We start from the raw sequence: 57,671 nt of genomic DNA, 5'->3' as shown, positions 1-57,671 counted from the left end.
GCCTTCGGATCGGGCGAGAACAGGCCGCGCAGACCATAGCTCTGGTTTACCAGGTCAAGGTGGTTCCAGGCGTAGTTGTCTTTGAGCACAGTGCCCCAGTGGTTGGAGCAACGGCCCACCACGCCATCGTTGGCGCCGCCATTGAAGAAAGCTGAGGTCAACGCCAGCGCGTAATCCACATAGTCCAGCGCGTTGGTGAAAGATGAAGTGCCGCCCATCGAGTAGTAGTAAATGCCATTGACCTTGGCACTGCCGCTGCCGCAGCTGGTGGTGGGGGCTCCTTCCGGGTAGCTTGCGTTGAAGGTGGCGGCACCGCTGCTGGTCAGCGAACCCAGCATGGCCATTGCATTTTGCGGCAGGTTACTGTCGCCGTTGATCCAGGCCACAAACTTGGCCAGCGCAGTGACCACCGCGGCAATGGCGGTCTTGGTGACGCTATTGGTCGAGTTCACTGCGGTAGCTACATCCGATCCCTGGTGTGGCGTGCCAGCGGTGGTGACCGATGCCACCAGCTCTGGCGCGACCGAAGCCACATAGCGGGCCACCAGCCCGCCCTGGCTGTGGCCGACCAGATTGAACTTGGTATAGCCGTAGGTAGCTTGCAGGGCTTTGAGTTGCGATATCAACTGTTCGCCCCGCGTGACCGCAGAATTCACCGCCGATTGCTGGGTAACGTATACCGTGGCGCCGCTGCTGCGCAGCGATGCGGGTATGCCGTACCAAAAGGTGTTGCTGTCGCTGGCATTGAAATTCAATATGCCGTGCACCAGCACCACCGGGTAGGTGGTCTGCGTATAGGTGTCAGCCGCGCATAGAGAGGGACTGAGGAGGAGGGCGCAGAGCGCTAGCGCTATCGGAGTCTTGGTTGAAAAATGCATGGATAGTCTCTTTCTAGTTGGTGTGAGCACTGCAATAGACGCCTGGAAATTGTTTGCAGTCCATACAATTTAGAACGAACGTTCGTTGCTTTTTCAGCGGGTTATCCCGCTCTACATGTCACCTATGTGCCAATGCTGAGGCCATGTCCGGTGCGGTGGCGTAGAGCCCTTGGCGCTGCGTGGGTCAGGGCCCGCGTGAATAATGGCGCATTGTTTAGGAGCTCTCCGTTGAAATCCCCCTTTATCGCTTTAGGCTGGCGCACGCTGTGGCGTGATCTGCGCTCGGGTGAGCTGCGTTTGCTGATCGTTGCGGTGACGCTGGCCGTGGCCGCACTCAGCGCCGTGGGCTTTTTTGCCGACCGCTTGCAGGGCGGCTTGCAGCGCGATGCGCGCCAGCTGCTGGGCGGCGACGCGGTGGTGGTCAGTGACAACACCATGCCGGCTAGCTTTCTGGCCCAGGCGCAGGCCCAGGGCCTGCAGTCCGTAGGCACCCTGACCCTGGCCACGATGGCCCGGGCCGAGGACGCTCAGGGCGGCGCCAGCAAGCTGGTGGCGCTCAAATCCGTGGCCGCCGGCTACCCGCTGCGCGGCAGCCTGACGGTGGCGGACAGCGCCGATGGCCCCCTGCACACCACGCGCGACATCCCGGCGCCGGGCACGGCCTGGGTGGATGCATCCCTGCTGGAGGCGCTGGAGCTCAAGCTGGGCGACAGCCTGCTGCTGGGTGACGCCCGCCTGCGGGTGACTAAGACCATCGCCATCGAGCCCGACCGGGGCAGCGGCTTCATGTCGTTTTCACCGCGCGTGATGCTGAACGAGGCCGATCTGGCCGCTACCGGCCTGGTCCAGCCTGCCAGCCGCATCACCTACCGTTTTGCCGTGGCCGGGCCGGACCCGGCCGTGCAGCGCTATGTGGACTGGGCCACGGCCGAGGTCAAGAAGCCGGACATCCACGGCGTGCGTATCGAGTCGCTGGAAACCGGCCGCCCCGAGATGCGCCAGACGCTGGACCGCGCGAATAAATTCCTCAACCTGGTGGCCCTGCTTTCGGCCCTGCTCAGCGCGGTGGCCGTGGCCCTGGCTGCGCGCGGCTTTGCCGCCAACCATCTGGACGACTGCGCCATGTTGCGCGTGCTGGGCCAGAGCCAGCGCACCATTGCGCTGAGCTATGCCTTCGAGTTCGCGCTGGTCGGCCTTTTTGCCAGCCTGCTGGGCGTGGCCATTGGCTTTGGTGTGCACTACCTGTTCGTGTTGCTGCTGACCGGCCTGGTGGATGCCAGCCTGCCCGCTGCTACCTGGTGGCCCGCGGCCTTGGGGCTGGGCATGGGCATGACCCTGCTGTTCGCCTTTGGCCTGCCACCTGTGCTGCAGCTGGCCTCGGTGCCGCCGCTGCGGGTGATACGTCGCGATGTGGGCGGGCTCAAGCCGGCTTCCGTGGGCGTGCTGGGCCTGGGCGTGCTGGGCTTTGCCGCGCTGCTGCTGGCGGCCAGCAGCGACATCACCCTGGGTCTGATCGCCTTGGGTGGTTTTGCGGGCGCGGTGCTGGTGTTTGCCGGCCTGGGTTGGGTGGCGGTGAAGCTGCTGCGCCGCAGTGTGAACGAGGCCACCGCGCCGCGCTGGCTGGTACTGGCCACGCGGCAGGTGTCGGCCCGCCCGGCCTACGCCGTGGTGCAGGTCAGCGCGCTGGCGGTGGGCCTGCTGGCCCTGGTGCTGCTGGTGCTGCTGCGCACCGACCTGATCCAGAGCTGGCGCAAGGCCACGCCGCCAGATGCGCCGAATCGCTTCGTCATCAACATCATGCCTGACCAGGCTGCCGATTTCCGCAAGAACCTGAATGATGCCGGGGTGAAGGATTACGACTGGTTCCCCATGTTCCGTGGCCGCCTGGTGGCCATTAACGGCAAGCCCGTCAGCCCGGACGACTACGTGGAAGACCGCGCCAAGCGCCTGGTGGACCGTGAATTCAACCTGTCTAACACGGCTGAACGGCCAGCCCATAACCCCCTGGCTGCCGGCAACTGGGCAGACCAGGAAGCCGGCGCCATCAGCGTGGAGGAGGGCATTGCCAAGACCCTGGGCCTGCACCTGGGCGACACCCTGCGCTTCGACATTGGCGGCCAGCCCAGCGAGGCCAAGATCACCTCGCTGCGCAAGGTGGACTGGGGCTCCATGCGCGCTAACTTCTTCGTGATCTACCCGCTGGCGCAGATGCCGCCAGACATCCCCGTCACCTACCTCGCGGCCTTCAAGGCGCCCACCGCCAAGGGTTTTGACAACCAGCTGGTGCGCCAGTTTCCCAATATCACGGCGGTGGACCTGAGTATCACGCTGGGCCAGCTGCAGCGCGTGCTGGACCAGGTGGTGCGTGCGGTGGAGTTCCTGTTCGGCTTCACCCTGGCCGCCGGCCTGGTGGTGCTGTTTGCCGCCATCACCGCCACCCGCGAGGAGCGCGCCCGCGAGTTCGCCATCATGCGCGCGCTGGGTGCGCCTAGCAGCCTGCTGCGCCAGGTGCAGCGGGCCGAGCTGGCCGGCGTGGGCCTGCTGGCCGGCTTCCTGGCCAGCCTGGTCGCCGTGGCCGTGGGCTGGGCCCTGAGCCGCTACGTGTTCGACTTCGCCTGGAGCGGCTCGCTGTGGGTGCCCTTGTTCGGCGCGCTGGCCGGCGCTGTGCTGGCCCTGGCGGCGGGCTGGTGGGGCCTGCGAGACGTGTTGCGCCGGCCGGTGGTGGAGACGCTGCGCCGGGCGGCGGCATAGTTGCTATATATTTAGTAGCTGCTAGCGCAGGTTCTACCTGCGCTAGCGCCTGATTTCTTATAAATCTACAGCGGCGCGGCAAACTGCCAGGCTTTGGCCAGGCAGGTGTCCACCACGTCCAGTGCATGGCGGCAGCGTTCGGCGCTGGAGCCGGTGAGCTCTACCCAGGGCACGCTTTGCTCGGCCAGCATGCTGCGGAAGCGGCCGGTCATCCACTGGCGCAGGTGGGCGCCGTCGCGCAGGCCGTCGTCTTCAAAGGCCACGCCAGCGTCGCTGGTCAGCAGGTAGACGGTGCGCGGTGGCATGGCCTGGGCGATGGCGGCCACGCTGGCGCTGGGCCGGCCTATGTAGCGTTCATGCCAGAGGCGGGTGGTGAAGGCGTCGGTGTCGCAGACCAGCACCGGGCTGCCATGGCGGGCGGCCTGTTCTTCCTGGCGGCATTGCTCGGCTGCGACGTGGCTGAAGTCGCTGGACTGCCAGGCGATGTCGGCCACACCGGCCGATGGATTGCGTGCCCGTGCCAGGGCCAACAGGTTCACGCTGTATTCGCGGCCGTACTCGGCCACCCAGGCCGTGCGCGCCCACACGCCACCGCGCTGGCGCAGGCTGGCGGCCAGGTCTTGTGACAAGGTGGTGGTGCCGGTGGATTCGGCCCCCAAGACCACCACGCGCAGGGCCAGCCCGGCCTACACGGCGGGCGGCAACATGTCCCACTGTGCGGCCGGGTCGGCGCGTGCGGCGGTGCCCGAGACGGGGTAGAGCGCGCGGGCCTGGTCCAGGCAAATATGGGTGCAGGCTTGGGCACCGCTGAACTGCCGTGCCAGCTCGTCGCCATAACGCTCGGAGGTGAATACTGCGTCCACCGGCACGGCAGGTGTTGCTCCGCTGCCGAATGTGCGGTCCGCCTCCTGCACGGCCCGGCGCATGATGGCCACGTGGGCCGCCCAGATGGCCGGGCTGGTGTAGTCCACCGGTACATCGTCCAGCGCGCCGACGATGCGCACATGGGGTGCGTTTGCAAAGGTTTCGCGCAGCCAGCTTACGCGCTGGGCGATGCTGATCGACTCCACGCTGGAGCCCAGAACGCCCACGGTGACATGTTGGCAGTGCGCCGCTGCCGTGCGTATGAGGTACACGTGGCCCAGGTGCGGCGGGTAGAACTTGCCTATCACCAGGCCGTGTTGGTAGTCCATGCGGCTCATGCGTAGGCCTTGGTGGTCGCCGGGCGAGGGGTCTGGCCGCGCCAGTTCCACCAGCCGCGCAGGCAGATCAGCAAGAACACCACGGACAGGCCCGAGATCAGTGGCAGCTCGCGGCTCCAGTACAGTGGGATGGAGATCAGGTCCACCGCAATCCACCAGGCCCAGCTGGAGGTGTGGCGCCGATTCAACTGCCACTGCGCACACAGGCTGAGCGCGGTGATCAATGCGTCAATGGGCGGTGCCGCGCCCTTGAGCCACAACAGCACCTGCCACAAAAGCAACGTCGTGGCGGCTGCTACCGCCAGCAGCAGCAACTGCTCGCGCAGGCTGGTGCCGACAAACGGGGAGCCGTGCGGCGTGTGCTGGGGGCGCAACCATTGCCAACAACCTTGTGCCGACAGCACGATAAACACGATTTGTAGCGAGGCGTCGGCAAACAGGCGTTGCTGCAAGAACACCAGGCCGAGGATTGCGCTGCTGAGAATGCCCACCGGGAAGTTCCAGATATGCGCCCGCGCCGTCAGCCATACGCACAGCACGCCCGTAATGAACCCCAAGATGTCGCCAAAGGACATGGGCATGCCGGCGAGGGAGAAAAGAGGCTGGGTCAGTGGCGCAAGAAAGTCCATGGGTGGCGTGAAAGTAGGGCGGCCCTGGATGATAGCCGTGCCTTTTCAGTCACCTGATTGCTATGCTGTTGATAGCGCCTTGCGCAGGTATTTATTGCGCTAGTGCCCTATTTCATACATGCAGAAAATGGCAGCCGAGATATCTCAGATGCGTCGGGCTTCAGCCCGCGTGCCACAGTGCGAGGTTGGACAACAGAATCACCAGGCCCGAGGTGTTGATCAAAATTCCAGCGGTGGTTTTCAACTCTTTCATGGTGCTTTCTCCTGTGGGGTGGTGAGGGGATGTCTAGGTTGAAATGGTAGGGAGAGCCTGGTTATCTGTAAAGTCAATCAAATGTATATCATCGATAGTTTTTTGAAATATGGATGCAATAGCCCGGGTGGTCGAAAATACCCGCCATGGCTTGGCCCCGCACCGCGGCGCTACGCTGCATTTTTAATAGCTGCCAGCGCATGATTTATCTGCGCCGTGGCCCTTTTTTGTTCTGAGTCCATGCAAATCCAAGAAAAGCCACCCGCCGCCACCCCGTTTGAATGGATTGGCGGCGAAGAGCGGGTCAAAGCGCTGACCGAGCGCTTCTATGACCTGATGGACCTGGAGCCCGGCTATGCCGCGTTGCGTGCCTCGCACGGCTCCACCTTGGACAACGCGCGGCAGCGGCTGTTTATGTTCTTGTGTGGCTGGCTGGGCGGGCCGCAGTACTACACCGAGCAGTTTGGCCACCCGCGGCTGCGCGCGCGGCACATGCCGTTCAAGATCGGCATCCTGGAGCGCGACCAGTGGCTGGCCTGCATGGACCAGGCCATGGGCGAGACGGGGGTGGACGAGGCCTCGCGCGCCCGCCTGCGCGACAGCTTTTTCCAGACCGCCGATTGGATGCGCAACCAGGGCGTGTGAAGCCGGTAGGTTGCAGATACGCAGCTGTTTTATTTCTTTCCGCCACCGTTGCCTCCATTGCCTCCATTGCCGCTACCGCCGGCATTGCCATGTCCACCCGCGTTACCGCTCTTGCCTGAGCCAGACCCTTGGCCTGCGCCATTGTCCAGCCCGATGTCCTCGGTCTTGGCCTTGGCATGGAGGCTGGCGTGTTGGCCACTCTTGTTGGCATGCGAGTTGCCCATTACCGAGCCCAGCGTCGTCCCCATGCTGTGGGCGATATTGCCCCAGCCCATGCCGTCGGCTCTTTGCGTCAGCACGCCGTTCAGCGCGGTGGACAGCTGCAGGGGCGTGGGGTTGCTAATGCCGTCCTTGGCCAGCTGTGCCTTGGCGAGCGACAGGGCGATACGGACATTGCCGTAGCCCAGCTTGCCGGTCGCCGGGGTCAGACTGGCTGACGGAGCCATGGCGTTGGGGCCGCTCGGGCTGGGCTCCAGGGTGATGAGGTTACCGGTGCGCAAGCCAGACACCAGCGACTGGGCGTTTTCCGGCGAGCCGGCGAAGATGCTGAAGCTGGCCACCAACTGGGTGTCTGCCGTACTGGCATGGGTGGTGACGGTCGTACCCGTGGCTGCAGATGCCAGCAGCAAGCTGCCGCCAAGGAGTGTGGCGCTGGCGATGGCTAGGCGGGCGATGTTTTGGGGGATCGACATGGTGAGACCTCACTTCGTGGGATGGATACAGCTGTGCTTTGCCCCAGGGGCGCAAGCTTCATATTAAGAGTTTTGGCAAGGTGGTGCAGTAGCTCGCGGCTTTGTCTTACATGCCCGCCGACGTAGTGCTGCCGGTCGGCAGCGGATGCTGGCCCGCTCTATGATGGCGCCCACCATGCCTATTGCGTCCCTTCGTCCATCCCTCGTGTCTGCCGTGCTGCTCGCCTCCCTGCTGGCTGGATGTGCCACCTCACCTGTTGCGCCCTTTGCCCCTGCGGCACCGGCGCTGGCCACTGAGGTGACCCTGCCTCTTGTAAGTGCCTGGTACGAGGGCGGCCTGGTGCAGTACATCAGCACCGATGTGTCGGATGCCGCCATGGCCCGGGCCAAGGATATGAATTTCGTGCCCGGGTTGGCCCTGGCCTTGAAGCCCGGCCAGCCCTCGCTGGTGGAGCGCATCTACGTGTTCCCCGACGGTAGCCAGCGCAATGTGCTGCCGTCCATGCCCGATCCGGTGGGCTATGCCAGTACCGATAAGTCGTACTCGCCGCTCTGGCATTTGCACGCCGTAGCTTGGCAGGCCGGGCGCACGCACCGCGAGCTGCGCTCGGAAGAGCAGATATTGGATGCGGTGGAGCGTGGCGATGTCACGCTCACCCCTTTGCGGATTGTGGCCAACTGCCCGGTGGTCTACTCGGCCAAAGGTGGTTTGTTGCCCGGGACCCGGCTGGGTTATCGCCCGCCCAGCCCTTGAACTACTTATAGAAACGGAGACCTATGACCCAAGCACTTTTAACCCCCTTGTCCGGCCCCATCCGTGCGGCCGTTATTGGCTATGGCCTGGCCGGCAAGGTTTTCCATGCACCGCTGATTGCCGGCGTGCCGGGGCTGGAGCTGGCCTGCATCTGTTCCAGCCGGCCCGAGCAGGTGCTGGCCGACTGGCCGGGCGTCAAGGTGGTGCCCACGCCCGAGGCGGCGTTTGCCGACCCGGACATCGACCTGGTGGTCATCGCCACCAGTAACACCAGCCACCACCCGCTGGCGCGCGCTGCGTTGCTGGCGGGCAAGCATGTGGTGGTGGACAAGCCCTGCACCGTGACCCTGGCGGAAACCGAGGACCTGCTGGCCGTGGCGGCGCAGCAGCAGCGCGTGCTGACGGTCTACCAGAACCGGCGTTTTGACGGCGACTTCCTGCTGCTGCAGCAGGTGTTGGCCGGCGGCCAGCTGGGGCGGATCACGCATTTCGAATCGCACTTTGACCGCTTCCGCCATGTAGTGCCCGGCAAATGGCGCGAGCAGAACATTCCCGGCTCCGACCTCTGGCTGGACCTGGGCGCCCACCTAGTGGACCAGGCGCTGCAGTTGTTTGGCGTGCCCGACGATATCTCGCTGGATGTGGCGCGCCAGCGCGAGCACACCGAGACGAACGACTACTTCCATGCCCAGTTACGCTACGAGTCTGTGCACCCGGGCCTGCGCGTGGTGCTGCACGCCAGTTCCTGCGTCACCACGCCCGGGCCGCGTTTTGCCGTGCATGGCACCGGCGGCTCGTTTACCAAGTTCGGCCTGGACCCGCAGGAAGATGCGCTGAAGGCCGGTGGTCGCCCCCAGCTGGAGCTGCTGGGTGACTGGGGCTTTGACCGCCTTCCCGGCCAACTGACGCGCCATCTGGACGGCGAAGAGGTGGGCGAGACCACACCCGACGTGGCAGGCAACTACCTGCTGTACTACGCTGGTTTGCGCGACTATCTGAGCGGCGCCACCGGCAGTGCGCCTGTGACGCCTCGCCAGGTGTTCCAGGTCATGGCCATGCTGGGCAAGGGCGAGCAGAGTGCGGCCAGCGGCAGCTTTGTGGCGACAGCGGATTTGCGTTAAGTCTCGATACTGGTGATGCCAATCACGATGCTGGCGAAGAAGCCGGCATGGGCATCGCCGCTCATGCTCAGGGTTTCGCAGGCTGGTGCCAGGAGGTGGATCTGCGTGGCCTCACCGGCCGCCGGAGGAAAGTGCAGCTGGGTGCTGGCCGAAGTCAGGGTGCGCGACGAAGGCACGGTATTGGGCAGCAGCACCTGCATGTGCAATTGCTGTTGCGTCGGGTTGCTGCCCGGGTACAAGGTCTTGAATGTGACCTTGCCGGCCGCCGTAGTGCACTGCACGCCCTGCAGCGCGCTGGTGGCTTCGGCCGCGTCGTCACTGCTGCCGTGGCGCAAATACACCTCCGCGCCGCTGATGGCCGTGCCGTGGTTGTCCAGGTCGATCAGCTGCATTGCCAGCGTGACGGGAATGCCCTTGCGGCCCTCTGTGATGTCCCAGCGCTGCAGTGCCCGGTCGTCCAGAATGTTCAACAGGGAGGACGGGCCGGCGGATTCTGTGGCCGTTAATACCACCATAGGCGGTGTGGGCGCTGCATTGGTCGCCGCCGTGTACATGCTGGCCTGGACGGGCTCCGGGGTGGTGAAGAGCATGTTGGTATGGGTGGTTTTGTTAAATGGGAATATATCCCATTTTTAAAGAAAATCAAAATATCCAGTGATTGCAAGCAATTGCCATGCAAGTAGCACCTCACTGAAAAACATCCGACAAACCATGGACTTTTGGGCATCGACATAAAATGCCCAGCCACCGCATATCCTTCCATCGCTTGTAGCTACAAAATGCGTAGCGGCATGGCGAGTCGCCATCCCCTTACCATGAAACGCCCGCGCTTTCTCCCCGATAACTTCACCTTGTGCCTGCTGGCGACCGTGACACTGGCCAGCCTCTGGCCGGCCCAAGGCGCGGTGGCCCAGGGATTCGAGATGTTGACGACTGCGGCCATTGCGCTGCTGTTCTCTCTGCACGGTGCCAAGCTGTCGCGCGCCGCCGTCGTTGCCGGGCTGAGCCATTGGCGCCTGCATTTACTGGTGCTGACCTGCACATTTGCGCTGTTCCCGGTACTGGGCCTGCTGCTCAAGCCGGCCTTCTCCACCATGCTGACGCCGGACCTGGCGGTGGGTATGCTGTTTTTATGCACCTTGCCGGCCACGGTGCAGTCCGCCATTGCCTTTACCGCCATGGCGCGCGGCAATGTGTCGGCGGCCGTCTGCAGCGCCTCGGCGTCCAGCCTAATAGGGGTGTTCATCACGCCGCTGCTGGTCGGCTGGCTGGTGGTGCCGGGCGGGGTGTCGGGTTCGGGTGAGCTGGAGGCCGTGGGCCGCATTATGTTGCAGCTGATGCTGCCTTTTGTGGCCGGGCAACTGCTGCAGCCCTGGGTAGGCGGTTTTGTGAAAAAGCACGCTGCCGGGCTGAAGTTTGTCGACCAAGGCTCCATCCTGCTGGTGGTCTATACCGCCTTCAGCGCGGCCGTGATCGAGGGCCTGTGGAAGCAGGTGCCTTTGCCCATTCTGCTGGGCCTGGTGGCCGCCTGTTGCCTGCTGCTGTCGCTGTCACTGTCACTGTCCACGTGGTCCAGCCGCATGCTGGGCTTCAGCACCGAAGACGAGGTGACGATCGTGTTCTGCGGCTCCAAGAAAAGCCTGGCCAGCGGTGTGCCCATGGCCAAGGTGCTGTTTGCCGCACACACCGTGGGCGTGATGCTGCTGCCTTTGATGTTGTTCCACCAGATCCAGTTGATGGTTTGCGCAGTATTGGCGCAGCGTTACGCCAAGAGAGCCGCATGAGAAACCCTTTGAATACCATTCGCCCCGACATCCGGGCCATGCATTCCTACCTGGTGCAAGACGCCTCCGGCATGGTCAAGCTCGACGCCATGGAGAACCCGCACCGCCTGTCGCCCGCCCTGCAGGCCGAACTCGGCGAGCGCCTGGGCGCTGTCCCGCTGAACCGCTACCCCGATGGTCGGGTGGACTATCTGCGCCAGGTGCTGGCTGCCCACACCGGCCTGCCCGAGGGCTACGGCCTGTTGCTGGGTAACGGCTCGGATGAGCTGATTTCCCTGCTGTCTATCGCCTGCGACCAGCCGGGCGCCAAGGTGCTGGCTCCGTTACCTGGCTTTGTGATGTACGCCATGAGCGCCCAGTTGCAAGGCCTGGAATTCGTCGGCGTGCCGCTGACAGCCGACTTCGAGCTGGATATGCCTGCCATGCTGGCCGCCATCGACACGCACCAGCCGGCCATCATTTATCTGGCCTATCCGAACAACCCTAGCGCCAATCTTTGGGACGAGGCCGCCATGGCGCAGATCATCGAGGCCGCGCCCGGCCTGGTGGTGATCGATGAGGCCTACCAACCGTTTTCCAGCAAAAGCTATCTGGACGTGATCCGCCGCAACCCGGCGCGCCACAGCCACGTGCTGCTGATGCGTACGCTAAGCAAGTTCGGCCTGGCCGGTGTGCGCCTGGGGTACCTGGTGGGCCCACAGGCGCTGGTGACCGAAATCGACAAGGTGCGGCCGCCCTACAACGTCAGCCTGCTGAATTGCGAGTGTGCCTTGTTCGCCTTCGAGCACACCGAGGTGTTTGCGGCGCAGGCGCAGGATATTCGTACGCAGCGTGCTATTCTTTTCGCAGCGTTGGGCGTTTTGCCCGGCGTCAAGGTCTGGCCCAGCGAGGCGAATATGCTGCTGCTGCGCGTCCCCGATGCCGCTAAAACCTTTGACGCCATGAAGGCCCAGGGCGTGCTGGTCAAGAACGTTTCTAAAATGCACCCATTGCTGGCCAATTGTTTGCGCTTCACGGTGGGTACCGCCGAAGAGAACGAACGCTTGTTGGCAGCCTTTCAAAAATCCCTATGACTACCCCCACCGCACCTGTTTTGCAACGCACCGCCGAAGTCACCCGCAACACGGCCGAAACCAAAATCACCGTCAAGCTGAACCTCGACGGCACCGGCAAGGCATCGCTCAGCACCGGCATCGGCTTCTTCGACCACATGCTGGATCAGATCGCCCGCCACGGCCTGATCGACCTGGACATCGCCTGCGTGGGCGACCTGCACATCGACGGCCACCACACGGTGGAAGACGTGGGCATCACCCTGGGTCAGGCCGTGCACAAGGCGGTCGGCGACAAAAAGGGCATCCGCCGTTACGGCCACGCATACGTGCCGCTGGACGAGGCACTGAGCCGTGTGGTCATCGACTTCTCGGGTCGGCCTGGCCTGGAAATGCATGTGCCGTTCACCAGCGGCATGATCGGCACGTTCGACAGCCAGCTCACCTACGAGTTTTTCCAGGGCTTTGCGAACCACGCATTTGTGACCCTGCACATCGACAATCTGAAGGGCGTGAACGCCCACCACCAAGCGGAAACTGTGTTCAAGGCCTTTGCCCGCGCGCTGCGCTCGGCACTGGAGCTAGACCCGCGTTCCGTGGGCATGATCCCGTCCACCAAGGGCTCTTTGTAAATTTAAAAGTAGAATCGGCTTCTACCGCACATTCCTTCTGCGCAAGCAGCTATGACATTGATAGCAAATAAAACGGTTGCCGTGGTTGACTACGGCATGGGCAACCTGTTCTCCGTCTCCCAGGCCGTGATGCACGTGGCGGCCGCCAGTGGCTACCAGGTGGTGGTTACCTCCAAACCGGAAGAGGTTTTCGCCGCTGAGCGTGTGGTCCTGCCCGGCCAGGGCGCGATGCGCGACTGCATGCGCGAGCTGCATGATTCAGGCCTGAAGGAAGCCGTGTTGGACGCCGCTCGCAACAAGCCGCTGATGGGCGTGTGCGTGGGCATGCAAATGCTGCTGGACCATAGCGAAGAACAAGACACTCCCGGCCTGGGTTTGATACCCGGGCGCGTGTTGCGCTTTGACTTGGCCGGCCGCCTGCAGGCCGATGGCAGCCGCTTCAAGGTGCCGCAAATGGGCTGGAACCAGGTACAGCAGCAAAGCCCTGGTAGCAAGCGCCACCCAGTTTGGGGCGAAGTACCGGACAATAGCTACTTCTACTTTGTCCACAGTTTTTATGTTAAACCGTCGGATGCGCACCACAGCGCAGGCCTGGCGGAGTATGGCGAGCCGTTCACTGCGGCCGTCGCACGTGATAATATTTTCGCAACCCAATTCCACCCAGAGAAAAGTGCTGAGCACGGCTTAGCGCTGTACCGCAACTTCCTGCACTGGGTCCCTTAATCTCTCTTTCTCCACTTGCTGTTCACGGCACCATGCTTCTCATTCCTGCGATAGATCTGAAAGACGGCCATTGCGTGCGCCTCAAACAAGGCGACATGGACCAAACCACCACATTCGGCGAAGACCCCGCCGCAATGGCCCGTAGCTGGGTGGACAAGGGCGCCCGGCGCCTGCACCTGGTGGATCTGAATGGCGCGTTCGCGGGCAAGCCCAAGAACGAAATGGCCATACGCAAGATTCTGAAAGAAGTGGGTGGCGAGATTGACGTGCAGTTGGGTGGCGGTATCCGTGACCTGGACACCATCGAGCGCTACCTGGACGCGGGCCTGCGCTACGTCATCATCGGCACGGCCGCGGTCAAGAACCCCGGTTTCCTGCAGGACGCCTGCACCGCGTTCGGCGGCCACATCATCGTGGGCCTGGACGCAAAGGATGGCAAGGTTGCTACCGACGGCTGGAGCAAGCTCACCGGCCACGAGGTCGTGGACCTGGCCAAGAAGTTCCAGGACTACGGCGTCGAATCCTTCATCTACACCGATATCGGCCGCGACGGCATGCTGACCGGCATCAACATCGATGCCACGGTCAAGTTGGCCCAGGCTTTGAACACGCCCGTGATCGCATCCGGTGGCCTGAGCAACATCGCTGACATCGAACGTCTGTGCGAAGTCGAAGACGAAGGCATTGAAGGCGTGATCTGTGGCCGCGCCATCTACACCGGCGACCTGGATTTCGCATCTGCCCAAGAGCGCGCCGACACCTTCTACGGCGATGTCTGATCTGCAGATCAGCGCCGAGACCTTCCACAACCAGCCCTGCCTACGTCTGCGCCACAGCAGTGGCGACAGCGTGCTGGTCGCCTTGCACGGTGCGCACGTGCTGTCGTGGACCAGTGGTGGCGTAGAGCGCCTGTACCTCAGCCCGCGTTCGGTGTTCGATGGCAAAACCGCCATCCGTGGTGGTGTGCCCGTGTGCTTCCCCCAGTTCAATATGCGCGGCCCGCTGCCCAAGCACGGCTTTGCCCGCAACACATCCTGGACGCCTGTTGCACAGACCGTGGACGCTCTGGAGTTCGAGCTGCACAGCGATGCGGACACGCTGGCCATCTGGCCGCATGCCTTCCGTGCCACGCTGCGCATCGATCTGGCACCGGGCGTGGTGGAGTTCGGCTTTAGCTTGCAGAACCTGGGCAACACGCCGCTGGACTTTGCCCTGGCCCTGCATACCTACCTCAACGTGCAGGACCTGGCAGGTTTGCGTCTGCACGGCCTGGCCGCCCAGCCCTACTGGGACGATGTGGCAAAGACCAATCGGCTGGAGCCAGGGGTGGTCAGTTTCGACGGCGAGGTGGACCGCGTTTACCAAACCCCGGCAGAACCTCTGGTGCTGCTGGACGGCGCGCAGCAGCTGCGCATCGCCCAGAGTGAAAACCTGGGTGACACCGTGGTCTGGAACCCCGGTGCTGCCAAGTGCGCCACTATGGCCGATATGCCCGCCGAGGGTTATCTACACATGGTGTGCGTAGAGGCTGCCGAGGTCAACACGCCGGTGCAGCTGGAGCCTGGTGCCGAGTGGGCCGGCTGGCAACGCCTAAGCCTCGATTAACCTGTTTTTGTTGTTCTGTTGGAGTCGCCATGCTGGCCAAACGCATCATCCCTTGCCTGGACGTGACCGGCGGCCGCGTCGTTAAAGGCGTCAATTTCGTGGAGCTGCGCGATGCCGGGGACCCGGTGGAAATCGCCGCGCGCTACAACGAACAGGGCGCGGATGAATTGACTTTTTTGGATATCACCGCCACCAGCGACGGCCGCGATTTGATACTGCACATCATCGAGGCCGTGGCTTCACAAGTCTTCATCCCCTTGACCGTGGGCGGCGGCGTGCGCACCGTGGAAGATGTGCGCCGGCTGCTGAATTCCGGTGCCGACAAGGTCAGCTTCAACTCTGCTGCCATCAGCAACCCGGATGTGATCGACGCGGCCTCGGCCAAGTACGGCGCCCAGGCCATCGTGGTGGCCATTGACGCCAAGCGCCGCAGCGCCGAGGACGCGGCCATCCGCGGCCCGGGCTGGGACGTGTACAGCCATGGCGGCCGCAAGAACATCGGCCTAGACGCCGTGGCCTGGGCCGCCGAGATGGCGCGCCGCGGCGCTGGCGAAATCCTGCTCACCAGCATGGACCGCGACGGCACCAAGTCCGGTTTCGACCTGGCCTTGACGCGTGCCGTGGCCGACGCAGTCAGCGTGCCGGTGATCGCCTCTGGCGGCGTGGGCAACCTGGACCATCTGGCCGACGGCGTGAGCCTGGGCGGTGCCGATGCCGTGCTGGCCGCCAGCATCTTCCACTACGGCGAATACACCGTAGGCCAGGCCAAGGCGCGCATGGCGGAGCGCGGAATTCCAGTGCGGATTTCTTAAACAAAAGAGCCGCTGGCGCAGGTAATAGCTGCGTTGTAAGCTGCGTTGTAAGCTGCGTTTATGATAGCAATTCCCGTGTGGAAACTGCTCGGATGCGGCTTGGGCTTGAGTGTTCTCGGTCGCTCGCGGATGCCGTGTGCCGGCCAGCTGTATCCCTTCAATTGATGCCTTGCCTGCGCTGACGCCAGGTATTCCAAAAAACCGCTTTTCGTTGAGGCCCGTGGCGTAGGGCGCTCATGCCCGTCAATTGTCCTTGTGCACCAAGATCTGTTTGGGGTGCATGCATGAACTCTCCTTGCTTACATACCTTGGTGATGGTCCATGCATCTTTCTAGGGATGAAAGATTACCAAATAATACAAACACAAACAATAATGATTCGTATTTAAAATACACTACGTGTCCAGGTGATAAACCACTTATTGGACAGACATGGAACAAATACAGCGTCAGGACGCATTGGTACAGGCAGGCGAGCTCGGGGCCGTACTCATTGCAAATCGGAACTTGTTGATCAATGTTGCAAACGCCATCACGGCTTGCCGTTGCCGTGCCGAGGACGTGGTGCACGATGTTTTCATCAAGATAGCGGAGGCGGCGCCCCCCGAATCTTTGCGCCAGCCTTTGGCCTATTTGATCCGCGTGGTGCGCAACCTGGCCATAGACCACTACCGGCGTCGCACATTCGAGTGCTACCACTACATCGACGCGGAGGATGGTTTGGAGGTGCCGTGTCCGGCTGCGGGGCCGGAAGCAATAGCCATGCACCGCGATTTGCTACGGCAGGTTTCCAAGGCCCTGGACCGCTTTCCGCAGCGTACCCGCAAGGCCTTTGAAATGGTGCGTATTGACGAGCATTCGCTCAAAGACGCGGCCGCAGAGTTGGGTGTATCCCAGACCTTGGTGCACTTCATGGTGCGTGAAGTCACCGAGCATTGCCAGGCCTGTGTGCTGGGCATGCCGTCGCCAGACCGTGCCAGCCGGGACGGTGTAAAAAAATCGCGCAGCCGTTCGTCTACCCAACATACCGCGGCCGATGTGGCCGAGCAGGTTTAGAAAGAACGAACATGGGTTTTGACAGCAAAGACACGAATTTCCGCGTGGTGGTCAACCACGAAGAGCAGTATTCCATCTGGCCAGACTACAAGGATTTGCCAGCGGGGTGGCAAGACACCGGCTTTGCCGGCAACAAGCAGGATTGCCTGGCCCGTATCGAGCAGGTGTGGGTGGACATGCGTCCTTTGAGTCTGCGCCAGCATCTGGCAGCCCAAGGCCAGGCCTAAGTGCCCATGCAGTTGCTGTGCTTCCCCTGTGCTGGGGCGGGCGCCAGCATGTACGCGCCCTGGTGCCATAACCCGCCAGCGGGTCTGGACATCCGACCGGTGGAGTTGCCTGGCCGTGGAAGCCGCATGGGCGAGCCTTTTGCGCAGAGTCTGGATGCCTTGGCGGAGCAACTGGCGCTGGAGTTGTGTGGGCAGGTAGCGCCACCCTACGCACTATTCGGTCACAGCATGGGTGGGTTGGTCGCCTATGCGCTGGCCCATGCATTGGTCGGCATGGGAGCCGTTGCTCCGGTCGCTCTGTGTATTTCCGGGACTGCCGCGCCTGGCTGGCGAGACGTGCATCGTTACCGTGCCTTGCGGGAGCCAGCACAGCTGAAAGATGAATTGCGCCACTTGAACGGCATGCCAGAGGAATTGCTGGACAACCAGGAACTCATGGATCTGGTGCTGCCCGTACTGGCGGCGGACTTCCGTTTGTGTGCCGATTGGAAAGATGCTCCTCGCAGGCCGTTGGCCTGCCCAATCCATGTGTTTGGCGGCAAGAGCGATCCCTGTGTGAGCGAGTCTGCGCTGGCCGCCTGGGAGCAACTGACCGTGGGGCACTTCAGCCTGGAGATGTTCGACGGTGACCATTTTTACCTGCGTCGGTATCAACGCGTTTTGCTGCAAAGGCTGCAAACCTGCGTGCTGCACCGTGTAGCGGAGGGGGTGTGATGGAGGTGGTGGAGGTGGTGGAGCGCGGCTATGTTCTGGGGGATGCTCAAACTGCATTCCAGGGGCGGGTGCGTTGCTGGCCGGTATATGTGCGTCTGGGTTGTGAGCCGGATGCGACGGTGCTGCGCATGCTTGCACCCTCCGAGCACCAGGAGTTGCAGCGCCTGCAGCAGCGCAATGACCGCGCGCGCTATGCGTGTGCACGGGCTGCCTTGCGCCAGGTGTTGGCGCAGGAATATGGCTGCGCTCCCATGCAAGAAATTGTGCGAACGCCATTTGGAAAGCCCGTGCTGCAGGGCATCCGAGGGCTGGATTTCAATCTGTCGCATACAGGCGCCTGGGGTCTGATTGCCGTGACCCAGGCCGGGCAGGTTGGGGTAGACGTTGAAGAAAGAGCGCCGATGGCGACAGACGGCCTGGCCGAATACATCTGCACGCCTTTGGAGAGAGTTCGCTTGGCGAGCCTGGAGCCAGCGGCCCAGCATGCGGAACTGCTACGCCTGTGGGTCGGCAAGGAGGCCGCCCTCAAAGCTGTGGGCGTAGGCATTGCGGGTGAGCACATGCCTTTGCTATCCCTGTTGGCGAGCGGGTGCGTGCAGAGCCAGGTCGTGCTGCCTTTTGATGCCAACCGGATCCGGGTGGAAATGCTGCCCTTCTTTGATGGCTACTGCGCTGCCGTGGCCCTGTCTTCCACTTATTTGAAGGATTCATCTGAAGATGCAAGTACCAGTAATTGAAACGTTTGAGCTGCGTATTGAAGCCGGTTTCCCGATGCGTGTCAGTCCCATGCAGCCCGGCCTTACTTTGGCGGACGCACAGCCACAGTTGCAAGATGTGGTGAGCCAGCACCTGCAGCAAGTGGGTGGGGTTTTGTTCAGCGGCTTCGAGGTGGGCGGTCCCGAGGCTTTTCGCGCTTTTGCGGCGTCGTTTGGGCATCCGTTGCTGAACTACGAGTTTGGCTCCACGCCCCGCAGCAAGGTGCATGGCGGCGTGTATACCTCGACGGAGTATCCCGCGCACCAGCATATTCCCCTGCACAACGAGCAGGCCTACACCCGCGAATGGCCCATGAAGATATGGTTCCACTGCGACCTCGCAGCCCAGGAGGGAGGGCAGACTCCGATTGCTGACAGCCGTGCGGTCTACCGCGCCATGGACCCGGACATCCGCCAGCGCTTCGCGGAAAAAGGTTTGATGTACGTGCGCAACTACGGCAACGGTCTGGACTTGCCATGGCAGCGGGTATTCAACACCGATAGCCGGGCAGAGGTGGAGGCCTATTGCGCCAAACAGCACATCGCATTTGAATGGACCGACGACGGTGAGTTGCGCACCCGCCAGCGTTGCCAGGGGGTGGCCCGGCATCCGGTGACAGGGGATGCTGTGTGGTTCAACCAGGCGCATCTATTCCATATCTCCGCATTGGAGCCCGATACGCGTGAGGTGCTGGTGGACAGCGTGGGCGAGGAGAACCTGCCGCGCAACGTGTATTACGGCGATGGCAGTCCGATTCCCGACCAGGACTTGGACCGCGTGCGCGCCGTACTGGAGCAGCACAAGGTGGTCTTTCCATGGCAGCAAGGGGATGTGTTGATGTTGGACAACATGCTGGCAGCCCATGCGCGCGCACCCTTCAAGGGGCCGCGCAAGGTGCTGGTTGCCATGGCCCAAGGGCATGGGCAGTCAGCGTGACGGCGGTGACTTCCTATGAGCCTTAGGACTGGCCCAGCATCCATCGTGCCGGCTTTGTCGGCACACCACATCCACGTAGCCTACCAGGACCAGCCAGTGCTGGCCGGGTTGAGCCTGGATATTGCGCCGGGCAAGATTACTGCGCTATGCGGCCCCAACGGATGTGGCAAAAGTACCTTGCTGCGCAGTCTGGCAGGCCTGCAGGCTCTGCAGCAGGGAGAGGTACGGGTGCAGGGATGGCCGCTGGCCAGCTTCAAACGCCGGGCGCTGGCACAGACGCTGACCATGCTGGCCCAGTTCAACCAGATTCCCGAAGGGCTGACGGTGGCAGAACTGGTCGCCTACGGGCGTTATGCCTTCGGCTCCATGTTTTCAGGCCCCAGCAGCGCGGACCGTGCCAGCGTGGCGGACGCCTTGGCGGCCACGGGCTTGCAGGCATATGCCGACCGTCAGGTGGCGGCCTTGTCTGGTGGCGAGAGGCAGCGCGCCTGGATTGCCATGGCCTTGGCCCAGGAGTGCGGCATTTTGCTGCTGGACGAACCCACGACCTATCTGGACATCCACCACCAGATCGAAGTGCTGCGGGAGCTGCGCCGCCTCAACCGCGAGCGAGGTCTGACGATTGTGTGGGTGCTGCACGAGCTGAACCAGGCTGCCGCCTTTAGCGACCATATCGTGCTGATGCGTGCCGGGCAGATATTGCACCAGGGCACGCCAGACGCCATGATCCGCCCGGCCTGTTTATCAGAAACCTTTGGTTTGCCGATGATGCGGCTGGACCACCCTGAGAGTGGTGAGCCCGTGTGCTTGCCCTCGTACGGCGGGGCCGCTGTGGCGCAGGCGCTTCAGCGTGCTGCATGACCGCGCAAACTCTGTCCTACCCCCGTTTGGGTTTGGGCTGCCCCAGCCTGCTGGGGATGCTGGGCGTGTTGTGTACGCTGCTGCTTTCCGGTTTGCGCTTGGGGCCGGATGTGATGGTCTGGCTGCAGTCCGATACGGCGGCGCCTGCGGGGCAGATTGCGCATTTGCTGCTGTTTGATCTGAGGCTGCCCCGTGTGCTGGCGGCCTTGCTGGCGGGGGCTGCGCTGGCCTTATCCGGGGTGTTGTTCCAGGCGTTGACGCGCAATCCTTTGGCTGCGCCGGATTTATTGGGCGTCACCGGCGGTGCGCAGCTGGGGGTGTTTGCCGCCATCATGCTGCCCGCCCTGGGCGGCGTGGCTTCCGTGCCGCTGCTGTTTGCCAGTGGTTTGCTGGGGGCCACTCTGGCGATGCTGACGGCGGGCGGTTGGCGGGCGTCCCCTCTGCGCCTGGTACTGGCGGGTACGGCCTGTTCCTTGATGTTCGCCGCGGTGTCCACGGTGTTGCTGACCATTTTTGAGGATGACATTGCCAGTGTGGCCCTCTGGAGCAATGGTGTGCTGTACCAGCCTGGTGCCCAGGGTTTGCTGACGGTGCTGTGGTGGTTGTGTGTGCCGCTGGCAGTAGCACCACTGCTGCTGCGTTCGCTGGAAGTGGCCGCATTGGGCGATGACGGTGCCCGCATGGTTGGCGTGCAGCTGCAGCCGCTGCGCTTCATCACCATGGTCGTCGCCACGCTGTTCGCTGCGGGCGCGATCAGTGTGGCCGGTCCCATGGGCTTCATCGGCTTGATCGCACCCAATATGCTGCGGGCCGCGGGCATTCACCGGCTGCAGCGTTTGCTGCCATTGGCTGCGCTGTGGGGTGGTGTGATTTTGTTGGCTGCAGACAGTGCGGTGCTGGCGTTGCACCTGGATGCCACCGTGTCGACCGGAGTGATGGTGGCTGTTGTGGGGACTCCGCTGCTGTTGGTGCTGATCCACCGCAACCGTGTCCTGGCTGGGGCCCAGGTAGAGCGCCCGCGTGCGCTAGGGTTCAAACCGCCTTTTGCGGGCTTTGTGGGGCTGTGCCTTGTCCTGCTACTGGCGATTGCCGGATGTGCTGTGGCCTATGGTGAGACTTGGTTGAGTTCGGCACGCTGGTGGGATGCTTTCTCCGGTCAGGACGCGGTTGCGGCGATGTTGGTGGACTTGCGTCTATTCCGGCTGTTGACGGCGATGATGGCAGGGGCTTTGCTGGCAGCGAGCGGGGCCTTATTGCAAAGCGTGGTGCGCAACCCGCTGGCTGGCCCCGAGGTTCTGGGCGTGACACAGGGGGCGGGTTTGGCGGTGCTGTTGGCACTGGTGGCCACGCCGATGTTGTCGCGCCCGTTGATGCTGGCTGCCGCGCTATCGGGCGGGGGAGTGGTTCTGACCATCACGCTGCTGTTGAATCGCCGCCATCGGCTGGCGGCATTGCCGGTGGCCTTGACCGGCATTGCGCTTGGGGGACTCTGTGTGGCGCTTTCGCAGTGGCTGATGGTGGAAAACAGCGTGGAGCAAGCGCGTCTTCTGGTGTGGCTGGTGGGTGGCACCTATGGGCGCAGCGCTGCCGATGCCGCGGCCCTGCTGCCCTGGCTGGTGCTGGCGATTCCATTGGTGTATTTGCTCGTGCGGCCATTGGATTTGCTCATGCTGGGCGAGCAGAGTGCGGCGGCGCTCGGTGTACCTGTGGCCAGGCTGCGCCTGGTGGCGCTGGTGTTGGCAACCATGCTGGCCAGCGCCGCGGTGGCCAGTGTGGGGCCGGTTGTCTTCGTGGGTCTGGTAACGCCCCATTTTGCGAACTTGTTGGGTTTCCATGCCCATCGCCAGCGTGTGCCGGCGGCCATGCTGTTGGGGGCTATTTTGTTGGGTTTGGCGGATGTTTTAGGTCGAACCTTGCTGGCACCGACCGAGGTACCCGCAGGGGCAATGACGGCTTTGATGGGAGCGCCGTATCTGCTGGGTATGCTGGCTTTCGGTAACCGCTCGCGTAGCCAGGGAGCACGTGCGTGACGTGTCTGGCAACCTTGCTGCCGCCAGCATGTGCATCCGCTGGCCGGGCCGTCCATCTGAGGGACGACCGGGCCGACCCAGGCCCAGGCCTGCGGGTACCCGTTAGCCACTTGGTTGAGCATCTACCTTTGCTGTTGGCGGCGATGCGACAGCACTACGACGGTGACAATGCGCGTGCGCTGCTGTCTCAGTGGAGCAAATACTATTTCAGCCTGGTAGTGCCTGCGGCCGTTGCGGCAGCGTTGGTATTGAAGCGGCCCCTGTACATGCCTTGGGAGGACAGCGTGCTGTTGCTGCGCAATGGCATGCCACAGGCCTTGTACCTGCCGACCGATGCCTTGGGGGGCGTGTCTGATGAACCGGCCGTGCGCTACGCTTCGTTGTTTGTAGAGCACCTTGCGCCATTGGTGGAGGCCTTGGCCGGCGCGGTACGCATGGCTCCGCGGGTACTGTGGAGCAACGTAGGCCATACCTTGGAATACGCTTTATCCACCGCCATGGAAAGTTCACAAGCCCTGCTGGACCAAAGCTTCTTGCTGAATCGCGTGGAGTTTTTCGATACCGGCCTGCCCAATCCTTTGTGGCAGGTGATCCGTTACCTTAAGTCTGATAACCCAGAGTTGCCCGACCCCTTGCGGGTGCGGCGTACGTGCTGCCTGCGCTATTTGCTGCCCGGAGAAAAAATGCTGTGTTCCAGCTGCCCCATGTTGTTGACTCTTCCCGCACCTGCTGTCGCAGAACAGATGCGTTTGCTGCGTACATGATGCGGGCGCTGTTACTGACATTGCTGTGTTGGTGGGCAGGCACTGCGCTGGCTGCGGACGTGGTGGGCATGCGCAGTGCCACGCTGCCACAGCAGCCGCAACGCATCGTGGTGCTGGAGTTCATGTTTGCGGAGTCGCTGGCAGCGCTGGATGTCACACCGGTCGGCATGGTGGACCCCAACCGCTACCGCGAATGGGTGGGCTATGACAAGGCCCGATTTATCCATGTGCCCGATATCGGCACGCGCCAGCAGCCCAGCCTGGAGGCCATTGCGCGCCTCAAGCCAGACCTGATTGTGGGGCTTACCTTTCGGCACGCGGCTTTGTTTGATGCCTTGCAGCGTATCGCACCCACGGTGCTGTTCAATTTCTACGCCAACGATATGCAGGTGAACCAGCTAGACCACGCTTTAAACATATTCGATCGTTTTGCGGAGCTTGTTGGCCGTGTAGAGGAAGGCAAGAAGGTGCGGCAGGCGGTGCAAGCGGCCTTGGCTGGTGACCGTGCGCGCCTGTTGGATGCCGGCTTGGGTGGCCGGCGCGTGGCTGTATTGCAGGAGCTGGGCTTGCAGGACATGTATTGGAGCTACACCGCCAACAGCATGGCGGGTGGTGTGGCCCAGGCCTTGGGCGTCAAGCTGTGGCCGCATTGGCCTACCAAAGAGGGCACGACTTTTGTGTCCTCCGAAGATCTGCTGAAGCAGAGCGATTTGTCCGTGCTCTTGATCAGTGCGACCGGCCCGGAGGTCGGCATCGCGCAAAAGCTGACATCTCCTATTTGGCGCTTTGTACCGGCACGTACCTTGGGGCATATGGCGCTGATGCCGCGCAACATCTGGGGCTTTGCAGGCCCCATGTCGGCGGTGCAGCTGTCCCATCAAATGAGGGATGCGATGTTGCAGGCAGCAAGGGGTGTTTCCATCCCCGTGCAATGATCTGCATCTGCCGGCATGTTCTTGACCGCTCAGGCGGCAACAGGGATTGCTTCCTGGTGTGTGGTGGTTTCCATCACCCTACCGTTTTCCAGTTTGATGCAACGGTCTGCCAGGTGGAAGTAGCGGTCGTCATGGGTAATCGCCAGAACAGCCTTGCCGCGAGCAGCCAGTTCCGGTAACAGCTCCTGGTAGAACACGGCTTTGAACACCGGGTCCTGGTCTGCCGCCCATTCGTCGAACAGATAGAAGGGCCGATCTTCCAGATACGCCACCACCAGAGCCAACCGTTTGCGCTGGCCTTGGGAGAGTTCGCGGGTTGAGAAGGCACCGTTGGTGATGCGCACTTTGTGGTCCAGATGCAGCTTGGTCAGCAGGGCATTGGCACGCGCATCAAGATCGTGTTGACCCGTGCCAATGCCCAACAGCGACTCGAACAAATGAAAGTCTGAGAAGACCGCTGAAAACAGCTGCCGATACTGCGCGCGGTTGACGTCGGTAATTGTTTTCCCATCCAGGCGGATGTCGGCGCTTTCTGGCGCATACAGACCCACCAGGAGTTTGGCCAACGTGGTTTTTCCGCTGCCATTGCCGCCTACCAGAAAGGTCAGTTCTCCAGGCTTGAATTCCAGATCGATGGGGCCGAATTGGAATACGCCGTCTTCTTTCTCACGGTAGTAGCGGTGTGTCAGCCCTTGGATGCTCAGGCTCTGGAAGTGGGAAATGGCAACCGCTGGGGTTTCGTTTTGAGCCTCGGGTAATTCCAGCAGCACGTCTTCAATGCGGTCCAGCGAGACGCGGGCCGCATTCAGCGTGGGCAGGTTGTTCAGCAGGCCGTCCAGCGGGATCAGCATGAACAGGAACACGATCACATAGCCGGCCAGCACTGTGGCGTCTATCGCGGCAAACTGGTTGGGCAGGAAGATCACCACGCCTAAGAACACATAGAACAAGAAAAGGATCCAGCCCACCCCGACTGCGTAGGAGGCAAACGCTTTTGTGCGGTGCTGGCGGACTGCATCGATTTCCGGGTTAAGTGACTCCCGCATGAAGCTGTTGACCCGCTCGTGGTGCAGCTTGAGCTCTTTGGCGCCGGTGAACAAGGCATTGAAGTAACCGAACAATCGGTCCTGGGCCAGGCCGGCGGCTTCCAGTGCCCGGATGGCCCGCACATCACCCATCCGGTAGCCCAGCGAACCTACCACCACTACCGCGCTGGCCAACAGAAATACCGGCCAGGACAACCAGGCCAGATAGGCGAGGCAACCGGCAACGATGGAGCCGTGGATCAACAGATTGGGTAGCGCAAAGAACAACATGGAGACATTGGTGGCGTCTTCAGTCACGATGGACTGTGCACGTGCGGCACCCAGTGTTTCCAGGTCTCTGAATGCGGCATGGGCCACGCGTTGCGAAATATGTTCACGCATCTTGCCCATCGTGGTTTGGCTGAGGCGGGCAAACAGCACGCCGCTGACGATGCGACTCACCAAGGTGAGTACTGCCAATGCGGCGAAACGCCAAGCCAGCGCGGAAAGGCCTTCGGACGGGGCAGTGATGGCCTGGTTGATCAGCGCTACCAGCGAGACGCTGGACAGCCCATTGACGATGCATGCCAGCATGGCCACGACCAAAGGCCAGCGTGAAAGATGGAGTAAGGAGAGCAGCAGTCGGGTCGCCGGCCGGCTCTTCTGGGATGGGGAGTTTTTCATGGAATTCACGAGAGTGGGCATCAGCCTATAGACGATTGAGCGCCGCAAATCATTAGCCCGTGCGGCACTAAAAATGTGCTTGCTTGGTTCGTCTTCACACTGTGCAGCCGTCATTTGGGCTGCGATACATGAGACGACACCATGATTGCGAGCGAGTTTGAGCAGCACCTTTCCTATTGGCGTGCGCATTGGAAGCAGGGGCATCCTGAATTGGTTTTGCCGTACGACAGGCCTCGCCCGACGCTGCCATCGCGCCTGATGCGGCGCCATGTCTTCACGTCAGATGTGCAGGTAGGGCGGGGTGGCGAACTAACCTTGCTGGCGGCTTTTTTGGCGATATTGCACCGCTACAGCGGCCAGGCGGATATTCGTATCGCGGTGCCCGGCGAGAAGGCTTTCTTGCTGTTGCAGGCCTCTCCTGTGGCGCAGCAATCTTTTGCAGATCTTCGGCAAGCGGTAGGCCTTGCCTTGGCGGCAAGTCGCGGCCACCCGATGCACTTGGATGTGCTTTGGCGAGCCATGGAAGGCGATCAGCAGGCCGCTGTGGTGCGCGTAGCCTTCTGTCCGTCTGGATGGCCTTTGTCTGATTTGGAACTGTTTGACTGGGTGCTACAGACCGAGGAATATGCCGACGGCAAGCTAACGTGCACATTGGTCTACGCGTCCGAGCTGTTCGAAGCAGCGACAATAGAGCGCCTGGGCGCACACCTGGGCGCGCTGCTGGCACACGCCAGCCAGGCCCCCCACACCCGGCTGGACCAACTGCGCCTGCTCAGCCCCACTGAGCTGCACCAACAGCAGCACTGGAACGCCGCCGCCCTGCACCCACAGCTGCCTGCCTTCACTCCACTCCCCCAGGCCCTGGGCACCCAGGCCCACACCCTGGGCCCCCGAGTTGCCCTGCGCCAGGGCGACACCGTCGTCAGCTGGCACGACCTGGAAGAACGCTCCAACTGCCTGGCCCACCGCCTCCTCGCCCACGGCGTAGGCGCCGAAGTCCGCGTCGGCCTCAGCATGCAGCGCAGCCCGGACATGGTCATCGCCCTGCTGGCCATCCTCAAAGCCGGCGGCGCCTTCGTCCCCCTGGACCCCGGCTACCCATCGGAGCGCCTGGCCTATATGTGCCAGGACGCCGGCATCCGCCACCTGCTCACCCAGCGCGGCCTGGACACCCCCTGGGTACAGACACAGACCGACAGCCTGGACATCCTCTGCATCGAAGACACCGAAGGGGTATGGCCCGCCACCGCACCCGCCGTGGCCATCCACCCCGCCCAAAGCGCCTACCTCATCTACACCTCCGGCTCCACCGGCCAGCCCAAAGGCGTCTGCGTCGAACACGGCCCCCTGGCCCGGCACTGCCAGGCCATAGGGCAGCGCTACCAGATGGGGCCGCAGGACAAAGTCCTGCACTTCGCCTCTATCAACTTCGACCTGGCCCATGAATACTGGCTCATGCCCCTGCTGTTCGGAGCCGAGCTCCTCATCAGCGACCCCAGCCTGTGGAGCCCGGCCCAGGCCTGCACCCAGATGGCCCGCCACGGCACCACCGTCGCCGCCTTCCCCCCCAGCTACCTGGTCCAGCTGGCTGAAGCCGCCCACAGCTTGCTGCAGCATCCTGCGCCGGATACCCCGGCCCTGGCCCTGCGCGTTCTCGCCTTTGGTGGCGAAGCCCTGTCGCGCGAACACTTCGAACGCGTGCGCCAGGTCTTCGCCCCGGCCACCCTGATCAACGGCTACGGCCCCACCGAAACCGTGATCTCCCCCATGCTGTGGACCACCATCCCGGACAGCGATCCGGCACAGTGGCAGCACAGCCCCTATCTGCCCATAGGCACAGCCGTGGGCAACCGCAGCGCCGGGGTGCTGGACGACAGCCTCAACCCCTTGCCCGTGGGGGTGGCCGGAGAACTCTACCTGGGTGGCCCCGAGCTGGCCCGCGGCTACCACCAGCGCCCTGGCCTGAGCGCCGAACGCTTCATCCCCGACCCCTGGGGCCAGGGCAGCCGCCTGTACCGCACCGGCGACCAGGTCCGCTGGAGAGCCGACGGCGGCATGGACTACCTGGGCCGGCTGGACCACCAAGTCAAGCTGCGCGGCCTGCGCATCGAACTGGGCGAGATCGAAGCCCGGCTGCTGGCTTGTGCGGGCGTACGTGAAGCTGCGGTTGTGGTGCAAGGGGAGGGCGTTCACGCGCAGCTGCTGGGCTATTGGGTGGCCCAGCAGCAAGAGCAGCAGCAAGAACCACTGCAAGAAGAACAGCTGCGCCAGCAACTGGCGCAGCAACTACCCGAATACATGGTGCCGGCGCAGCTGATACGGCTGGACGCCTTGCCGGTGACGGCCAACGGCAAGCTGGACCGGCGCTCGTTGCCGGCGCCACAGCCGCGAGCGCAGGAGAGGGCGTACCGGGCTCCGCGTACGCCGATGGAGCAGGCCTTGGCGGCGATCTGGGCCGAGGTGCTGCAGCTGCCGCGTGTGGGGCTGGATGAGCATTTCTTTGCGCTGGGGGGGCATTCCTTGCTGGCTACTCAGGTCTGTGCCCGGGTCCGTATCCAGCTTGTCGTGGACCTGTCTCTTGCCGTATTTTTTGAACACCCCGTCCTTGCAGATATGGCCGCCGTACTGGCGCGTGAAGCAGGTGCATCGCAGCAAAGCGAAGCGCAAGACCTGCTGGATATGCAAGCACTGCTAGAAGCCCTGGAGAGTTGAACCCATGACCCCCATCCAAACCCCCGTGCCCACTGATTCCCAACTTGGCCAGTCAACCGATGTGCAGCACAACATGAAAGCCGAAATGGCCCGCCGCTTCATGGCATTGCCGGCGGCCGCGCGGCAAAGCTTTCTGCAAACCCTGGCACAGAAAGGCGTGGACTTTTCTCGTCTGCCTATCGTGCCCACCAGTGCAGGCACGGTATTGCCTTTGTCGTTTGCGCAGCAGCGGGTGTGGTTTCTGGAGCAGATGGAGCCAGGTAACGCGGCCTACCATATTCCCGCGATGCTGCGCCTGACGGGCCAGCTCAACCATGCCGCATTGCAAGCCAGTCTGGATGCCTTGGTGGCTCGGCATGCGGCTTTGCGCACCACCTTCCACGCCAGTGTTGATGGGCAGGCGCAGCAGCGCATCCACGCGCCGTTGCCATTGATTTTGGCTCACACGGACCTGTCGGACTTGGACGCAACTGCCCAACAGCGGGAAATGGAACGCTGGGCCGCGCTGGAGACGGGCCAAGCTTTTGATTTGTCCACCGGGCCGCTACTGCGTGCACGTTTGCTACGTCTTAGCGCGACGGAACACCGCCTGCTGTTGGTTCAGCACCATATCGTTTCCGACGGCTGGTCGGTCGAGTTGCTGTTGCGTGAGTTTGCGACCTGCTACCGGGCGTTTTGCGAAGTCGGGCAGCCGGCTCTGCCCGATCTGCCCATACAGTACGCCGACTACGCACTCTGGCAGCGGCATTGGTTGGAGGCGGGCGAAAGAGAGCGCCAGCTTGCATGGTGGCGTGATGCGCTGGGCGACGAGCATCCGGTGTTGGCCTTGCCGCTGGACCGGCCTCGCCCTGCTGTGCGCAGCTTGCAAGGTGCGCGCCATGTGTTTGCACTGGACGCAGCTTTGTCCGACGCGCTGCGCGCCTTGGCGCAGCGCAATGGCGCCACTCTTTTCATGCTGCTGCTGGCGGCCTACCAATTGCTGTTGTCGCGCTTGTGCGGCCAGAAAGATGTGCGTGTAGGCGTGTCGGTCGCCGGCCGGTCGCGGCCTGAAACGCAGGGGCTGGTGGGCTTCTTCGTCAATACCCAGGTATTGCGTGCCCAACTGAACGGAGCGCTGCGCTTCGAAGATTTCTTGGCGCAGGTGAAGACGGCAGTTCTGGGTGCGCAGGCGCACCAGGACCTTCCCTTCGACGTGCTGGTGGACGCTTTGCAGGTAGAGCGCAGCCTGAGCCACAACCCGCTGGTGCAGGCCAAGTTCACCCAGCAGATCGCGTTGCCCCAAGGGATCGAATTGCCCGGCCTGCGGCTGCAGTTGCTGCCATTGCCAGACCATGCCGCGCGGTTTGATCTGTCGTTGGATGTAACCGATAGCCCGCAGGGCATCGATGCGGTTTTCAGCTACGCCACGGCCTTGTTTGACTCTGCGCGCGTTGCCGGCTTTGCGCAGGCCTATACCCATTTGCTGGCGGAAATCGCAGCCGGACCGCAAGCCTGTTTGGCCGCGTTGACGCTGCCACTTGCGCCTGCTGACTTCATGCTGCGTGCGGAAACCTTGGATTGCGCGGACTTCAGCGTGCTGGGTGCCTGGGCGCGGAGCGTGGCTGCCCATCCGGATGCTGCGGCTGTGCGCTTTGAAGATCAAACAATCAGCTTTGCTGAACTGGACGCAGCCTCCAACCGTTTGGCCCGCTACCTACGGGCCCGTGGCGTGGGCGCGGAGCAGCGGGTCGCCGTGTGCGCGCCGCGTTGTCCCGCGCTGGTGCTGGGCTTGTTGGCGGTGCTGAAGGCAGGGGCGGCCTGCTTGCCATTGGACCCCTTGCTACCTGCCGAGCGCATGGCATTTTTGCTGCGGGACGCGGATGTGCAGTGCGTACTGGCCGATAGTGCCGGTATGTTGGCCACGCAGGCTGCGGGTGCAACTGCCATTTCCCTGGGGGACGAGGCGGTATGGAACACTTTGGATGCCAGCCCGCTGGCTTTGCGCCCGGAGCCGAGCAGGGCGGCCTACCTCATCTACACCTCGGGTTCCACCGGTCAGCCCAAGGGCGTGGTGGTTAGCCACGGCGCCTTGGCCGACTATGTGGTGGGCATGCTGGCCCGGCTGGAGCTGGCACCGGGCGAAAGCATGGCGATGGTGTCTACCGTCGCGGCCGATCTCGGCCACACGGTGCTGTTTGGTGCCTTGTGTTCCGGGCGTTTGCTGCACCTGGTTTCTGCGGAGCGGGCTTTCGACCCGGACAGTTTTGCAGCCTATATGGTGCAGCACCAGGTGGGCGTGTTGAAGATCGTACCCAGCCATTTGCAAGGTCTGCTGCAGGCGGACCGCCCTGCGGATGTGCTGCCGCGCCATGCTTTGGTGCTGGGCGGTGAGGCCCTGCCCTGGGAGCTGTACGACAAGCTGGTGCAACTGCGCCCCGACTGTCGCGTCTTCAACCACTATGGCCCCACCGAAACCACGGTCGGCATCCTCACCCAGGATGCTGCTTTGGCGGACCGCAGTGGCTCGGCCAGCGTACCGGTGGGAGCGCCGCTGCCCAATGGGCAGGCATATGTGCTGGATGCCGACCTGAACCCCGTGCCCTTGGGCAGTGCGGGTGAGCTGTATCTGGGTGGCCCCGGCCTGGCGCGTGGCTACCTGGGGCAGCCCGGGCTGACTGCTGAGCGGTTCATTCCCCACCCTTATGCGCAGGGTGCGCGTGTGTACCGCACCGGCGACCGGGTGCGTTTGCTGGCCAGCGGGGCGGTCGAGTTCTTGGGCCGTGTCGACGAGCAGGTCAAGATACGCGGCTACCGGGTAGAGTTGTCCGAGGTGGCCGTGGCGCTGCGGGCCTTGCCCGGTGTAGCTACAGCCGAAGTGCAGGCCATGGCTTTGCATGGTGACGCCAACCACCGCCAGTTGCTGGCCTATCTGGTACCCGCCAACGGCTGCAGCCTGGATATGGCGGCGCTGAAAAACATGTTGGCACATCGTCTGCCAGATTACATGTTGCCCAGCTATTGGATGACGCTGGAGCGCATGCCGCTGACGGCGAACGGCAAGCTGGACCGCAAGGCCTTGCCCCTGCCGCAGCAGTCTGCCAGCAGCAGCCATGCACCCATGTCGGATACAGAGCAGATTTTGGCGGGCATCTGGAAAGCAGTGCTGGGCCTGGAAGAGGTGGGCCTGAGCGATAACTTCTTCGAGCTCGGCGGCGACTCCATACTCAGTCTGCAAATCATTGCCCGCGCCCGCAAGCAGGGCTTGAAGCTCACGCCCAAGCAGCTGTTTGAAAATCAGACCGTGGCAGCCTTGGCGCGCGTGGCGCAACCGGTGTCGGCACCTACTTTTGTGCCCGCTGCGACCCCGTCACTAGGCACGCTTGTGCTGACGCCTGTACAAAAGAATTTCCTGGCCTTGGACATCGCACAGCGGAGCCACTGGAACCAAGCCCTGCGCTTCGAAGTACGCGAGTACCTGGATGCGCGTTGCCTGGGCCAGGCCCTTGCCGCCCTGCGCGCCCAGCACGAGGCTTTGCGTTGCCGCTATCGGCAAGCGGCGGACGGGCAGTGGCAAGCACATGCAGACACACCGCATGGCACCGATGAAATCCTGTGGGTGCGCGACGTAGCGGATGCTGCTGCGTTCGACCAGCTGTGTGACCAGGCGCAGCGCAGTCTGGATATTCATGGCGGTGTGCTCATGCGCGCAGTGTTGGCGAACCAGGCCAATGGCACACAAGGCTTGTTCATGGCCATCCACCACCTTGCCGTGGACGGCGTGTCCTGGCGCGTGTTGCTGGAGGATATGGAAACCGCCTACCATCAGATACAGGCGGGCGCCCCCGTAAATTTGGCTGCGCCGGGCACTTCTTGTGCAGCCTGGGCGGCATTGCTGGAGCGCCATGCACAGACGGATGCCATGGCCGCCGAACTGCCGTACTGGCGGACCCTTGCCGACTACCGGGGTACCGAGCCACCCCGCGATATGTCTGCCACGACCGGGCTGGTGCGCGATGCCGCCCAGGCCGTAGTGCACCTGGACCGCGACACCACCCAGCGTCTACTGAAGCTGGCGCCTGCGGCCTACCGCACCCAGGTCAACGACCTGTTGCTCACTGCTCTGGCACGCGTGCTGGGCCGTTGGATGAACGTGCCCGAGGTGTTACTGGAGCTGGAAGGCCATGGCCGTGAGGCGCTGTTCGATTCGGCGGATCTCTCGCGCAGCGTGGGCTGGTTCTCCAGCCATTTCCCGGTACGCCTGGCGGTGGAGGAAGATGATGGCGTAGCCATTTGCAGCGTCAAGGAAACCCTGCGTGGCGTGCCGAACAAGGGCATTGGCTTTGGCCTGCTGCAATCGCTGGCGCCGCCGGCGCTGCGCGAGCAATTGGCTGGGCTGCCCCAGCCGAGGGTCACCTTCAACTACCTGGGCCAGTTTGATTCCACCGTGTCAGGCGGCGTGTGGTTGCGCCCAGCGTTCGGCCAGTCGGGTGCCGAGCGGGATGGCAGTGGCCCCTTGTCGAACTGGCTGGCGATCCATGGCCAGGTTGCAGATGGTGTGCTGTCGCTGACCTGGGTGTACAGCCGTGCCATGTACCACCCGCATACCGTGCAAGCACTGGCAGATGCCTATGGTGCTGCGTTGACAGAGTTGGTTGCGCATTGCTGCGCGCCCCAGTCCGGCGGCTTGACGCCCTCCGACTTTCCATTGGCTGCGCTGCAGTCTGCCGAGCTGCAGCAGTTGCCCGCCAACGCGCGCGAAGTGCAGGACATCTACCCCGCCACTGCGCTGCAGCAAGGCTTCTTGTTCCACAGCTTGCTGGAACCGCAGCAGAGTGCCTATGTCAACCAGCTGGCGATGAGCTTGACCAATCCCGATGTGCAGCGTCTGGCCTCAGCTTGGCAGGCGGCAGTGGAGCAACACGATATTTTGCGCACAGCCTTCTGGCATGAAGGCCTGGCGCAACCGCAGCAGGTGGTGCACCGCAGCGCCCGTTTGGAGATGGCGCACTACGACTGGCGCGACCGAGCCGACCAGGCTACGGCGCTGCAAGACCTGGGGCTGGCAGAGCGCCAACGCCCGTTTGTGCTTACCGCGCCGCCGCTGATGCGCCTGGCCCTGGTGCGTTTGAGCGACAGCCTGTACCGCCTGGTCTGGACCCGGCACCATTTGCTGTTGGACGGCTGGAGTACAGCCCAGCTGTGGACCGAGGTGTTGAACCACTATGCCGGTGTGCCGGTGCAGCATGTATCCCGGCTGCGCTACCGCGACTACATTGCCTGGCTGGCGCACCAGGACATGCAAGCCAGCCGCGGCTTCTGGCAAAGCCGTCTTGCCCAGCTGGATGAACCGATGCTCTTGGCTGGTGCCATGGCGGCACAGCGGCATAGCGGCACCGGCTATGGCCGCTGGCACGCCGGCTGGAGCATTGCTGAAACCGCAGACCTGCAGCGCTGCGCCCGCGCCGCCCGCGTGACTCTCAATACCCTGGTCCAGGGGGCCTGGGCTTTGCTGCTGCAGCGTTATACCGGCAAGAAAACCGTGGTGTTTGGCGCAACCGTTGCAGGGCGCCCGGCCGAGCTGCCTGGCGTGGAGCAAGTCCTGGGCCTGTTCATCAACACCTTGCCCGTGGTTTTGACGCCGCAGGCCGCGCAATCGGCTGGCGATTGGCTGCGCAGTGTGCAGGCCGAAAACCTGGCTTTGCGCGAGCATGAACATACGCCTCTGTTCGAGATCCAGCGCTGGGCCGGGCAGGGCGGCCAGGCGCTGTTCGACAGCCTGATCGTGTTTGAGAACTACCCGGTGGGCCGTGAGTGGACCGAGCGTGGCGCAGCTTCTCTGCACTTCTCGGACCTGGTGAATACCGAATCCACCAGCTATCCGCTGACCCTGGTGGTTACCCAGTCAGATAGCTTGTCCATCGAGTATGGCTTTGACCAGGCACACTTCAGCCTGGCGGAGGTGCAGCGCCTGCATGCCCATCTGGTCGTTTTGCTGAGCGGATTGGTGCAGGATGCGCAGCGCCCCGTGGGCACACTGGCGTTACCCGCCGCAGCGGAACAGCTGCAGCTGGCCGCGTGGAACGCCACCGATACCCGCTATGCGGACGACAGTGCGGTGCACCGCTGTTTCGAACGCCAGGCGCAGCGGCAGCCCGAAGCCATCGCGCTGCTGTTCGGCGATATGCGTATGAGCTACCGCAGCCTGGACCAGCGTGCCAACCAGCTGGCGCACCGACTGTTGGACCTGGGCGTACAGCCTGACGCCTGCGTGGCTATCTGCATGGAGCGCTCGTTGGATCTGGTGGTCAGCTTGTTGGCCGTGCTCAAGGCGGGTGCAGCCTATGTGCCGCTGGACCCGGACTATCCGGCAGAGCGCCGGGCCTACATGCTGCAAGATGCCCAACCCGCCCTGGTGCTGACGCACAGCGCCTTGCGCGCCAGCCTGGCAGCCGGCGTGGCCCCCGTGCTGTGTCTGGACCAGGAGGACTTGTCCACACAGCCCATGGAGCGGCCCGCGCGCGAGGTATATGCCGAGCAACTGGCCTACTTGATCTATACCTCGGGCTCCACCGGCCGGCCCAAGGGCGCGGGCAATACCCACGGCGCTTTACGCAACCGCTTGCAGTGGATGCAAGAGGTGTATTGCCTGGATGCCTCGGACACGGTGCTGCAGAAAACGCCGTTCAGCTTCGATGTATCGGTGTGGGAGTTCTTCTGGCCCTTGATGGTGGGCGCGCGCCTGGCGATTGCGGAGCCAGGGGCACACCGCGACCCGGCGCGCCTGGTAGACCTGGTGACGCAGCACGGAGTGACCACTCTGCACTTTGTGCCTTCTATGCTGCAGGCCTTCATGGCCTATGAGGGCTGTACGACGTGCAGCAGCCTGCGCCATATCGTGGCCAGCGGTGAGGCCTTGCCCGCCGAGCTGGCCGCGCGGGTGCGGCACAGCCTGCCGCAGGTGGGTCTGCACAATCTGTATGGCCCGACCGAGGCCGCCATCGACGTCACCCATTGGACCTGCCAGGGCGACGATGGCAGTACCGTGCCCATCGGCAAGCCTATTGCCAATACCCAGATCCACATCCTGGACGACGCGCTCAATCCTCTGCCGCCGGGCGTGGCGGGCGAGCTGTACATTGGCGGCGCAGGCTTGGCCCGTGGCTACCATGCGCGGCCCGCGCTCACGGCCGAGCGCTTTGTGCCAGACCCGTTTCGCAGCGGTGCGCGGCTATACCGTACGGGCGACCTGGCGCTGTGGCGCGATGATGGCGTAGTCGAATACTTGGGGCGGTTGGACCACCAGGTCAAGCTGCGTGGCTTACGCATCGAGCTGGGCGAGATCGAAGCCCGGCTGCAGGAGCACCCTGCCGTACGCGAGGCCGTGGTGGTCGCGCATGGTGGCGACACCTTGATCGGCTATGCCGTGCTGCAGCAAGATGTGGCGCAGTCCACGCTGCTGGAATTTCTGGCTGTGCAACTGCCTGCCTTTATGGTGCCCGCGCAGTTACTTGTTCTGGAGCGCATGCCACTCACGCCCAGTGGCAAGCTGGACCGCAAGGCCCTGCCGGACCCGGTATGGAGCAGCCGCGACAGCTATGCCCCGGTGGGCGATACCGAGCAACGCGTGGCGGCACTATGGTGCGAGCTGCTGGGGCTGGATGCCATTGGCCGTGGCGACAACTTCTTTGCCTTGGGGGGGCATTCGCTGCTGGCGACGCGGGTGGTGTCACGCCTGAAGGCCGAGCTGCAGGTCAGCGTGCCATTGCGCCGGCTGTTTGAAGCAGCCACTTTGGCCGGATTTTCCGTGGCAGTGGACGAGGCGCGCAGCAGCGCTTTGAACGACACCCAACTGGATGCACTGGATGCCTTGTTCGGCGCCATGGAGGAGGCATGAGCCAGCCCCGCTTGCTGCAACTGGCGTGCCGATTTGCCGAGCTGGCACCGGCACAGCGCCAGATTTTCCTGCAACGCCTGGTGGAGCAGCATATCGACTTCAGCCTGTTGCCCATTCCACCGCGTATCGACGGTGGCGCGCCGCTGCCCGCCTCGTACGCGCAGGCCCGGCTGTGGTTCTTGTGGCGCATAGACCCGTTGAGCCCGGCCTACAACATGGCGGGCCGGCTGAAGCTCAGCGGTGCTCTGGATACCGCCGCATTGGCCGCCAGCCTGAATGCATTGGCCGCTCGCCACGAGGCCTTGCGCACCAGTTTCTCTGCGGGGCCGGAAGGCGAGGCACTGCAGACCGTGCGTCCGGCCGCACCGGTAGCAATCCGCCATTTGGACATGGCGGGTGCAAGGCCGGAGCAGATACAAGCCGAGGCCGAGGCGGAGGCCATGCGTCCGTTTGATCTGGCCAGTGGGCCGTTGTGGCGTGTGGTTTTGCTGCGCTGCGGTCCGCAGGAACACCTGCTGCTATTGACGCTGCACCACATAGCGTCCGACGGCTGGTCCGCGCAGCTGATGTTGGCCGAACTGGCACAGGGCTATGCGGCAGCGGGTCTTGGCCGCCCGGCAGAGCTGCCGCGTTTGCCTATCCAATACCCGGACTTCGCGCTGTGGCAGCGCCATTGGCTGGAGGCTGGCGAGGGCGCACGCCAGCTGGAATGGTGGCGCAAGACGCTGGGTGACACGCATCCGGTGCTGGCTCTGCCGCAAGACCGGCCCCGGCCCGCCGCGCCTTTGCTGACGGGTGCGCGCCACCGGTTTGTCGTGCCCGGTGATGTGGTCGGTGCTTTGCGGGCGCTGGCCCAGGCGCAGGGCGCTACGCTGTTTATGGTTTTGCTGGCCGGCTTCAAGGCTGTGCTGTACCGCTACAGCGGCGCCAGGGATGTGCGGGTGGGGGTGCCGGTGGCCGGGCGCAATCGGGCCGAAACCGAGGGCCTGGTAGGTTTCTTCATCAATACCCTGGTGCTGCGCACCCAGCCCGTGGGGCAGCAGCCGTTCGTGGACTTGCTGGCCGATGTCAAGCATGCCCTGCTGGGCGCAGAGGCGCACCAGGACTTGCCTTTTGAACAACTGGTCGAAGCCCTGCCCGGCGCACGCAGCGGTAGCCACCACCCGCTGTTCCAGGTCATGGCCAACCACCAAAGCCATGGCCCGACACCCCAATGGCCCGGCTTGCAGGTGGAAGAGGTGTCTGAGGGCAACCCGGTGGCCAAGTTTGATCTCACGCTGTCCAGCGAGGAATATGCCGACGGCAAGCTAGCGTGCACGCTGGTCTACGCCTGCGAGCTATTCGAAGCGGCGACAGTAGAGCGCCTGGGCGCACACCTGGGCACCCTGCTGGCACACGCCAGCCAGGCCCCCCAGACCCGGCTGGACCAACTGCGCCTGCTCAGCCCCACTGAGCTGCACCAACAGCAGCACTGGAACGCCGCCGCCCTGCACCCACAGCTGCCTGCCTTCACTCCACTCCCCCAGGCCCTGGGCACCCAGGCCCACACCCTGGGCCCCCGAGTTGCCCTGCGCCAGGGCGACACCGTCGTCAGCTGGCACGACCTGGAAGAACGCTCCAACTGCCTGGCCCACCGCCTCCTCGCCCACGGCGTAGGCGCCGAAGTCCGCGTCGGCCTCAGCATGCAGCGCAGCCCGGACATGGTCATCGCCCTGCTGGCCATCCTCAAAGCCGGCGGCGCCTTCGTCCCCCTGGACCCCGGCTACCCATCGGAGCGCCTGGCCTATATGTGCCAGGACGCCGGCATCCGCCACCTGCTCACCCAGCGCGGCCTGGACACCCCCTGGGTACAGACACAGACCGACAGCCTGGACATCCTCTGCATCGAAGACACCGAAGGGGTATGGCCCGCCACCGCACCCGCCGTGGCCATCCACCCCGCCCAAAGCGCCTACCTCATCTACACCTCCGGCTCCACCGGCCAGCCCAAAGGCGTCTGCGTCGAACACGGCCCCCTGGCCCGGCACTGCCAGGCCATAGGGCAGCGCTACCAGATGGGGCCGCAGGACAAAGTCCTGCACTTCGCCTCTATCAACTTCGACCTGGCCCATGAATACTGGCTCATGCCCCTGCTGTTCGGAGCCGAGCTCCTCATCAGCGACCCCAGCCTGTGGAGCCCGGCCCAGGCCTGCACCCAGATGGCCCGCCACGGCACCACCGTCGCCGCCTTCCCCCCCAGCTACCTGGTCCAGCTGGCTGAAGCCGCCCACAGCTTGCTGCAGCATCCTGCGCCGGATACCCCGGCCCTGGCCCTGCGCGTTCTCGCCTTTGGTGGCGAAGCCCTGTCGCGCGAACACTTCGAACGCGTGCGCCAGGTCTTCGCCCCGGCCACCCTGATCAACGGCTACGGCCCCACCGAAACCGTGATCTCCCCCATGCTGTGGACCACCATCCCGGACAGCGATCCGGCACAGTGGCAGCACAGCCCCTATCTGCCCATAGGCACAGCCGTGGGCAACCGCAGCGCCTGGGTGCTGGACGACAGCCTCAACCCCTTGCCCGTGGGGGTGGCCGGAGAACTCTACCTGGGTGGCCCCGAGCTGGCCCGCGGCTACCACCAGCGCCCTGGCCTGAGCGCCGAACGCTTCATCCCCGACCCCTGGGGCCAGGGCAGCCGCCTGTACCGCACCGGCGACCAGGTCCGCTGGAGAGCCGACGGCGGCATGGACTACCTGGGCCGGCTGGACCACCAAGTCAAGCTGCGCGGCCTGCGCATCGAACTGGGCGAGATCGAAGCCCGGCTGCTGGCTTGTGCGGGCGTACGTGAAGCTGCGGTTGTGGTGCAAGGGGAGGGCGTTCACGCGCAGCTGCTGGGCTATTGGGTGGCCCAGCAGCAAGAGCAGCAGCAAGAACCACTGCAAGAAGAACAGCTGCGCCAGCAACTGGCGCAGCAACTACCCGAATACATGGTGCCGGCGCAGCTGATACGGCTGGACGCCTTGCCGGTGACGGCCAACGGCAAGCTGGACCGGCGCTCGTTGCCGGCGCCACAGCCGCGAGCGCAGGAGAGGGCGTACCGGGCTCCGCGTACGCCGATGGAGCAGGCCTTGGCGGCGATCTGGGCCGAGGTGCTGCAGCTGCCGCGTGTGGGGCTGGACGAGCATTTCTTTGCGCTGGGGGGGCATTCCTTGCTGGCTACTCAGGTTTGTGCCCGCGTGCAGCGCCATATGGGCCTGCCCGTGCCCTTGAAGCTGCTGTTCCAGGCGCCGACACTGGGCGACTTCGCGCAGCGCGTGGCCACCGAATGCCACAGCGAGGTGCTGGCGCCTATCCCGCGCCGTATGCCCGATGTGCCGGTGCCGCTGTCCCATGCGCAGCAAGGCTTGTGGTTCTTGTGGCGTAGCGATCCGAATGATGCAGGCTATAACATTCATAGCGCATTGCGCTGTAGTGGTGCGCTGCAGCGGTCTGTTTTGCATTCAAGCCTGAATGCGTTGGTGGCACGGCATGGCGCACTGCGCAGCAGCTTTCCTGCGGGCCGCGACGGCCGGCCGGTGCAGTGCATCGCCCCACCCGCGGCGGTGGCGCTGGCCCAGGTGGATGTATCGCAGTGGCCGGCCGTTGCGCGCGAGGCGGAGGCGCGGCGTCTGGCGGAGGAGGAGGCGTTGCAGCCTTTTGACCTGGAGCGGGGGCCGTTGCTGCGTGCGCGGCTGCTGCGTCTGGGCGCCGAAGACCATGTGCTGCTGCTGACCATCCACCACATCGTGGCCGATGGCTGGTCCATGGGCCTGGTGTTTGATACCTTGATGGCGCTGTACCGCGCCGAGCTGCAAGGCCATGCCGCCACGCTGCCCGAGCCGACGCTGGACTACGCCGACTACTGTGTCTGGCAGCAACAGGAGGATCGCGTGCCGGTTGCCGATCTGGCGTACTGGCGTGCCCAGTTGGTGGCCTTGCCAGCCTTGGTATTGCCGGTGCCGCCGGATGCGCCAGCCCAGCCTGGCATGCGGGCTGAACAGCTGCTGTTTGCGCTGGATGCTGCACTGGTGCAACAAACGCGCAGCCTGGCGCAGAGTTGGGGCATGAGCCTGTCCATGCTGCTGCAAGCTGTCTTCCATGCCTTGTTGTACCGGCATACCGGGCAGGCCGACCATTGCATCGGCATTCTGGCGTCCAACCGCGACCGGGTGGAAACCGAGGCCCTGGTAGGCCTGTTTCTTAATGCCCAGCCCGTGCGTGCCCGCGTCGATCCAAGTCAGAGTTTTGCCGTGCTGGTGCGGGCCGTGCAAGACAGCTTGCTGGGCGCGCAAGCCCATGCCGGCCTGCCATTTGCACAGCTGGTGCAGACCCTGCGGGCAGAGCGCGTGCCGGGGCGCAACCCGGTGTTCCAGGTGCTCTACAACTATTTGCGGCCCCGCGTGGAAAGCCTGTCCACCCTGCCGGGCTTGCGGCTGGAGGATTTTCCCGTACCCCGGCGCAACGTGGTGTTCGACCTGGAGCTGGATGTTGCCGAAGACGCAGGTGGCCAGGTCCGTGGCGCTTTCTCTTATGCGCTGGAGCGGGTGGATGCCAGCTTTGCGCATACCCTCTGGAGCGACTATCCGCGCCTGCTCGCAACATTGGTGGCCACCCCGGACCAGGCATTGCACGCCAGCCTGGGACCGGTCGCACCAGTGCGTACCAGCCGCTCGCCCAAAGCATCCGCCCACTTGCCACGGCAGTCAGCGCTGGAAGTCAGTCTGACCACCCTCGTGGCGCAGGTGCTGGGTTTGCCTGCGCTGCAGCCGCAGGACAACTTTTTTGCCCAAGGGGCGAGTTCGCTGCGCTGTGTGCAACTAGTCGCGCAAGCACGCCAGCAGGGTATTGCGCTGCGCCTGGCCGACGTATTCCATCACCAAACCGTGGCCGAACTAGCCGCTGCGCTGGGGGCACGCACTGCCACCGCCAGCCCGGCATGGGCCTGATCACACCCAAGGAAAAACATGCAAGAAAACCTCTCACTGGAATACCACTTCGCTCTGGACGGCGGCACGCGCATCTGCACCCTGCTGCAAACCTCCACTGTGGAGGTGCAGCTGGATGGGCAGGCGGCCATGGTCATGGCGCTGGGCGTGCGCGAAGGCGCCATCCGCCGCGCTGCCGTCATGGCCTGGCAGCCTGCAGATGCGGCACAGCGGCGTTGGTCCTTGCTGGCTGCGCTGCACGCTGTGTTTGCGTCAGACGCAGCCGTGGTGGCGTTGGAGCTGGATTTTTCGGATTACGCGGAGGCGCTGCCCGCCTTGCTGCGCCAGGGTCTAGCCGTGGCTGCGGCCAACGGAACGGTGCAGATGCCGCGCACCAGCCTGCAGCAGCAGCCCGAGCTGTGGCTGCACGGCAGCAGCAGTGCGGCCTACCCCTTGGACTATGTGATGAGCCAGGGCAAACGCCACCCACGCCGCCCGCCACAAACCGCGGGCACGGTGTACCAGCGCTTCATCCCCTGGCTGAACCAGTGGTTGAGCCTGCGTACGCTGGATGCGCAAGCGGATCTGGAGCCTTTCCACCGCTGGATGAACCACCCGCGCGTGGCGCACTTCTGGGAGGAGCAGGGTGACCTGGACAAGCACCGCGCCTTCATCGCCAATGCCCTGGCTGACCCGCATGTGCACCCGCTGGTGGCTTGCCTGGACGGCCGGCCGTTCGCTTACTACGAGGCCTATTGGGCCAAGGAGGACCGCATCGCGCCGTTCTACCCGGTGGGCGACCACGACCGCGGCATCCACATGCTGGTGGGTGAGGACTGGGCCCGTGGTCCGCAGTACGTGGCCGCCTGGCTGCCCTCGTTGACGCATTACCTGATGCTGGACGATCCGCGCACCCAGGCCGTGGTGTGCGAGCCGCGTGCCGACAACGCCCGCATGGTTGGTTATCTGCAGCAGTACGGTTTTGCCTACCTGCGGCAGTTTGACTTTCCGCACAAGCGGGCCGCGCTGCTGGTGCTGGAGCGCGAGGTGCATGCGCAGGGGCAGTGGTTAGCGGGTCCGCATGGGCAGACGGTGCTGGCTTAGTCTTAGACACAAAAACTTCAAGCTTTTTAGGCCTCTAGCGCAGATAACAACTGCGCAAGCAGCTATTGTTTTTGTAGTGAATAGCGCGTAACCCGGTAAACGCTGCCTGCGAATTATTTGCATTTGGCATTAAATATTTGCCCTGGCCGTTCGTCATGTTCATGTATTTGCTAGCAGCAAGGTGCACGCAGCCCGGCGTGCATTCCTGCCTATTTTTGGCAAAAGGATGAACATGGGTATTTCTAGCGTCGAGCACGATTTCATTGGTATTGGTTTTGGTCCGTCCAACCTGGCCATCGCCCTGGCGATGGAAGAGTCGGCCAATCCGCGCAAGAAGGCGCTGGACTGCTGCTTTATTGAAAAGAAGCCGGAGTTCGTCTGGCACGGCAGCATGCTGCTGGAGGGCAGCGACATGCAGGTGTCCTTCCTCAAGGACCTGGCCACGCTGCGCGATCCGACCAGCCACTTCACCTTCATCAACTACCTGCATGAAAAAGGGCGGCTCAAGGAGTTCATCAACTTGAAGAGCTTCTTTCCCTCGCGTATTGAGTACAACGACTATCTGCAGTGGGTGGCCGGGCACTTCGACCATCTCTGCCACTACGGCGAAGAGGTGGTGGATGTGGAGCCGGTGCGTGAAGGCGAGCAGATCACCCGTTTGCGCGTGCATTCACGCGGTCTGGACGGTCGCAGCTACGCGCGCACGGCGGGCAATATGGTGTTTGGCATTGGCGGCGTGCCGGCGATTCCGGCCGCTTTTGAAGCGCTGCAAGACGCCCGCGTGTTCCATGCCGCGCACTATCTGGAGCGGCTGGATGCCCTGGTGCACAGCCAGGGCACGCCGCGGCGCATTGCGGTGCTGGGCGGTGCGCAGAGCGCGGCCGAGGTGTACCTGGATCTGGTAGGGCGCTTTGGCGATGCCGAGGTGACCTTGATCACCCGTGGCGATGTGCTGATGCCGGCGGACGACAGCCCGTTCGTGAACGAGATCTTCCATCCGCAATTTACCGACGTTATCTACCAGCAGCCGCAGGACGTGCGCCGCGCCACGCTGGAGCGCTTTCGCAGTACCAACTACTCGGTGGTGGACCTGGACCTGATCCAGCAAATCTACAAGCTGCTGTACGAGCAGCGGGTGCGCGGTGTGCAGCGCTGCCAGCTGTGGTCCGGCAAGGAGGTGACGCAGGCGCGTGCCACCGGTACGGGCATCCAGCTGGCTTTACGCCACCAGACCAGCGGGGCGACGGAGCAAGCCGAATTCGATGCCGTGGTGCTGGCCACCGGCTACCGGCGCGACGACCATAAACGCTTGCTGGGCGGCTTGGCCGAATACATATCCGATGGCTACACCGTGGGGCGTGACTACCGCCTGCATACCACGAAGAACTTCTTGCCCCGGATTTACCTGCAAGGTTGCTGTGAAGACAGCCACGGCTTGAGCGATACCTTGTTGTCGGTGCTGGCCGTGCGTTCCGTGGAAATTCTGGAATCGATGCTGGCAGACCGGCCGGAGCGCAGCCGCACGGTGCCAGGCGCCAAAGCGGCGCTGCCGGTCGCCGTGTGATGCGGCTCTAGCCGCTTTCTTCTTTTTTCGCGTTGTGAGTGCCTGCTTCAGGCGCTCACTTTTTGTTGCTTGTCTGTTTGAATCAGGAGAAATGGAACTATGAACCCCTTGTTGGATGTCCGCCAACCCGCTGGGCGGGCCTGCTTGACGCCCTTGGCCCTGGCTTTGCTGAGCTTGTCGGCCTCCTCGTATGCGCAGGAAGGTACGCTGCCCGCGGTGGTGGTGAAGTCGGTGCAAGAGGGCGAGACGGCTATTCCTAGCTACCGCGCTTCGGTAGGCAGTGCAGGGGCCTTGGGGACGAAGGAGTTGCTGGACACCCCCTTTTCCTCCAGTGTTGCCACCAAGGAGTTCATCGCCAACCAGCAGGCCACGACGTTGGCCGAGGCGTTCAAGGCGGATGCCGCCGTATCCGCGCTGAACAACAGTATTTCGGGCGAGAACTCGCAGATCGCCATACGCGGCCTGCCATTGGACATGCTGAACGGAATCAAGATCAACGGCCTGAACACGGTGGTCTGGAACATGGATCTGCCGCTGGAGCATTTTGAGCAGATCAGCCTGCTCAAAGGCCTGTCGGGCTTTATGTATGGCTTCGGCTCGCCCGGCGGTATTGCCGACTACCAAACCAAGCGCGCGGGCAAAAATCCGGTGTCGTCGGTCAAGCTGGGCTACAGCACCGAGTCCCAGTATGTGCTGCAGGCTGACATTGGTCGCCGCTTTGGCGAAGACGAGCGCATGGGGCTGCGTGTGAACGCCGTGCATGAAGGTGGTGACACCTATTTGAATTCCCCCATCAAACGGGATTCGGTCTCAGCGGCTTTCGACGTGCGCCTGACGCCTACTTTGCAGTGGTCCATCGACGGCCTGTACCAAAAGCGTAAGGTGAACAGTTCCTTGTTTGCCATCTCCCTGGCCGACGGTGTGTCCACGCCCACGCCGGTGGACGGCAGCCAGGCTTTGAGCCAGGATTTCACTTACCACCAGACCGTGATGGGGACCATCGGCACCGAGCTGCATTGGAACTTCGCCAAGGACTGGGACATGAGCGTAGGCTACCGTGGCATGCGCCAGACGCGCACCAATTACGACAGCTTTCTCACGGTGACCGACAACGCGGGCAACTACACCGATGATCTGTACCGCTGGTACAGCAAACAGCAAAGCGATGCGGCGAACCTGATGTTTACCGGCAAAGTGCAAACCGGCTCCATCGGCCATGACCTGACGTTTGGCACCAGCATCCAGCGCGGCAAGCGCATCAACGGCGTGAACTTTGGCGACGACACCCTGGGCACCAACAACCTGTACCACGTTGTGGCGCTGGCCAACCCAGGTAATGCGGTGGACCAGACCCTGGGAGAGGCCTCCAACACCCGCGATGTGGGCGTGTTCGCCAGCGACACCATCCAGTGGACTCCGCAGTGGAGCAGCATCATCGGCGTGCGCCACAGCAACTACACCCAGAACGCCTACAACTACGATACCGATGGCTCTCTGGCAAACCACTATGCCAAGTCTGCGTGGTCCCCCACGCTGGCCTTGATCTGGAAGCCGGACGCCACCCTGTCGTATTACGCCAGCTATGTTGAATCCCTGGAACAGGGCGGCACGGCTCCGCTGACCACAACCAACGCCAACGCAACCTTTGGCCCGCTGAAGAGCAAACAGTACGAAATCGGCGTGAAGAAAGAGGGCAAGGGCTGGTCCACCGAGGCGGCGCTATTCCGTATCGAGCGCGGGCTGGAGTACACCAACAGCAGCAATGTCTATGTGCAGGAGGGCGGTCTGGTCTACCAGGGCCTGGACTTGTCCGGCCGTACAGAGCTGGCCCACGACTGGGCCTTGATGGGCAGCACGGTGCTGATGAATAGCCGCAACAAGAGCGACGACTCGACAGTCAATGGCAAGCGTGCCCAAAATGTGGCGGATGTCACGGCCAGCCTGCAAGTGGAATACAAGGTGCCGCAGATGCGGGGTCTGGTGCTGTCGGGCGGCGTTCGCCATGTGGGCCAACAGGCGCTGGAGAGCAGCAACACCCATATGCTGGGCAGCTACAAGTTGTATGACGTGGGTGCCCGCTACGTGACCAAGCTGGACGGCAAGGAAGTGACCTTCCGGGCCAACGTAGCCAACCTCACCAACACCAAATATTGGTTGGGCAGCTGGGGCTACGGTCTGATCCAGGGTGCGCCACGTACCCTGCACGCCAGTGCCGAAATCAACTTCTGATATCCAGGGTTGAAAACCTACCCCATGGGCGGTGCATGGGGTAGATAGTTCTTTGTTGCTTATTCGACGTTCTGCACCTGCTCGCGCATCTGCTCGATCAGCACCTTCATATCCACGGAAATCTTGGTCAGCTCCAGCGCGGCGGACTTGCTGCCCATGGTGTTGGCTTCGCGGTGCAGTTCCTGGATCAGGAAGTCCATGCGCTTGCCGACTTCGCCGCCCTTCTTCAGGATGCGTTCCATCTCGTCCAGATGCGAGTGCAGGCGGGTCAGTTCCTCGGCTACATCGATGCGGATGGCGAAAGAGGTGGCCTCGGTCAGCGCACGATCTTGCGCGGCTTCGGGCAGGGTGGCGCCATCGGTCAGCGCCATGGCTTCCTTCCAGCGCTCCAGGAAACGCTGGCGCTGCTGCTCCACCAGCTGGGGCACCAGGGGCACGGCCTTCTGGGCCAGGGCGCGCAGCTGGGTGATATGGCCTTTGAGCATGGTGGCGAGCCGGTCGCCTTCGCGCTGACGGGCTTCCACCAGCGCAGCCAGCACCGTGTCGGACAGGTTCAGCAGGTCGTCGGCCCAGTCGTGGGCCGGACCTTGCTCGCTGGACGCCAGGCGGATCACGTCGGCCACACTGAGCGGCGCGGCTTGGGGCAGCCAGGCCTTGACCGAGTCCTGCAGTGAATTCACGCGCTGCATCAAACGTGGCGACGGGTCGGGCAGGCTGCCGCTGGCGGTGTTTTCGATAGCGGCGCGCACTTCCACCTTGCCGCGCTTAAGCTTGGCCATAACGCGCTCACGCAGCGCGGGTTCGTGGCTGCGCAGCTCGTCGGGCAGCTTGAAGGTCAGGTCCAGGAAGCGGCTGTTGACTGAGCGGATTTCCAGCCCCAGGCGGCGCGCGGAGTTGCTTTTGGATTCGGATTCCGGGGTGTTGGCGGCGCTGCTGTGCTGGGCACTGGCATAGCCGGTCATGCTGTAAACTGGCATTAGATGGTACTTATCGTTGCAATGGCCCGAGAATAACTGGGTTACGTTGCAGAGCCGCTCTCCCCACCAAATTTATGTCCAAGATCAAACCGGCCACGCTACCGCCAGGCACTGTTGTAGGGGGTTACCGCATTGTCCGGCGCCTGTCCTCCGGCGGCTTCGGCGTGGTGTATCTGGCCGGCGATAACGAAGGCGGGCAGGTGGCCCTGAAGGAGTACCTGCCTTCGTCTTTGGCGACCCGTGCCGCTGGCGAGCTGCTACCCCAGGTGCCACCCGAAAAGCTGTCGCTCTACCGCCTGGGCCTGAAGAGCTTTTTCGAAGAAGGCCGCTCGCTGGCGCAGATTTCCCACCCCTCGGTGGTCAGCGTGCTGAATTTCTTCCGCGAGAACGAAACCGTTTACATGGTGATGAACTACCTGGAGGGCGCGACCCTGCAGGACTTCATCATCACCTCGCGCGATTTGCGCAAGCAGAAGGTGTTCCGCGAATCCACCATCCGCAGCCTGTTCGACGAGATCCTGCGCGGCCTGCGCATCGTGCACCAGCACAAGATGCTGCACCTGGACATCAAGCCCGCCAATATCTTCATCACCGACGACAACAAGGCGGTGCTGATCGATTTTGGTGCGGCCCGCGAAGTGCTGAACAAGGAAGGCAACTTCATCCGCCCCATGTACACCCCCGGCTTTGCCGCCCCCGAGATGTACCGGCGCGACGCTTCCATGGGCCCGTGGACCGATATTTATGCCATCGGCGCCTGCATTTACGCCTGTATGCAGGGCTATCCGCCGAACGAGGCGCCGCAGCGCCTGGAGAAAGACCGCCTGGCCCTGGCCTTGTCGCGTCTGCGCGGCATCTATTCCGACAACCTCATCGAGGTGGTGGAATGGTGCATGTCGGTAGACCCGTTGTCGCGGCCGCAGTCGGTCTTTGCATTGCAAAAAGAGCTCAGCCGCGAAGGCGAGCGCCGCTATACCAAGTTGTCCGTGGCTGAAAAGCTGCGCCTGCAGTTCGACACCCTGGTGTCTGATACCAAAAAGAACGTGCGTGATGCCACCGGCATCGGCGCCACACCCAAGTGAAGTTTTCTGTATTCCAGGTCAGCCGCAAGGGCGGTCGCGCCAAAAATGAAGACCGCATGGGCTATTGCTACACCCGCGAGTCCGGTTTGTTTTTACTGGCCGACGGTATGGGTGGCCACCCGGAGGGCGAGGTGGCGGCACAGCTGGCCTTGCAGTCCGCCTCCGCGCTGTACCAGAAGCAAGCCCAGCCTTCGCTGCCCAATGTCACCGAGTTTTTGACCGCAGCCATTCTGGCAGCGCACGAACAGATATTGCGTTACGCGGGCCGTACCGGCATGCTGGATTCACCACGCACCACTTTTGTGGCGGCGGTGGTGCAGGGCAGCACGGCGACCTGGGTGCACTGCGGCGATTCGCGCCTGTATGTGGTGCGCGACGGCCTGCTGCTCACCCGCACCCGCGACCACTCCTATGCCGAGCAAAGCCGTTCCGATGGACGCACGCCCCCCGGGCCGGTGAACCGCAACGTGCTCTATACCTGTCTGGGCGCGTCGGTGCGGCCGGTGTTCGATATCACCGGGCCTATCGTGCTGCACCAGGGTGACAAGATCATGCTGTGCTCGGATGGGCTGTGGGATAGCTTGCCGGACGAAGACATCGTGCGCGTTCTTAGCCAGTCACCGGTGTCCGAGGCCGTACCCGATCTGGTGGAGCAGGCGCTGCGCAAGGCGGGCGCCACCAGCGACAACGTTACCGTAATGGCGATCGAGTGGGAAACCCCGGACCCCTTTGAGTCCACGCGAGGCATTTCCACCGAATCCATACAGGACGGCGTGTTTGCTTCGTCCATTCAGGCCAGCGGACCCGGCAGCGGGCTGGATGAGCTGGACGACGCTGCCATAGAACGCTCGATTGCCGAGATCAACGAAGCCATCCGCCGTTCTGCGATCAAACGAGGCTGATACCCGCCATGGGTGCAGGGCCGGGAGCCCGGCGGAGCCGGTCCCACGGTCTTCCCTGGGATGGAGCGGGCACATTTATCACCCATTTTGGAACCAGACCATGACTGAATTTGTCCGTAATGGCGGCCGTGCCGCCGACCAGCTGCGCCCGGTGCGCATCACCCGGGGCTACACCATCCACGCCGAAGGTTCGGTGCTGATCGAGTTCGGCAATACCAAGGTGCTGTGCACAGCCTCCGTGGAAGAGAAAGTGCCCGGCCACAAGAAGGGCAGCGGCGAGGGCTGGGTGACCGCCGAATACGGCATGCTGCCGCGCGCCACCCACAGCCGCAGCGACCGTGAGGCCGCGCGCGGCAAGCAAACCGGCCGCACCCAGGAGATCCAGCGCCTGATCGGCCGGTCCCTGCGGGCTGTGTTTGACCTGAAGCTACTGGGCGAGCGCACCATCCACCTGGACTGCGACGTGCTGCAGGCCGACGGCGGCACGCGTACCGCCGCCATTACGGGCGCTTTTGTTGCGGCGCAGGACGCGGTCAGCACCTTGCTGCAGGCCGGCAAGATCAAGGTCACGCCCATCACCCATAGCGTGGCCGCCATCTCGGTCGGCATCGTGGACGGCACGCCGCTGCTGGACCTGGAATACACCGAAGATGCCGCCTGCGACACCGATATGAACGTGGTGATGACCGGCGCCGGCCATTTCGTCGAAGTGCAGGGCACGGCCGAGGGCGTGCCCTTTACGCGTGCCGAGATGGACGCGCTGCTGAATCTGGCGGAAAAAGGCATTGTGGAACTGATGGCCCTGCAACAGCAGGCGCTATTGAATTAAGAGCTGCTACCGCAGATTGAATAAGCGCTAGAGGCCTATTTGTTATGAAAATCGTATTGGCATCGAATAACGCGGGCAAGCTGTTTGAACTGCAAGCCCTGTTCGCCCCGTTGGGTGTGGAACTGGTGGCGCAGGGCACCTTGGGTATTCCCGAGGCGGCAGAGCCCTTCCATACCTTTGTTGAGAATGCTTTGGCCAAGGCCCGGCACGCAGCCGAGCACAGCGGCCTGCCCGCCGTGGCCGACGACGCCGGCCTGTGCGTCGATGCGTTCGGCGGCCTGCCGGGCGTGCAGACGGCGTACTACGCCACCCAGTTTGGCTACCCCAAGGGCGACGACAACAATGTGCGCGCGTTGCTGGAGCAGATGGCGCATATCGACAACCGCCGCGCCGCGCTGGTCAGCACCCTGGTGGCCGTGCGCAGCCCGCAAGACCCGGAGCCGCTGATCGCTGTCGGCCGTGCCGTGGGCGAGATCACCCGTGCACCGCAGGGCGAGAATGGCTTTGGCTTCGACCCGGTGATGTTTCTGCCGCAGTTTGGCAAGACCTTTGCCGAGCTCAGCCCCGAGGTGAAAAACGCCAACAGCCACCGCGGCCAGTCCTCGCGCGCGATGCTGGCGCTGATGCGTGAGCGCTGGTTGCCATGAAAGACCTGCAGCACTACATGCGCCCCGGCCTGCTGCAGCTGGCCGCGCTGCCGCCGTTGTCGCTGTATGTGCACCTGCCCTGGTGCCTGAAGAAATGCCCGTACTGCGATTTCAACTCGCATGAGTTGCGGGCCGATGGCGCGCAGACTTTGCACCCGGCCGCGAGCCTGGCTGCTCCTGTTCCCACGAACGAAGTGCCCGAGCAGCGCTACATCGATGCGCTGATGGCCGATCTGGAGGCCGCGCTGCCGCTGGTCTGGGGCCGCACGGTGCACAGCATCTTCATAGGCGGCGGCACGCCCAGCCTGTTTTCGCCGCTGGCGATAGACCGGCTGATTGGCGACATCCGCGCCCGACTGCGGCTGGAGCCGGACTGTGAAATCACCATGGAGGCGAACCCTGGCACCTTCGAGAAAGACCGCTTCCGCGCCTACCGTAGCGCCGGCGTGACGCGCTTGTCGGTGGGGGTACAGAGCTTCAACGACGCGCACCTCAAAGCCCTGGGCCGTGTCCACGACAGCGCCCAGGCGCTGGCAGCGGTGCAGGAGGCGGCCCAGTCGTTTGATACCTTCAACCTCGACATCATGTACGCGCTGCCTGGTCAGACGCTACAGGATTTAGAGCGGGATATGCAGACAGCGCTTGCGCTGGGGCCTAAACACATCAGTATTTACCAATTGACCATCGAGCCCAACACCTATTTCGCCAAGTTCCCGCCGCAGGTGCCCGAGGACGACCTGGGCTACGACATGCTGGACAAGATCACCGAGATGACCACGGCCGCCGGCATGCAGCGCTACGAAGTGTCTGCCTACGCGCTGCCCGGCCACGCCTGCGTGCACAACCAGAACTACTGGCAGTTTGGCGACTACCTGGGCATTGGCGCGGGCGCGCACAGCAAGCTCAGCTTTGCCCACCGCATCGTGCGCCAGGTGCGCTTTCGCGAACCCAAGCTGTACATGGACAACGCGCTGGCCGGCAATGCCGTGACCCAGGACGAAGACATTGCGCGCGCCGAGCTGCCGTTCGAATTCATGCTGAACGCCTTGCGTTTGCGCGAAGGCTTCGAGCTGCCGCAGTTCACCGAGCGGACCGGCCTGCCACTGACCCGCATCCAGAAGGGGCTGGCCGAGGGCGAGAGCAAGGGCCTGCTGCAGCGCGACGGTGTACGCGTACGGCCCACCGAGCGTGGTTTCGACTTTTTGAGCGATTTGCAGGCGCTATTTCTGGCCGATACGCCCCCGGTCCGGGAGTAGGTAAAGTCTTGTGTACTTGGGGTAACGGCCGGGTAGTTTGGCGGGTGCGCCGATAAAATTGTCTAGACAATTAATCGCGCTGTAATGTCGCCTCCCCGCTACGGATGGCGCATACCGCCACCGTTCGAGAGCCCCGCATGAGTACCTCCACCGCTCCCTCTGCATCGAAGTTCGGCACCGTTTTACGGGTGACCAGTGGCAACTTCATGGAGATGTTCGACTTCTTCCTGTTCGGCTTTTACGCCACCTACATTGCCAAGACCTTCTTCCCGGCGGCGGATGAGTTTGCGTCGCTGATGTTCACCTTCATGACCTTTGGCGCGGGCTTTCTGATGCGGCCGCTGGGCGCCATCTTCCTGGGCGCTTATGTGGACCGTGTGGGGCGGCGGCAGGGCCTGATCGTGACCCTGGCGCTGATGGCTACCGGCACCGTGCTGATCGCCTGTGTGCCCGGCTATGCCAGCATCGGCTATCTGGCGCCGGCCCTGGTGCTGACAGGGCGCTTGCTGCAGGGCTTCTCGGCGGGCGTAGAGCTGGGCGGCGTATCGGTCTACCTGGCCGAAATGGCCACGCCGGGCCACAAGGGCTTTTATGTGAGCTGGCAGTCTGCCAGCCAGCAGGTGGCCATCATCGTCGCCGCTGCGCTGGGCTATGCGCTGAACATCTGGCTGACGCCGCTGCAGATTGGCGACTGGGGTTGGCGCGTACCATTCTTCATCGGCTGCCTGATCGTGCCGGTGCTGTTCGTGCTGCGCCGCTCGCTGCAGGAAACCGAGGAGTTCAAGCAGCGCAAGCACCGGCCTGACACGCGCGCCATCTTCCGCTCCATGTTGGACAACTGGGGCTTGGTGATCGCCGGCATGATGCTGGTGGCCATGACCACGGTGTCGTTCTACTTGATCACGGTCTACACCCCCACATTCGGCAAAAGCGTGCTGCACTTGAGCACCACCGACGCGCTGGTGGTGACCCTGTGCGTGGGCATTTCCAACTTCATCTGGCTGCCGGTGATGGGCGCGCTGTCGGACCGGATTGGCCGGCGCCCGATTCTGATCTTCTTTACTGTGCTGACCATCGTCAGCGCCTACCCGGCCATGGCCTGGCTGACGGCCGACCCCAGCTTCTCCAAGATGCTGTCGGTGGAGCTGTGGTTGTCCTTCCTGTACGCCAGCTATAACGGCGCGATGGTGGTGGCGCTGACCGAGGTGATGCCGGTGGAGGTGCGTACCGTGGGCTTCTCGCTGGCCTACAGCCTGGCGACGGCGATCTTTGGCGGCTTTACTCCGGCCATCGCCACGGGCCTGATTGAGGCCACCGGCAACAAGGCCGCGCCGGCCATGTGGATGTCGTTTGCCGCCGTGTGCGGGCTGATTGCCACCCTGGTGCTGTACCGCAAGCGCGCGGTCATGGCGCTGGCGCACTGATCCAACCTATTCCTTCTCGCTGTCCAGCCGCTGTTGTTCCAGCAGTTGCTGGACTTCCTGCTCGGACAGCTGGGGTTCGGTGCTGGCGTTATCGCCATGCCACACCAGCTGTGGCCATAGCAGCACGGCGGCGATCACCGCAGCCTGCACCAGCAGATAGGGCCACAGGGCCCGGCTGAGCGCGCGCATGGACAGGCGCTGGCGCAGCACGCTGCCGGCCATCAGGATGGCGTAGCCAAACGGCGGCAGTAAAAAGCCCATTTGCAGCACCAGCAGGGCCAGCACGGCCACCCAGGTGGCGTCCGGTACCAACACCAGCAGCGGCGGCATGGTGATGGGGATGATGACGAAGATGATCTCGAATGCATCCAGGATGAAGGCGCTGAGTAGCAGCATCAGCAGGCTGACGCAGGTAGCAGCCCAGGCGCCGCCGGGCAGGTGCTGCAGCGCATCGGCCATCCATACATCCGAGCCAAAGCCGCGCAGTACCAGGGTATAGCTGGTGGCTGCTACCAGCAGCGCAAACAGCGAGCCGCTGATGGCCAACGTGTCCTGCAGAATGACCTTGAACACTGGCCGCGTCAGGCTGCCCGATGCCACGCCGCCCAGCAGCAGCACCAGGGTGCCGGTGGCCGCGCCTTCCACCGCATACAGATAGCCCAGCGTTACAGATACCAGCAGCGCCAGGATGCCGGCCACGCTGGCCATCGCCAGCAGCCAGTCCTTGTTGCTCACGGCGGGCGCTGGGCCGATTGGCTCAGGCGCAGCACCTCGGTTGCGCCACCAGGCCACGGCGCCAAACAGCAGTGCCAGGGCTACGGCCGGGCCTAGCGCACCGTGGAATACGTCCTGGGTGTTGAGTATGCGCACCATCTGCCCGGTGCTGTTCACTGCTTCGGTATGGGCGCGCATCATGGCGTCGCCCAGCAGTATCAGCACCAATGAGGGCGGCACCACTACGCCCAGGGTGCTGGCGCTGCAGACCAGGGCCGCGCTGCGCTCGGCCGCTACGCCCTGCGCCGCCAGGCGCTGGCCCACGGCGCGCGACAGCATGCTGATGCTGGCGCCTACCGAGCCGTTCATGGGGGCCAGCAATGCGCCCAGGCCCATGCCGGCCAGATACGGCGCGGCCGGTGTGCGGTGCAGCAAACGCAAGGCCACGCGGAACAGGATGTCCATCAGCGGCAGGCGGTTCAGCAGGGCGCCCGCCAGCACGTACAGTGGCAGAGCTTGCAGCAGGTCGTGCTCCAGCAGGCCTAGCAGACGCAAGGGCAGGGCGTACAACAGGGGCAGTGCCAGGGCGCCCGTCAGCAGGCCGCCTAGCGAGAACAGGGTGGCGGTGCCGACCAGCACCACCCAGGCCGGCAGGCCGCTGGTCGCCATGGCGATGGCCGTGGCCAGCAGCATCCACAGACCGGTATTGCCCATCAATCAGCGGGCTGCGCCGTTGGGGGCAGGCACAGGTCCACGATGGTTTGCAGCACCAGCAGCCCGGCGAGCAGCAGCACACCAATTTTCAGGATGAAGTAGCCGGGCGTGAAGCTGTCCGGAAAGGCTTCCAGTTGGCGCAGCGACTGCCACACCATGGGAGCGGCGGTGTAGATGGTGAAGCCGGCCCAGGGCAGCACCAGGCCTGCACTGGCCCAGCGCAGCAGCCGTTGGCGCAGCCTGGCAGGGTAGTGCTGGGCCAGCACCTCGGGTGTCAAATGGGCGTGGCTGCGGGTGGCGGCCGTCATGGCGATGCTGACGTAGATGCCAAACAGCAGCTGGGCCATGTCATTGGCTTCGCGTGAATAGGCGTGGATGGCATCGCGCAAAGGCCATTGCAGGCATAGCAGCACGGCCAGCGGCAGCACGAGTAGGGCAGCGGCCTGGGTGGTGCGCTGCAGCCAAAGGTCCAGCCGACGTAGCCCACGGTGAGGCCAGGCGCTGGCGGCGTGAGGCATGGACCGGTGTGCTGGAGTTACGCCTAGTTGCGGGCGCGGCGCAGGCTGCTCAAGCGCTCGGAGATGCTGTCCAGGTCCAGCGCGTCCTGCGAGCAGATCAGGTATTTCTCCAGGTCCAGTACCGCCTGTGCGCTATTTCCCAGCGCAGCGTGGGCGAGGCCCCTGTCGCGGTATTCGCTCCAGGCTTCGGGAAGCAGCACGATCAGGCGGTTTTGCACGGCCAGCGCGCGGACCCAGTCGCTTTGCGAGGTGTGGATGTCCTTCAGGTTGCGCAGCATGCGGGCCAGGATGTCGCGCGACGGTGCGGCCTGCAGGTACAGGCCCAGCGGGGCTTCGAAGTCGTCCACCAGGCCGTTATGGCGGATAAAGGGCTCCAGCCGCTCGGACAGCTCTTCCCGGCTCAGCGACTGGCCGGTGAATGGGTCCATCACCACCTGACCCTTGGGCAGGTTGACCTTGACCATGAAATGGCCGGGGAAGGCCACGCCACGCACCGCCAGGCCTATGCCCTGGGCCAGCTCCATCCACAGCACGGCCAGTGAGATGGGGATGCCTCGGCGGGTGCGTAGCACCGCGTTCAGGTAGCTGTTGTCGGGGTCGTAGTAGTCGTTGACGTTGCCGCCAAAGTTCAGATCGCGGTAGAAGAACTGATTCAGCGAGCGCAGGCGCTGCAACGGGGCGGAGTCGGGCGGCAGGCGGCGCTTCAGCCGGGCCAGCAGCTGGTCCATATCGCCCAGCACCTGTTCCATGTCCAATTCGGGGTATTCGTCTTGCGCCAGACTGGCCGCGGCCTCCAGCAGGGGCAGTTGTTCGTCGCTTTGCACCAACGAGGCAAAGTATTCAAGTGCGGTGGGTGCTTCGAAGCGGATCTGCATAACGTCTTTGTAGTGGAGCGTGGGGGCGTCGTCAAGCTACCGGACTCAATGCCGCAGAAGTTTACGTATCTTTAAGCCGGATGCCCATAGTGCTACGAAATAAATAGCTGCTGACGCAAGTAATACCAGCGCTAGAAGCCCAATTCGTTCCAATTTTGCGTGCTGGTAGTGGGTCCAGGGCACGGCATTTGCCGCCCACAGCAGGAAGATTGCCAGCAAGGCGCTGGACGCCAGCACCTGCAGAATGAACTTCCACCAGCCCGGCAGAGGCTGGTAGCTGCCGCGCTGGCGCAGCCCAATCAGCAGCCAGCTGGCGTTCACCATCGCGCCCAGGCCGACCGACAAGGTCAGCGCCGCGTGCTGGAATACCGGTACCAGCGCAAAGTTGAAGAGCTGGGTGATCACCAACACAGCCACCGCAATGCGGGCTGGCGTCTTCATATTGTGGCTGGCATAAAAGCCGGGGGCCAGCACCTTGATGGCCACCACGCCCAGCAGGCCTACGCCCCAGCCCATCAGGGCGCGGGCGGTCTGTTCCACATCGCTTTCGGCAAACACACCGTAATGGAAGATGACGGCCACCAGCGGCGTGGCAAAGGTCAGCAGCGCCACCGAGCAGGGCACGGCCAGCAGCACCACCAGGCGCAGGCCCCAGTCCAGCATGGCGGAATATTGCTTGGGGTCGTTGGCCGCGCGAGCACCGGCCAGCTGGGGCATCAGCACCACGCCCAGGGCCACGCCCAGCATGGCGGTGGGGAATTCCATCAAGCGGTCGGCGCCGCTGATCCAGCTCACGCTGCCGGGCGCTAGGCGGGAAGCGATTTGGGTGTTGATGAAGATGGAAATCTGCGCCACACCCACGCCCAGCAACGCAGGCACCATCAGTTTTGCTACATTTTTGGTAGCTTCATCCGCCCAGGCAGTGCGCACGGCAGCCCAGCTGATGCCTATGCTTGGAAACAGGCCCAGGCGTTTCAGGGCGGGAATCTGTACTCCCAGCTGCAGCAGGCCGCCCAGCATCACACCGATGATTTGCGCGTAAATAGGTTCTATGCCGTGGTTGCGGAACCAGGGCGTGCCCCAGAAGGTCGCGGCGATCATGGCGATGTTCAGCAGCACCGGCGTGGCGGCCGGCACGGCGAAGATGCGCCAGGTATTCAGAATGCCGGAGGCCATGGACACCAGCGAGATGAACAGGATGTAGGGGAACATCCAGCGCGTCATCACAGTGGCTGCCGCATAGGCTTGTGGCTCCTGCTGCAGGCCGCCGGCCATGCCCCAGACCAGCAGCGGCGCCCCTATTACTCCCAGAACACAGGTGATGGCCAGCACCCAAGTGAGCAAGGTGGCCACGTGGTCTATCAGCTGCTTGGTGGCGTCCTGCCCATGGGTGGCCTTGCTGGCCGCCAGCACCGGCACAAAGGCCTGGCTGAACGCGCCTTCGCCAAACAGGCGGCGGAACAGGTTAGGTATGCGGAACGCCACGTAGAACGCGTCGGTCATGGCGTTGGCGCCAAAGGTGGCGGCAAATAGCTGGTCGCGGACCAGGCCGCCCACGCGGGAGGCCAGGGTCAGAAGGGAGATGGTGGATGCAGATTTGAAGAGGCTCACCCGGCGAGTGTAGCCCGCCAGATGGGCTTGGCTGTCTGGGGTTCTGCTGCCTGCTATAATGGTGGGCTTTGCTGGCAACATCCTCTAACACCTAAGGAATATATTATGGCAACCAAGCCTAAGAAAAAGAACCCCCGCCTGGCCTCCGGCCGCAAGCGCGTCCGCCAGGACATCAAG

Annotated in this window: 45 protein-coding genes (2 of these 45 cut by a window edge); 33 read left to right on the top strand and 12 right to left on the bottom strand. The window is 63.5% G+C overall.

What is annotated here, in order from left to right:
* Nucleotides 1–878, bottom strand: the 5' portion of a protein-coding gene (locus tag AC07R0_RS18210) for an esterase/lipase family protein (RefSeq protein WP_495077300.1). The gene continues 46 nt to the left of window position 1, outside the view; only the first 878 of its 924 coding nucleotides appear in the window; its start codon is at nt 876–878; the stop codon falls past the left edge of the window.
* A gap of 228 nt (nt 879–1,106) precedes the next feature.
* Between AC07R0_RS18210 and AC07R0_RS18205 the strand changes: the two genes are divergently transcribed.
* Nucleotides 1,107–3,629: an ABC transporter permease gene (locus tag AC07R0_RS18205; protein ID WP_495105882.1), complete on the top strand. Its 2,523-nt coding sequence runs from the start codon at nt 1,107–1,109 to the stop codon at nt 3,627–3,629.
* Between the two features lie 65 nt (nt 3,630–3,694).
* Here AC07R0_RS18205 and AC07R0_RS18200 read toward each other — a convergent pair whose 3' ends face one another.
* The 3 genes from AC07R0_RS18200 to pnuC are packed head-to-tail and all read right to left on the bottom strand — an operon-like array spanning nt 3,695 to nt 5,460.
* Entirely contained in the window at nt 3,695–4,297 is a 603-nt protein-coding gene (locus AC07R0_RS18200) for an AAA family ATPase (protein ID WP_495105881.1), read from the bottom strand.
* A gap of 18 nt (nt 4,298–4,315) precedes the next feature.
* Nucleotides 4,316–4,831 carry an adenylyltransferase/cytidyltransferase family protein gene (locus AC07R0_RS18195; RefSeq protein WP_495105880.1) on the bottom strand — a complete coding sequence of 172 codons (516 nt, stop codon included), beginning with the start codon at nt 4,829–4,831 and terminating at the stop codon, nt 4,316–4,318.
* The gene (gene pnuC / locus AC07R0_RS18190; protein ID WP_495105879.1) at nt 4,828–5,460 is read right to left on the bottom strand and encodes a nicotinamide riboside transporter PnuC; all 633 of its coding nucleotides are present in this window, start codon (nt 5,458–5,460) and stop codon (nt 4,828–4,830) included. Before pnuC ends, AC07R0_RS18195 begins: the two co-directional genes overlap by 4 nt.
* A 493-nt stretch (nt 5,461–5,953) precedes the next feature.
* Between pnuC and AC07R0_RS18185 the strand changes: the two genes are divergently transcribed.
* Entirely contained in the window at nt 5,954–6,358 is a 405-nt protein-coding gene (locus tag AC07R0_RS18185; RefSeq protein WP_495105878.1) for a group II truncated hemoglobin, read from the top strand.
* Between the two features lie 29 nt (nt 6,359–6,387).
* On the opposite strand, the gene AC07R0_RS18180 is transcribed toward AC07R0_RS18185, so the two are convergent.
* On the bottom strand, nt 6,388–7,050 hold the full coding sequence (locus AC07R0_RS18180) for a hypothetical protein (protein WP_495105877.1): 663 nt from the start codon (nt 7,048–7,050) through the stop codon (nt 6,388–6,390).
* A gap of 214 nt (nt 7,051–7,264) precedes the next feature.
* On the opposite strand from AC07R0_RS18180, the gene AC07R0_RS18175 reads away from it, so the two are divergent.
* A complete protein-coding gene (locus AC07R0_RS18175) occupies nt 7,265–7,804 on the top strand; it encodes a DUF7482 domain-containing protein (RefSeq protein WP_495105876.1) in 540 nt (179 codons plus the stop codon).
* A gap of 23 nt (nt 7,805–7,827) precedes the next feature.
* Nucleotides 7,828–8,925, top strand: coding sequence for an oxidoreductase (locus AC07R0_RS18170; RefSeq protein WP_495105875.1), 1,098 nt, complete (start codon nt 7,828–7,830; stop codon nt 8,923–8,925).
* Here the strand turns inward: AC07R0_RS18170 and AC07R0_RS18165 are convergent.
* Nucleotides 8,922–9,515: a peptidase associated/transthyretin-like domain-containing protein gene (locus AC07R0_RS18165; protein WP_495105874.1), complete on the bottom strand. Its 594-nt coding sequence runs from the start codon at nt 9,513–9,515 to the stop codon at nt 8,922–8,924. The two genes, AC07R0_RS18170 and AC07R0_RS18165, sit on opposite strands and share 4 nt — an antisense overlap.
* A 225-nt stretch (nt 9,516–9,740) precedes the next feature.
* Between AC07R0_RS18165 and AC07R0_RS18160 the strand changes: the two genes are divergently transcribed.
* The 16 genes from AC07R0_RS18160 (at nt 9,741) to AC07R0_RS18085 (ending at nt 23,811) form a co-directional block, all read left to right on the top strand.
* Complete coding sequence (locus AC07R0_RS18160) at nt 9,741–10,709, top strand: bile acid:sodium symporter family protein (RefSeq protein ID WP_495105873.1); 969 nt, start codon at nt 9,741–9,743, stop codon at nt 10,707–10,709.
* Complete coding sequence (hisC, locus tag AC07R0_RS18155) at nt 10,706–11,782, top strand: histidinol-phosphate transaminase (protein ID WP_495105872.1); 1,077 nt, start codon at nt 10,706–10,708, stop codon at nt 11,780–11,782. The genes AC07R0_RS18160 and hisC overlap by 4 nt, the downstream gene beginning before the upstream one ends.
* Nucleotides 11,779–12,393: an imidazoleglycerol-phosphate dehydratase HisB gene (gene hisB / locus AC07R0_RS18150; RefSeq protein ID WP_495095907.1), complete on the top strand. Its 615-nt coding sequence runs from the start codon at nt 11,779–11,781 to the stop codon at nt 12,391–12,393. The genes hisC and hisB overlap by 4 nt, the downstream gene beginning before the upstream one ends.
* A 51-nt stretch (nt 12,394–12,444) precedes the next feature.
* Nucleotides 12,445–13,116 (top strand): imidazole glycerol phosphate synthase subunit HisH, encoded by a 672-nt coding sequence (gene hisH / locus AC07R0_RS18145; RefSeq protein WP_495105871.1) that lies wholly within the window; start codon nt 12,445–12,447, stop codon nt 13,114–13,116.
* A 32-nt stretch (nt 13,117–13,148) separates the two neighbouring features.
* Nucleotides 13,149–13,895: a 1-(5-phosphoribosyl)-5-[(5-phosphoribosylamino)methylideneamino]imidazole-4-carboxamide isomerase gene (gene hisA / locus AC07R0_RS18140; protein ID WP_495077313.1), complete on the top strand. Its 747-nt coding sequence runs from the start codon at nt 13,149–13,151 to the stop codon at nt 13,893–13,895.
* On the top strand, nt 13,888–14,721 hold the full coding sequence (locus AC07R0_RS18135; protein ID WP_495105870.1) for a D-hexose-6-phosphate mutarotase: 834 nt from the start codon (nt 13,888–13,890) through the stop codon (nt 14,719–14,721). Before hisA ends, AC07R0_RS18135 begins: the two co-directional genes overlap by 8 nt.
* Before the next feature lie 29 nt (nt 14,722–14,750).
* Entirely contained in the window at nt 14,751–15,533 is a 783-nt protein-coding gene (gene hisF, locus AC07R0_RS18130; RefSeq protein WP_495077315.1) for an imidazole glycerol phosphate synthase subunit HisF, read from the top strand.
* A 431-nt stretch (nt 15,534–15,964) separates the two neighbouring features.
* Complete coding sequence (locus tag AC07R0_RS18125; RefSeq protein WP_495077317.1) at nt 15,965–16,588, top strand: RNA polymerase factor sigma-70; 624 nt, start codon at nt 15,965–15,967, stop codon at nt 16,586–16,588.
* Nucleotides 16,589–16,599: 11 nt separating this feature from the next.
* Nucleotides 16,600–16,815, top strand: a complete 216-nt coding sequence (locus tag AC07R0_RS18120) for an MbtH family protein (RefSeq protein WP_495105869.1) — start codon at nt 16,600–16,602, stop codon at nt 16,813–16,815.
* Between the two features lie 6 nt (nt 16,816–16,821).
* Nucleotides 16,822–17,529: a thioesterase II family protein gene (locus tag AC07R0_RS18115; RefSeq protein WP_495105868.1), complete on the top strand. Its 708-nt coding sequence runs from the start codon at nt 16,822–16,824 to the stop codon at nt 17,527–17,529.
* On the top strand, nt 17,529–18,266 hold the full coding sequence (locus AC07R0_RS18110; protein ID WP_495105867.1) for a 4'-phosphopantetheinyl transferase family protein: 738 nt from the start codon (nt 17,529–17,531) through the stop codon (nt 18,264–18,266). Before AC07R0_RS18115 ends, AC07R0_RS18110 begins: the two co-directional genes overlap by 1 nt.
* Nucleotides 18,247–19,221 (top strand): TauD/TfdA family dioxygenase, encoded by a 975-nt coding sequence (locus AC07R0_RS18105; protein ID WP_495105866.1) that lies wholly within the window; start codon nt 18,247–18,249, stop codon nt 19,219–19,221. The genes AC07R0_RS18110 and AC07R0_RS18105 overlap by 20 nt, the downstream gene beginning before the upstream one ends.
* Before the next feature lie 15 nt (nt 19,222–19,236).
* Nucleotides 19,237–20,082 (top strand): ABC transporter ATP-binding protein, encoded by an 846-nt coding sequence (locus AC07R0_RS18100; RefSeq protein ID WP_495105865.1) that lies wholly within the window; start codon nt 19,237–19,239, stop codon nt 20,080–20,082.
* A complete protein-coding gene (locus AC07R0_RS18095) occupies nt 20,079–22,112 on the top strand; it encodes an iron ABC transporter permease (RefSeq protein WP_495105864.1) in 2,034 nt (677 codons plus the stop codon). Before AC07R0_RS18100 ends, AC07R0_RS18095 begins: the two co-directional genes overlap by 4 nt.
* Complete coding sequence (fhuF, locus tag AC07R0_RS18090; protein WP_495105863.1) at nt 22,109–22,876, top strand: siderophore-iron reductase FhuF; 768 nt, start codon at nt 22,109–22,111, stop codon at nt 22,874–22,876. Before AC07R0_RS18095 ends, fhuF begins: the two co-directional genes overlap by 4 nt.
* On the top strand, nt 22,876–23,811 hold the full coding sequence (locus AC07R0_RS18085) for an ABC transporter substrate-binding protein (protein WP_495105862.1): 936 nt from the start codon (nt 22,876–22,878) through the stop codon (nt 23,809–23,811). The genes fhuF and AC07R0_RS18085 overlap by 1 nt, the downstream gene beginning before the upstream one ends.
* Nucleotides 23,812–23,840: 29 nt before the next feature.
* Here the strand turns inward: AC07R0_RS18085 and AC07R0_RS18080 are convergent, their stop codons facing one another.
* Entirely contained in the window at nt 23,841–25,520 is a 1,680-nt protein-coding gene (locus AC07R0_RS18080; protein ID WP_495105861.1) for a cyclic peptide export ABC transporter, read from the bottom strand.
* Nucleotides 25,521–25,661: 141 nt separating this feature from the next.
* Between AC07R0_RS18080 and AC07R0_RS18075 the strand changes: the two genes are divergently transcribed.
* From AC07R0_RS18075 to AC07R0_RS18050, 6 genes are all read left to right on the top strand, one after another.
* Nucleotides 25,662–28,232 carry an amino acid adenylation domain-containing protein gene (locus AC07R0_RS18075; protein ID WP_495105860.1) on the top strand — a complete coding sequence of 857 codons (2,571 nt, stop codon included), beginning with the start codon at nt 25,662–25,664 and terminating at the stop codon, nt 28,230–28,232.
* Between the two features lie 4 nt (nt 28,233–28,236).
* Nucleotides 28,237–36,105 (top strand): amino acid adenylation domain-containing protein, encoded by a 7,869-nt coding sequence (locus AC07R0_RS18070; RefSeq protein WP_495105859.1) that lies wholly within the window; start codon nt 28,237–28,239, stop codon nt 36,103–36,105.
* A complete protein-coding gene (locus AC07R0_RS18065; protein WP_495105858.1) occupies nt 36,102–41,069 on the top strand; it encodes an amino acid adenylation domain-containing protein in 4,968 nt (1,655 codons plus the stop codon). The genes AC07R0_RS18070 and AC07R0_RS18065 overlap by 4 nt, the downstream gene beginning before the upstream one ends.
* Nucleotides 41,070–41,087: 18 nt before the next feature.
* Nucleotides 41,088–42,152, top strand: a complete 1,065-nt coding sequence (locus AC07R0_RS18060; protein ID WP_495105857.1) for a GNAT family N-acetyltransferase — start codon at nt 41,088–41,090, stop codon at nt 42,150–42,152.
* A 232-nt stretch (nt 42,153–42,384) separates the two neighbouring features.
* A complete protein-coding gene (locus AC07R0_RS18055) occupies nt 42,385–43,716 on the top strand; it encodes a lysine N(6)-hydroxylase/L-ornithine N(5)-oxygenase family protein (protein WP_495105856.1) in 1,332 nt (443 codons plus the stop codon).
* 99 nt (nt 43,717–43,815) lie between these two features.
* Complete coding sequence (locus AC07R0_RS18050) at nt 43,816–45,945, top strand: TonB-dependent siderophore receptor (RefSeq protein WP_495105855.1); 2,130 nt, start codon at nt 43,816–43,818, stop codon at nt 45,943–45,945.
* A 59-nt stretch (nt 45,946–46,004) separates the two neighbouring features.
* Here AC07R0_RS18050 and AC07R0_RS18045 read toward each other — a convergent pair whose 3' ends face one another.
* Entirely contained in the window at nt 46,005–46,922 is a 918-nt protein-coding gene (locus AC07R0_RS18045; RefSeq protein WP_495095888.1) for a YicC/YloC family endoribonuclease, read from the bottom strand.
* A gap of 74 nt (nt 46,923–46,996) precedes the next feature.
* On the opposite strand from AC07R0_RS18045, the gene AC07R0_RS18040 reads away from it, so the two are divergent.
* From AC07R0_RS18040 to AC07R0_RS18015, 6 genes are all read left to right on the top strand, one after another.
* Nucleotides 46,997–48,004: a serine/threonine protein kinase gene (locus AC07R0_RS18040; RefSeq protein WP_495075077.1), complete on the top strand. Its 1,008-nt coding sequence runs from the start codon at nt 46,997–46,999 to the stop codon at nt 48,002–48,004.
* On the top strand, nt 48,001–48,906 hold the full coding sequence (locus tag AC07R0_RS18035; RefSeq protein WP_495075076.1) for a PP2C family protein-serine/threonine phosphatase: 906 nt from the start codon (nt 48,001–48,003) through the stop codon (nt 48,904–48,906). Before AC07R0_RS18040 ends, AC07R0_RS18035 begins: the two co-directional genes overlap by 4 nt.
* 100 nt (nt 48,907–49,006) lie before the next feature.
* Nucleotides 49,007–49,735 (top strand): ribonuclease PH, encoded by a 729-nt coding sequence (rph, locus tag AC07R0_RS18030; protein ID WP_495105854.1) that lies wholly within the window; start codon nt 49,007–49,009, stop codon nt 49,733–49,735.
* A gap of 44 nt (nt 49,736–49,779) precedes the next feature.
* Entirely contained in the window at nt 49,780–50,382 is a 603-nt protein-coding gene (rdgB, locus tag AC07R0_RS18025) for an RdgB/HAM1 family non-canonical purine NTP pyrophosphatase (RefSeq protein WP_495105853.1), read from the top strand.
* Nucleotides 50,379–51,638 (top strand): radical SAM family heme chaperone HemW, encoded by a 1,260-nt coding sequence (gene hemW / locus AC07R0_RS18020; RefSeq protein ID WP_495105852.1) that lies wholly within the window; start codon nt 50,379–50,381, stop codon nt 51,636–51,638. The genes rdgB and hemW overlap by 4 nt, the downstream gene beginning before the upstream one ends.
* 137 nt (nt 51,639–51,775) lie before the next feature.
* Nucleotides 51,776–53,062, top strand: a complete 1,287-nt coding sequence (locus AC07R0_RS18015; protein WP_495075072.1) for an MFS transporter — start codon at nt 51,776–51,778, stop codon at nt 53,060–53,062.
* A 6-nt stretch (nt 53,063–53,068) separates the two neighbouring features.
* On the opposite strand, the gene AC07R0_RS18010 is transcribed toward AC07R0_RS18015, so the two are convergent.
* The 4 genes from AC07R0_RS18010 to murJ are packed head-to-tail and all read right to left on the bottom strand — an operon-like array spanning nt 53,069 to nt 57,494.
* A complete protein-coding gene (locus AC07R0_RS18010) occupies nt 53,069–54,490 on the bottom strand; it encodes a TRAP transporter large permease subunit (protein ID WP_495105851.1) in 1,422 nt (473 codons plus the stop codon).
* Nucleotides 54,490–55,008: a C4-dicarboxylate ABC transporter substrate-binding protein gene (locus AC07R0_RS18005; RefSeq protein WP_495105850.1), complete on the bottom strand. Its 519-nt coding sequence runs from the start codon at nt 55,006–55,008 to the stop codon at nt 54,490–54,492. Before AC07R0_RS18005 ends, AC07R0_RS18010 begins: the two co-directional genes overlap by 1 nt.
* 23 nt (nt 55,009–55,031) lie before the next feature.
* On the bottom strand, nt 55,032–55,883 hold the full coding sequence (locus AC07R0_RS18000) for a SirB1 family protein (protein ID WP_495075069.1): 852 nt from the start codon (nt 55,881–55,883) through the stop codon (nt 55,032–55,034).
* Between the two features lie 45 nt (nt 55,884–55,928).
* Complete coding sequence (gene murJ, locus AC07R0_RS17995; protein WP_495105849.1) at nt 55,929–57,494, bottom strand: murein biosynthesis integral membrane protein MurJ; 1,566 nt, start codon at nt 57,492–57,494, stop codon at nt 55,929–55,931.
* Nucleotides 57,495–57,599: 105 nt separating this feature from the next.
* On the opposite strand from murJ, the gene rpsT reads away from it, so the two are divergent.
* Nucleotides 57,600–57,671: the beginning of a 30S ribosomal protein S20 gene (gene rpsT / locus AC07R0_RS17990; protein WP_490592706.1), read on the top strand. Its footprint extends 234 nt past the window's final position; the window shows 72 of its 306 coding nt (coding positions 1–72); its start codon is at nt 57,600–57,602; its stop codon lies beyond the right edge, outside the window.

The organism is Rhodoferax sp. GW821-FHT07F03, assembly GCF_059418745.1.
The sequence above is the reverse complement of the archived record's forward strand: the minus strand, read 5'-3'. Positions and strand labels throughout refer to the sequence as shown.

Excerpts from the sequence above, each read along its gene's own strand:
- AC07R0_RS18195 (WP_495105880.1), bottom strand. The coding sequence starts at position 4,831 with ATGAGCCGCATGGACTACCAACACGGCCTGGTGATAGGCAAGTTCTAC.
- pnuC (WP_495105879.1), bottom strand. The coding sequence starts at position 5,460 with ATGGACTTTCTTGCGCCACTGACCCAGCCTCTTTTCTCCCTCGCCGGC.
- AC07R0_RS18185 (WP_495105878.1), top strand. The coding sequence starts at position 5,954 with ATGCAAATCCAAGAAAAGCCACCCGCCGCCACCCCGTTTGAATGGATT.
- AC07R0_RS18180 (WP_495105877.1), bottom strand. The coding sequence starts at position 7,050 with ATGTCGATCCCCCAAAACATCGCCCGCCTAGCCATCGCCAGCGCCACA.
- AC07R0_RS18170 (WP_495105875.1), top strand. The coding sequence starts at position 7,828 with ATGACCCAAGCACTTTTAACCCCCTTGTCCGGCCCCATCCGTGCGGCC.
- AC07R0_RS18165 (WP_495105874.1), bottom strand. The coding sequence starts at position 9,515 with ATGCTCTTCACCACCCCGGAGCCCGTCCAGGCCAGCATGTACACGGCG.
- AC07R0_RS18160 (WP_495105873.1), top strand. The coding sequence starts at position 9,741 with ATGAAACGCCCGCGCTTTCTCCCCGATAACTTCACCTTGTGCCTGCTG.
- hisC (WP_495105872.1), top strand. The coding sequence starts at position 10,706 with ATGAGAAACCCTTTGAATACCATTCGCCCCGACATCCGGGCCATGCAT.
- hisB (WP_495095907.1), top strand. The coding sequence starts at position 11,779 with ATGACTACCCCCACCGCACCTGTTTTGCAACGCACCGCCGAAGTCACC.
- hisH (WP_495105871.1), top strand. The coding sequence starts at position 12,445 with ATGACATTGATAGCAAATAAAACGGTTGCCGTGGTTGACTACGGCATG.
- hisA (WP_495077313.1), top strand. The coding sequence starts at position 13,149 with ATGCTTCTCATTCCTGCGATAGATCTGAAAGACGGCCATTGCGTGCGC.
- AC07R0_RS18135 (WP_495105870.1), top strand. The coding sequence starts at position 13,888 with ATGTCTGATCTGCAGATCAGCGCCGAGACCTTCCACAACCAGCCCTGC.
- hisF (WP_495077315.1), top strand. The coding sequence starts at position 14,751 with ATGCTGGCCAAACGCATCATCCCTTGCCTGGACGTGACCGGCGGCCGC.
- AC07R0_RS18125 (WP_495077317.1), top strand. The coding sequence starts at position 15,965 with ATGGAACAAATACAGCGTCAGGACGCATTGGTACAGGCAGGCGAGCTC.
- AC07R0_RS18120 (WP_495105869.1), top strand. The coding sequence starts at position 16,600 with ATGGGTTTTGACAGCAAAGACACGAATTTCCGCGTGGTGGTCAACCAC.
- AC07R0_RS18115 (WP_495105868.1), top strand. The coding sequence starts at position 16,822 with ATGCAGTTGCTGTGCTTCCCCTGTGCTGGGGCGGGCGCCAGCATGTAC.
- AC07R0_RS18110 (WP_495105867.1), top strand. The coding sequence starts at position 17,529 with ATGGAGGTGGTGGAGGTGGTGGAGCGCGGCTATGTTCTGGGGGATGCT.
- AC07R0_RS18105 (WP_495105866.1), top strand. The coding sequence starts at position 18,247 with ATGCAAGTACCAGTAATTGAAACGTTTGAGCTGCGTATTGAAGCCGGT.
- AC07R0_RS18100 (WP_495105865.1), top strand. The coding sequence starts at position 19,237 with ATGAGCCTTAGGACTGGCCCAGCATCCATCGTGCCGGCTTTGTCGGCA.
- AC07R0_RS18095 (WP_495105864.1), top strand. The coding sequence starts at position 20,079 with ATGACCGCGCAAACTCTGTCCTACCCCCGTTTGGGTTTGGGCTGCCCC.
- AC07R0_RS18085 (WP_495105862.1), top strand. The coding sequence starts at position 22,876 with ATGCGGGCGCTGTTACTGACATTGCTGTGTTGGTGGGCAGGCACTGCG.
- AC07R0_RS18080 (WP_495105861.1), bottom strand. The coding sequence starts at position 25,520 with ATGAAAAACTCCCCATCCCAGAAGAGCCGGCCGGCGACCCGACTGCTG.
- AC07R0_RS18075 (WP_495105860.1), top strand. The coding sequence starts at position 25,662 with ATGATTGCGAGCGAGTTTGAGCAGCACCTTTCCTATTGGCGTGCGCAT.
- AC07R0_RS18070 (WP_495105859.1), top strand. The coding sequence starts at position 28,237 with ATGACCCCCATCCAAACCCCCGTGCCCACTGATTCCCAACTTGGCCAG.
- AC07R0_RS18065 (WP_495105858.1), top strand. The coding sequence starts at position 36,102 with ATGAGCCAGCCCCGCTTGCTGCAACTGGCGTGCCGATTTGCCGAGCTG.
- AC07R0_RS18060 (WP_495105857.1), top strand. The coding sequence starts at position 41,088 with ATGCAAGAAAACCTCTCACTGGAATACCACTTCGCTCTGGACGGCGGC.
- AC07R0_RS18055 (WP_495105856.1), top strand. The coding sequence starts at position 42,385 with ATGGGTATTTCTAGCGTCGAGCACGATTTCATTGGTATTGGTTTTGGT.
- AC07R0_RS18050 (WP_495105855.1), top strand. The coding sequence starts at position 43,816 with ATGAACCCCTTGTTGGATGTCCGCCAACCCGCTGGGCGGGCCTGCTTG.
- AC07R0_RS18045 (WP_495095888.1), bottom strand. The coding sequence starts at position 46,922 with ATGCCAGTTTACAGCATGACCGGCTATGCCAGTGCCCAGCACAGCAGC.
- AC07R0_RS18040 (WP_495075077.1), top strand. The coding sequence starts at position 46,997 with ATGTCCAAGATCAAACCGGCCACGCTACCGCCAGGCACTGTTGTAGGG.
- rph (WP_495105854.1), top strand. The coding sequence starts at position 49,007 with ATGACTGAATTTGTCCGTAATGGCGGCCGTGCCGCCGACCAGCTGCGC.
- rdgB (WP_495105853.1), top strand. The coding sequence starts at position 49,780 with ATGAAAATCGTATTGGCATCGAATAACGCGGGCAAGCTGTTTGAACTG.
- hemW (WP_495105852.1), top strand. The coding sequence starts at position 50,379 with ATGAAAGACCTGCAGCACTACATGCGCCCCGGCCTGCTGCAGCTGGCC.
- AC07R0_RS18015 (WP_495075072.1), top strand. The coding sequence starts at position 51,776 with ATGAGTACCTCCACCGCTCCCTCTGCATCGAAGTTCGGCACCGTTTTA.
- AC07R0_RS18010 (WP_495105851.1), bottom strand. The coding sequence starts at position 54,490 with ATGGGCAATACCGGTCTGTGGATGCTGCTGGCCACGGCCATCGCCATG.
- AC07R0_RS18005 (WP_495105850.1), bottom strand. The coding sequence starts at position 55,008 with ATGCCTCACGCCGCCAGCGCCTGGCCTCACCGTGGGCTACGTCGGCTG.
- AC07R0_RS18000 (WP_495075069.1), bottom strand. The coding sequence starts at position 55,883 with ATGCAGATCCGCTTCGAAGCACCCACCGCACTTGAATACTTTGCCTCG.